Origin of the sequence: Pseudomonas sp. B14(2022) (assembly GCF_012030485.1) — a bacterium.
Lineage (GTDB): Bacteria > Pseudomonadota > Gammaproteobacteria > Pseudomonadales > Pseudomonadaceae > Aquipseudomonas.
Genome location: NZ_JAAUVM010000012.1, coordinates 113,372 through 171,042, shown reverse-complemented (window position 1 = coordinate 171,042; position 57,671 = coordinate 113,372). Strand labels below are relative to the sequence as shown.

The 57,671-nt window shown below is 56.0% G+C and carries 51 protein-coding genes (2 of these 51 running past the window's edge); 7 read left to right on the top strand and 44 right to left on the bottom strand.

What is annotated here, in order from left to right; all coding sequences use genetic code 11:
* A protein-coding gene (locus HCF10_RS18870; protein WP_003172684.1) for a patatin-like phospholipase family protein crosses the window boundary here: on the top strand, positions 1-392 show its end. It extends 646 nt beyond the left edge of the window; the window shows 392 of its 1,038 coding nt (coding positions 647-1,038); its start codon lies off the left edge, out of view; its stop codon occupies positions 390-392.
* Between the two features lie 6 nt (positions 393-398).
* Here the strand turns inward: HCF10_RS18870 and HCF10_RS18865 are convergent, their stop codons facing one another.
* From HCF10_RS18865 to kdpF, 6 genes are all read right to left on the bottom strand, one after another.
* Complete coding sequence (locus tag HCF10_RS18865) at positions 399-1,088, bottom strand: response regulator (RefSeq protein ID WP_145338873.1); 690 nt, start codon at positions 1,086-1,088, stop codon at positions 399-401.
* A 37-nt stretch (positions 1,089-1,125) separates the two neighbouring features.
* The gene (locus HCF10_RS18860; RefSeq protein ID WP_167656161.1) at positions 1,126-3,777 is read right to left on the bottom strand and encodes a sensor histidine kinase; all 2,652 of its coding nucleotides are present in this window, start codon (positions 3,775-3,777) and stop codon (positions 1,126-1,128) included.
* Between the two features lie 135 nt (positions 3,778-3,912).
* Positions 3,913-4,458, bottom strand: coding sequence for a potassium-transporting ATPase subunit KdpC (gene kdpC / locus HCF10_RS18855; RefSeq protein ID WP_167656160.1), 546 nt, complete (start codon positions 4,456-4,458; stop codon positions 3,913-3,915).
* 63 nt (positions 4,459-4,521) lie between these two features.
* The gene (kdpB, locus tag HCF10_RS18850; protein ID WP_205885737.1) at positions 4,522-6,579 is read right to left on the bottom strand and encodes a potassium-transporting ATPase subunit KdpB; all 2,058 of its coding nucleotides are present in this window, start codon (positions 6,577-6,579) and stop codon (positions 4,522-4,524) included.
* Between the two features lie 20 nt (positions 6,580-6,599).
* Positions 6,600-8,300, bottom strand: a complete 1,701-nt coding sequence (kdpA, locus tag HCF10_RS18845; RefSeq protein WP_167656158.1) for a potassium-transporting ATPase subunit KdpA — start codon at positions 8,298-8,300, stop codon at positions 6,600-6,602.
* A 9-nt stretch (positions 8,301-8,309) separates the two neighbouring features.
* On the bottom strand, positions 8,310-8,399 hold the full coding sequence (gene kdpF, locus HCF10_RS18840; RefSeq protein ID WP_003218754.1) for a K(+)-transporting ATPase subunit F: 90 nt from the start codon (positions 8,397-8,399) through the stop codon (positions 8,310-8,312).
* A 413-nt stretch (positions 8,400-8,812) separates the two neighbouring features.
* Between kdpF and eat the strand changes: the two genes are divergently transcribed.
* Together eat and HCF10_RS18830 are read left to right on the top strand one after the other, a co-directional pair.
* Positions 8,813-10,177, top strand: a complete 1,365-nt coding sequence (gene eat, locus HCF10_RS18835) for an ethanolamine permease (RefSeq protein WP_131699030.1) — start codon at positions 8,813-8,815, stop codon at positions 10,175-10,177.
* Between the two features lie 110 nt (positions 10,178-10,287).
* A complete protein-coding gene (locus tag HCF10_RS18830; RefSeq protein WP_003172675.1) occupies positions 10,288-10,455 on the top strand; it encodes a DUF2897 family protein in 168 nt (55 codons plus the stop codon).
* A 65-nt stretch (positions 10,456-10,520) separates the two neighbouring features.
* On the opposite strand, the gene HCF10_RS18825 is transcribed toward HCF10_RS18830, so the two are convergent.
* The 33 genes from HCF10_RS18825 to mtnA all read right to left on the bottom strand — a co-directional run bounded on the left by HCF10_RS18825 (position 10,521) and on the right by mtnA (position 48,785).
* Positions 10,521-11,369, bottom strand: a complete 849-nt coding sequence (locus HCF10_RS18825) for an urea carboxylase-associated family protein (RefSeq protein ID WP_167656157.1) — start codon at positions 11,367-11,369, stop codon at positions 10,521-10,523.
* Between the two features lie 15 nt (positions 11,370-11,384).
* Positions 11,385-12,029: a GntR family transcriptional regulator gene (locus HCF10_RS18820; RefSeq protein ID WP_167656156.1), complete on the bottom strand. Its 645-nt coding sequence runs from the start codon at positions 12,027-12,029 to the stop codon at positions 11,385-11,387.
* 179 nt (positions 12,030-12,208) lie between these two features.
* Complete coding sequence (locus HCF10_RS18815) at positions 12,209-12,541, bottom strand: ComEA family DNA-binding protein (RefSeq protein WP_167656155.1); 333 nt, start codon at positions 12,539-12,541, stop codon at positions 12,209-12,211.
* A gap of 114 nt (positions 12,542-12,655) precedes the next feature.
* The gene (locus HCF10_RS18810; protein ID WP_167656168.1) at positions 12,656-14,650 is read right to left on the bottom strand and encodes a polysaccharide biosynthesis protein; all 1,995 of its coding nucleotides are present in this window, start codon (positions 14,648-14,650) and stop codon (positions 12,656-12,658) included.
* Positions 14,651-14,738: 88 nt separating this feature from the next.
* Positions 14,739-15,779: an MraY family glycosyltransferase gene (locus tag HCF10_RS18805; protein ID WP_167656154.1), complete on the bottom strand. Its 1,041-nt coding sequence runs from the start codon at positions 15,777-15,779 to the stop codon at positions 14,739-14,741.
* 40 nt (positions 15,780-15,819) lie between these two features.
* On the bottom strand, positions 15,820-16,773 hold the full coding sequence (locus HCF10_RS18800) for an NAD-dependent epimerase/dehydratase family protein (RefSeq protein ID WP_167656153.1): 954 nt from the start codon (positions 16,771-16,773) through the stop codon (positions 15,820-15,822).
* Between the two features lie 6 nt (positions 16,774-16,779).
* Complete coding sequence (locus HCF10_RS18795) at positions 16,780-17,529, bottom strand: glycosyltransferase (protein WP_167656152.1); 750 nt, start codon at positions 17,527-17,529, stop codon at positions 16,780-16,782.
* A 9-nt stretch (positions 17,530-17,538) separates the two neighbouring features.
* Positions 17,539-18,948, bottom strand: a complete 1,410-nt coding sequence (locus HCF10_RS18790) for a mannose-1-phosphate guanylyltransferase/mannose-6-phosphate isomerase (RefSeq protein WP_167656151.1) — start codon at positions 18,946-18,948, stop codon at positions 17,539-17,541.
* Positions 18,949-19,078: 130 nt separating this feature from the next.
* The gene (gene fcl, locus HCF10_RS18785; protein ID WP_167656167.1) at positions 19,079-20,053 is read right to left on the bottom strand and encodes a GDP-L-fucose synthase; all 975 of its coding nucleotides are present in this window, start codon (positions 20,051-20,053) and stop codon (positions 19,079-19,081) included.
* Positions 20,054-20,055: 2 nt separating this feature from the next.
* A complete protein-coding gene (gmd, locus tag HCF10_RS18780) occupies positions 20,056-21,180 on the bottom strand; it encodes a GDP-mannose 4,6-dehydratase (protein WP_167656150.1) in 1,125 nt (374 codons plus the stop codon).
* A 20-nt stretch (positions 21,181-21,200) separates the two neighbouring features.
* The gene (locus tag HCF10_RS18775; protein WP_167656149.1) at positions 21,201-22,166 is read right to left on the bottom strand and encodes a GDP-mannose 4,6-dehydratase; all 966 of its coding nucleotides are present in this window, start codon (positions 22,164-22,166) and stop codon (positions 21,201-21,203) included.
* Between the two features lie 3 nt (positions 22,167-22,169).
* Positions 22,170-23,279: a glycosyltransferase family 4 protein gene (locus HCF10_RS18770; protein ID WP_167656148.1), complete on the bottom strand. Its 1,110-nt coding sequence runs from the start codon at positions 23,277-23,279 to the stop codon at positions 22,170-22,172.
* 121 nt (positions 23,280-23,400) lie between these two features.
* Entirely contained in the window at positions 23,401-24,666 is a 1,266-nt protein-coding gene (locus HCF10_RS18765; protein WP_167656147.1) for a hypothetical protein, read from the bottom strand.
* Between the two features lie 114 nt (positions 24,667-24,780).
* Positions 24,781-26,121, bottom strand: coding sequence for a hypothetical protein (locus HCF10_RS18760; protein WP_167656146.1), 1,341 nt, complete (start codon positions 26,119-26,121; stop codon positions 24,781-24,783).
* 149 nt (positions 26,122-26,270) lie between these two features.
* A complete protein-coding gene (gene pseI / locus HCF10_RS18755) occupies positions 26,271-27,359 on the bottom strand; it encodes a pseudaminic acid synthase (protein WP_443200915.1) in 1,089 nt (362 codons plus the stop codon).
* Entirely contained in the window at positions 27,341-27,862 is a 522-nt protein-coding gene (pseH, locus tag HCF10_RS18750) for a UDP-4-amino-4,6-dideoxy-N-acetyl-beta-L-altrosamine N-acetyltransferase (protein WP_237683145.1), read from the bottom strand. Before pseH ends, pseI begins: the two co-directional genes overlap by 19 nt.
* Positions 27,855-28,958 carry a UDP-2,4-diacetamido-2,4,6-trideoxy-beta-L-altropyranose hydrolase gene (gene pseG, locus HCF10_RS18745; RefSeq protein ID WP_167656145.1) on the bottom strand — a complete coding sequence of 368 codons (1,104 nt, stop codon included), beginning with the start codon at positions 28,956-28,958 and terminating at the stop codon, positions 27,855-27,857. The genes pseH and pseG overlap by 8 nt, the downstream gene beginning before the upstream one ends.
* A 5-nt stretch (positions 28,959-28,963) precedes the next feature.
* Positions 28,964-29,665, bottom strand: a complete 702-nt coding sequence (pseF, locus tag HCF10_RS18740; RefSeq protein ID WP_167656144.1) for a pseudaminic acid cytidylyltransferase — start codon at positions 29,663-29,665, stop codon at positions 28,964-28,966.
* On the bottom strand, positions 29,662-30,822 hold the full coding sequence (gene pseC, locus HCF10_RS18735; RefSeq protein ID WP_167656143.1) for a UDP-4-amino-4,6-dideoxy-N-acetyl-beta-L-altrosamine transaminase: 1,161 nt from the start codon (positions 30,820-30,822) through the stop codon (positions 29,662-29,664). Before pseC ends, pseF begins: the two co-directional genes overlap by 4 nt.
* A 3-nt stretch (positions 30,823-30,825) precedes the next feature.
* The gene (gene pseB, locus HCF10_RS18730) at positions 30,826-31,824 is read right to left on the bottom strand and encodes a UDP-N-acetylglucosamine 4,6-dehydratase (inverting) (RefSeq protein ID WP_167656142.1); all 999 of its coding nucleotides are present in this window, start codon (positions 31,822-31,824) and stop codon (positions 30,826-30,828) included.
* 32 nt (positions 31,825-31,856) lie between these two features.
* Complete coding sequence (locus HCF10_RS18725) at positions 31,857-33,113, bottom strand: lipopolysaccharide biosynthesis protein (protein ID WP_167656141.1); 1,257 nt, start codon at positions 33,111-33,113, stop codon at positions 31,857-31,859.
* Between the two features lie 371 nt (positions 33,114-33,484).
* Positions 33,485-34,846: a Wzz/FepE/Etk N-terminal domain-containing protein gene (locus tag HCF10_RS18720; RefSeq protein WP_167656140.1), complete on the bottom strand. Its 1,362-nt coding sequence runs from the start codon at positions 34,844-34,846 to the stop codon at positions 33,485-33,487.
* A gap of 414 nt (positions 34,847-35,260) precedes the next feature.
* Positions 35,261-35,503 carry a LapA family protein gene (locus HCF10_RS18715; protein WP_167656139.1) on the bottom strand — a complete coding sequence of 81 codons (243 nt, stop codon included), beginning with the start codon at positions 35,501-35,503 and terminating at the stop codon, positions 35,261-35,263.
* Between the two features lie 24 nt (positions 35,504-35,527).
* Positions 35,528-35,824 carry an integration host factor subunit beta gene (ihfB, locus tag HCF10_RS18710; RefSeq protein WP_017848846.1) on the bottom strand — a complete coding sequence of 99 codons (297 nt, stop codon included), beginning with the start codon at positions 35,822-35,824 and terminating at the stop codon, positions 35,528-35,530.
* Between the two features lie 131 nt (positions 35,825-35,955).
* Positions 35,956-36,240, bottom strand: a complete 285-nt coding sequence (locus HCF10_RS18705; protein WP_145334801.1) for a hypothetical protein — start codon at positions 36,238-36,240, stop codon at positions 35,956-35,958.
* A gap of 151 nt (positions 36,241-36,391) precedes the next feature.
* Positions 36,392-38,077 carry a 30S ribosomal protein S1 gene (gene rpsA / locus HCF10_RS18700; RefSeq protein WP_027604177.1) on the bottom strand — a complete coding sequence of 562 codons (1,686 nt, stop codon included), beginning with the start codon at positions 38,075-38,077 and terminating at the stop codon, positions 36,392-36,394.
* 120 nt (positions 38,078-38,197) lie between these two features.
* Positions 38,198-38,887 carry a (d)CMP kinase gene (gene cmk / locus HCF10_RS18695; RefSeq protein WP_003172653.1) on the bottom strand — a complete coding sequence of 230 codons (690 nt, stop codon included), beginning with the start codon at positions 38,885-38,887 and terminating at the stop codon, positions 38,198-38,200.
* Between the two features lie 2 nt (positions 38,888-38,889).
* Complete coding sequence (locus tag HCF10_RS18690) at positions 38,890-41,094, bottom strand: bifunctional prephenate dehydrogenase/3-phosphoshikimate 1-carboxyvinyltransferase (protein WP_237683149.1); 2,205 nt, start codon at positions 41,092-41,094, stop codon at positions 38,890-38,892.
* A 28-nt stretch (positions 41,095-41,122) separates the two neighbouring features.
* The gene (gene hisC, locus HCF10_RS18685; protein ID WP_131698995.1) at positions 41,123-42,235 is read right to left on the bottom strand and encodes a histidinol-phosphate transaminase; all 1,113 of its coding nucleotides are present in this window, start codon (positions 42,233-42,235) and stop codon (positions 41,123-41,125) included.
* Positions 42,236-42,244: 9 nt separating this feature from the next.
* Entirely contained in the window at positions 42,245-43,339 is a 1,095-nt protein-coding gene (pheA, locus tag HCF10_RS18680) for a prephenate dehydratase (RefSeq protein ID WP_003172650.1), read from the bottom strand.
* The gene (serC, locus tag HCF10_RS18675; RefSeq protein ID WP_053132455.1) at positions 43,339-44,424 is read right to left on the bottom strand and encodes a 3-phosphoserine/phosphohydroxythreonine transaminase; all 1,086 of its coding nucleotides are present in this window, start codon (positions 44,422-44,424) and stop codon (positions 43,339-43,341) included. The genes pheA and serC overlap by 1 nt, the downstream gene beginning before the upstream one ends.
* A 212-nt stretch (positions 44,425-44,636) precedes the next feature.
* Complete coding sequence (gene gyrA / locus HCF10_RS18670) at positions 44,637-47,291, bottom strand: DNA gyrase subunit A (protein ID WP_090407433.1); 2,655 nt, start codon at positions 47,289-47,291, stop codon at positions 44,637-44,639.
* Positions 47,292-47,714: 423 nt separating this feature from the next.
* Positions 47,715-48,785: an S-methyl-5-thioribose-1-phosphate isomerase gene (mtnA, locus tag HCF10_RS18665; RefSeq protein WP_167656137.1), complete on the bottom strand. Its 1,071-nt coding sequence runs from the start codon at positions 48,783-48,785 to the stop codon at positions 47,715-47,717.
* Between the two features lie 109 nt (positions 48,786-48,894).
* On the opposite strand from mtnA, the gene HCF10_RS18660 reads away from it, so the two are divergent.
* The 4 genes from HCF10_RS18660 (at position 48,895) to HCF10_RS18645 (ending at position 52,531) form a co-directional block, all read left to right on the top strand.
* Positions 48,895-50,226 (top strand): TRZ/ATZ family hydrolase, encoded by a 1,332-nt coding sequence (locus HCF10_RS18660; protein WP_167656136.1) that lies wholly within the window; start codon positions 48,895-48,897, stop codon positions 50,224-50,226.
* 64 nt (positions 50,227-50,290) lie between these two features.
* Entirely contained in the window at positions 50,291-50,989 is a 699-nt protein-coding gene (gene ubiG, locus HCF10_RS18655; RefSeq protein ID WP_003172645.1) for a bifunctional 2-polyprenyl-6-hydroxyphenol methylase/3-demethylubiquinol 3-O-methyltransferase UbiG, read from the top strand.
* 4 nt (positions 50,990-50,993) lie between these two features.
* Positions 50,994-51,665, top strand: a complete 672-nt coding sequence (gene mupP / locus HCF10_RS18650; protein WP_167656135.1) for an N-acetylmuramic acid 6-phosphate phosphatase MupP — start codon at positions 50,994-50,996, stop codon at positions 51,663-51,665.
* 125 nt (positions 51,666-51,790) lie between these two features.
* A complete protein-coding gene (locus HCF10_RS18645; RefSeq protein WP_131698991.1) occupies positions 51,791-52,531 on the top strand; it encodes a YciK family oxidoreductase in 741 nt (246 codons plus the stop codon).
* A 91-nt stretch (positions 52,532-52,622) separates the two neighbouring features.
* On the opposite strand, the gene HCF10_RS18640 is transcribed toward HCF10_RS18645, so the two are convergent.
* The 5 genes in view from HCF10_RS18640 to HCF10_RS18620 are tightly spaced (each overlapping or abutting the next) and all read right to left on the bottom strand, a layout consistent with a single transcriptional unit that may run on beyond the window.
* Positions 52,623-54,137, bottom strand: a complete 1,515-nt coding sequence (locus tag HCF10_RS18640) for an ABC transporter substrate-binding protein (protein ID WP_131698990.1) — start codon at positions 54,135-54,137, stop codon at positions 52,623-52,625.
* Positions 54,119-55,138: an ABC transporter ATP-binding protein gene (locus tag HCF10_RS18635; protein ID WP_167656134.1), complete on the bottom strand. Its 1,020-nt coding sequence runs from the start codon at positions 55,136-55,138 to the stop codon at positions 54,119-54,121. The genes HCF10_RS18640 and HCF10_RS18635 overlap by 19 nt, the downstream gene beginning before the upstream one ends.
* Positions 55,135-56,091 (bottom strand): ABC transporter ATP-binding protein, encoded by a 957-nt coding sequence (locus HCF10_RS18630; RefSeq protein ID WP_167656133.1) that lies wholly within the window; start codon positions 56,089-56,091, stop codon positions 55,135-55,137. Before HCF10_RS18630 ends, HCF10_RS18635 begins: the two co-directional genes overlap by 4 nt.
* Positions 56,088-56,945, bottom strand: a complete 858-nt coding sequence (locus tag HCF10_RS18625) for an ABC transporter permease (protein WP_131698987.1) — start codon at positions 56,943-56,945, stop codon at positions 56,088-56,090. The genes HCF10_RS18630 and HCF10_RS18625 overlap by 4 nt, the downstream gene beginning before the upstream one ends.
* Positions 56,942-57,671, bottom strand: partial view of an ABC transporter permease gene (locus HCF10_RS18620; RefSeq protein ID WP_131698986.1) — the 3' portion only. 218 nt of this gene lie beyond the right edge of the window; the window shows 730 of its 948 coding nt (coding positions 219-948); the start codon falls outside the window, past its right edge; its stop codon occupies positions 56,942-56,944. Before HCF10_RS18620 ends, HCF10_RS18625 begins: the two co-directional genes overlap by 4 nt.

Genomic DNA, 57,671 nt, shown 5'->3' with positions numbered 1-57,671 from the left:
GCAAGCAGGCCGAGCAGTTGATGAAACTCGAGCAGGAAGCCTTGCAGGCCCAGGCGGCCGAGATCAATCCGTGGCTGGAGTCGGCCGAGCCAGAATCCCAGCAACCCGCCGCCGCACCGGAAAAGCCTGGGGCGCCGAAGTCGGCTACCGGGTCGTTCATCATCGATAACGTCGGGCCGGCGTCACTGCTGGACCTGATCAACCAGAGTTTCGAGGTGATGCAGACCTCGCTGGCGCAATACAAGATCGCGGGCTACCCGCCGGATGTGCTGATCAACGTGCCGAAGCGGGTGTGCCGGTTTTTCGAGTTCTACAAGGCCCCGGAGTTAATCGCACTGGGCCGGGAAATTGCCAGCGATACACTGGATCGCTATGAGAGTGAGCAGCGCTGACAGCTGTCAGGCACTCAACAACCGATACCCCACTCCCGCCTCGGTCACGATAAACCTCGGCTGGGTCGGATCATCCGCCAGCTTCTGGCGCAGATGCCCCACCACAATCCGCAGGTAGTGACTGTCTTCGGTGTGAGTCGGCCCCCAGATGTCCTTGAGCAGTTGCTGCTGGGTGATCACCCGTCCCGGATGCCGCGCCAGTTGTGCCAGCACGGCGTATTCCTTGCGGGTAAGTGCCACCTCGGCGCCGTCCAGCAGCACGCGGCGATAGGCCAGGTCCACCATCAACGGGCCAAACTGCAACGCCGCTTCCTGGGGCTCGCCCACGGGTGCCTGACGCAATAAGGCCCGCACGCGAGCCAGGAACTCCTGGATGCCGAAGGGCTTGGTGACATAATCATTGGCGCCACCGTCGAGGGCTTCGACCTTCTGCCCTTCGCTGGCCCTTACCGACAGCACCAGTACCGGCACCGTCGACCACTCACGAAACTCGCGCAGTACCTGCTGGCCGTCCATGTCCGGCAGGCCCAGGTCGAGCACCAGCAAGTCGGGCTTGCTCAACGCCGCCTGGGCCAGGCCTTCGTTGCCGGTACCGGCCTCGATCACTTTGTAGCCCTGGGAAGCCAGGCTGATGCGCAGGAATTTGCGGATTTGCGGTTCGTCATCAATGACTAAAATCGTCGCGGTCTGGCTCATGGCGTCCAATCAACATCCGTAGAGAAAACAGGGTAGCTCACGCCTCGCCTTCCAGGCCAGGCTGTGTCGGCAATGGCAGGAACAAGGTGATACAGGTACCGCGCCCATCAATGCCCTCGGCCACGCTGATATGCCCACCGTGGGCGCCGACCATGCCCTGGCAGATCGCCAGGCCCAGGCCGGTGCCCTGCCCGCCTCGATCACCGCGTGCAGCGGTGTAGAACATATCGAAAATCTTCGCCCGCTCATCCTCAGGAATACCCGGCCCCTCATCCGCCACAGCGAAAAACAATTGGTTATTCGCCACACCGGCACTGAGTTGCAATCGACCTTGGGGCGGTGAAAAACGCGCGGCGTTTTCCAATACATTGACCAGTGCCTGTTCGATCAACGCGGCATGTACATAGAGCAACGGCAACTCCGCCGGCACATCGGTGCTCACCAGCAGCGGCGCCAGCACCGCGCGCAAACGCCCGAGCGCACTGCCGACAATATCGCCGGGCGACACCCAGTCCCGCGCCAGCTTCAGCGCCCCATGGCCCAGCCGAGTCATGTCCAGCAGGTTCTGGATATAGCGGTCCAGGCGTTCGGCTTCATCGCGGGTGCCTTCAAGCAACTCGCGGCGATCCTCCAGGGGGATGGCTTCGCCGAGCGCCAGCAGGCTGTCGATACTGCCGCGCATGGAGGTCAACGGTGTGCGCAAATCGTGGGACACCGACGCAAGCAAGGCGCTGCGCAGTTGCTCGGTTTCGCCATGCAAACGTGCGGATTCCAACTCCTGGGCCAACTGCGCCCGCGCCAGGGCCTGGGCCAGAGGCTGGCTCAAGGCGGTCAGCAAACGACGCCGCTGGCCACTCAATTCCAGACCCGGCTTGGCACTGACGCCGAGCAACCCCAGCGGCCCCTCCTCACCCGACAACGGCCACCACCACCAGCGCCCGAACGGCAAGGTGCCGGTGCCCATGCCTGCCGGCTGGTCATGCTGCCAGGCCCAATCGGCCGCAGCACGCTCGGCTTCGGTGAAGGTCAGCGGGCCGCCGGTCTCGACCTTCCAGCCACCCTGGCCGTCGCGATTGACCAGGCACAGATCCAGGTCGCTCCAGCCTTCCAGGTGGTGGGCGGCGGCGCTGATCACCGCCTGGCGGTCGGTGGCGGCGGTGAGTTTGCGCGACAGGTCGAGCAGTTCGCTGGTTTCTTCCTGGGTGTCGCGCAACGCCTGCAACTGGCGGCGCTGGCGCGCGGCAAGGTTGCCGGTCAGCGCCGCCATCAGCAGGAAGAACAACAGGGTCAGCACGTCTTCTTCGCGCTGGATGGCAAAGGAAAAGCTCGGCGGAATGAACAGAAAGTCATACGCCAGGAATGACAACGCCGCACACACCAGGGACGGCCCCAGGCTGCTGCGCACGGCCACCAGCAACACGGCGGCGAGAAACACCAGCGAGATATTCGGCAGTGGCAACACGCTTGCCACTGCCCAGGCCACGCCGGCGGCGATGATGGTCGCCACCACGGCCAAGGCGTAATCGAACCACACCAGACCGCGCACATCCGGCAAGCGTGGGACTGCGGGCACATCGTCGCTGTCGAGGACGTTGATTTCCAAACCCCGGGCATTACGCAACAACCGCGCCGCCAAGCCGCCACCGAACAGGCGACGCCGCCAACCCATTCGCGACTGCCCCACCAACAGCAGGCTGGCGCGGCGTTCGGCAGCATGCTGGATCAAGGTCTTGGCCACCTCCCCCGCCCGCAGCAGCACCACTTCGCCGCCAAGACGCTCGGCCAGTTGCTGGGCGTTTTGCAGGCGCAGGCGGGCCTGTTCATCCCGCGCACGGCCGTTGTCGATATGCACCAGGCTCCACGGCAAATGCCGACGCTGGGCGACGCGACTGGCATGGCGCACCAGGCGTTCGGCTTGCGCGTCGCCATCCACGCCCACCAACAAGCGCCCACGCACCGCCGGCGCCGCCTGGCCGAGCTGGCGATAGCCCTGGGCCAAATCGTCGTCGACGTGGGCGGCGGCAGTCTGCATCGCCAGCTCACGCAGGGCCATCAGGTTGGTCTGGGTAAAGAATGCATCGATGGCAGCGCGGGCCTGCTCCGGCACATAGACCTTGCCGTCGCGCAGACGCTCGAGCAGTTCGCGGGACGGCAGGTCGATCAGCAGCAGTTCGTCGGCTTCCTGCAGCACCCAATCCGGCAAGGTTTCGCGCACCTGTACACCGGTGATGCCGCGGACCTGGTCATTCAGACTTTCCAAGTGCTGGACGTTGACCGTGGTAAACACGTTGATGCCGGCGGCGAGCAGTTCCTGGATGTCTTGCCAGCGCTTTTCATGGCGGCTGCCGGGGGCGTTGCTGTGGGCCAGTTCGTCCACCAGCACCAGCTTGGGCTTGGCGGCGAGCAGGCCGTCGAGGTCCATTTCTTCGAGCATCACGCCACGGTATTCGCTGCGCAACAGCGGTTGTTGCGGCAGGCCGCTGAGCAACGCTTCGGTCTCGGCGCGGCCGTGGGTTTCAACCACGCCGGCGATCAGTTTGACGCCCTGGCGCAGTTGGGTGTGGGCGGCCTGGAGCATGGCGTAGGTCTTGCCCACACCCGGCGCGGCGCCGAGGAAAACTTTGAGCCGGCCACGGCCGTCCCGGGGCAGATCGGCTAACAGGGCATCGGCGCGGCCGGAGTCGCTCATGCTGGGGTTTCCTTCAATTGTTCAGACCCAGAGAAAATCCAATGTGGGAGGGGCTTGCCCCCGATTTCGGTGGTTCAGTCGATACCTGTGTTGACTGACACTCTGCTATCGGGGGCAAGCCCCCTCCCACAGGGTTCAGAGTTTTTCCAGGGCCATGTTCAGCGCCAGCACATTCACCACAGGCGGCCCCACCAGCGGGCTTTCGATATGTTCATCCATCAACCGTTGCAGGGTGGAGACCGGCACATTTCGCGCGGCAGCCACCCGTGCCAGTTGATAGGCAATCGCCTGGGGTGGCAAGTGTGGATCAAGACCGCTGCCGGAGGTAGTCAACAACGCCAAAGGCACCGGCCCCTGGCTGGGCACCCACTGCTTGTTCGCGTCATCGAACACGCGGGTGGCCAAGGCCGGGTTGCTTGGGCCAAGGTTACTGGCGCTGCTGGAAACCGTCGCAAAGGCACCCGCCGAAGGACGCGGATGGAACCAGCTGTCACCGGTAAAATCCTGGGCGATCAGGCTGGAGCCACGCACCTTGCCACTGGCATCACGCACCAGGCTGCCGTTGGCCTGGTCCGGGAAGGCGACTTGGGCGACACCGGTGACCACCAGTGGATAGGCGACGCCGGTGATCAGGGTCATGAGCACCAGCAGGCTCAGGGCTGGACGGATTATGTTGGACATTTCAAATTCCTCAATTCGGTCTTTGCAACCTGTGGGCACGGGATGGTGCCCACCGGCATCGGGTCAAACCAGGTGCAATGCAGTCAGCAGCATGTCGATCGCCTTGATGCCCACAAACGGCACCAGCAGCCCGCCCAGGCCGTAGATCAACAGGTTGCGCCGCAGCAACGCCGCTGCACTCGCGGCGTGCACCCGCACACCGCGCAGCGCCAAGGGGATCAGCACGACGATGATCAGCGCGTTGAACACAATGGCCGAGAGAATCGCGCTCTGCGGGCTCTGCAAATGCATCACGTTGAGAACGCCCAACTGCGGGTAGATCGAGGCGAACAACGCCGGCAGGATCGCGAAGTACTTGGCCACGTCGTTGGCGATGGAAAAGGTGGTCAACGCGCCGCGAGTCACCAGCAACTCTTTACCGATCTGCACCACGTCCAGCAGCTTGGTGGGGTCGCTGTCGAGGTCGACCATGTTGGCGGCTTCACGCGCCGCCTGGGTGCCGTCGTTCATCGCCATGCCGACGTCCGCCTGGGCCAGTGCCGGGGCGTCGTTAGCGCCGTCGCCGCACATCGCCACCAAGCGGCCGTCGTTTTGCTCGTGACGGATGCGCGCGAGTTTTTTCTCCGGGGTCGCCTCGGCCAGCACGTCATCCACACCGGCTTCGGCAGCAATCGCAGCGGCTGTCAGCGGGTTGTCACCGGTGACCATCACGGTGCGAATGCCCAGCTTGCGCAGCTCAGCGAAACGTTCGCGGATACCGGGCTTGACCACGTCCTTGAGGTGGATGGCACCGAGCAATTTGCCGTCGGCACACACCAGCAATGGCGTGCCGCCGCTCTGGGCGATCTTGTCGATTTCCCGTGACAGAGCCGGTTGCAGGTCGCCGCGTTGCTGACCGATAAACGCCAGCAGCGAATCCACCGCGCCTTTGCGGAACACGCGGCCCTGGTAGTCAACACCGGACAAGCGGGTCTCGGCGCTGAACGGTACGGCGGTCAGCTCATCCAGGGTTGGCTCGGCCTGCGGGTGCAGAGCCCGCAGGTATTCGACGATGGATTTGCCTTCTGCCGTGTCGTCCGCCAGGGACGCCAGCAGCGCACCTTCGGCCAGGTCCTTGCCGCTGACACCCGGTGCAGCCACTACCGCTGAACAACGACGGTTACCGAAGGTGATGGTGCCGGTCTTGTCCAGCAGCAACACGTGCACGTCACCGGCCGCCTCCACGGCACGGCCGGACTTGGCGATCACGTTGAGGCGCACCAGGCGGTCCATGCCGGCAATACCGATGGCCGACAACAAGCCGCCGATGGTGGTAGGAATCAGCGTCACCAGCAGTGCGACCAAAAACACCAGGGGCAAGCTGCCATTGGCAAAGTGGGCGAACGGCTGCAAGGTCACGACCACCAGCAGGAAGATCAGAGTCAGGCCGATCAGCAGAATATCCAGCGCGACTTCGTTGGGGGTTTTCTGACGTTTGGCGCCTTCGACCAGGGCGATCATGCGGTCCAGGGTGGACTCGCCGGGGTTGGCGGTGATGCGGATCAGCAGCCAGTCCGACACCAGCCGCGTATTGCCGGTGACGGCCGAGCGGTCGCCGCCGGACTCGCGGATCACCGGTGCGGATTCACCGGTGATCGCCGCTTCGTTGACCGCTGCGATGCCCTCGACAACCTCGCCATCGCCGGGGATCATTTCCCCGGCGGCCACACGCACCACATCACCTTTACGCAGGCTAGTGGCGGGCACGACCTTGAAGCTGCCATCGGCTTCCTTACGGCGCGCACTCAGGCCTTCGCTGCCGGCCTTGAGGCTGTCAGCGCGGGCCTTGCCGCGTCCTTCGGCCAAGGCTTCAGCGAAGTTGGCGAACAGCACCGTAAACCACAGCCACACGGCGATTTGCACAGCCACATAAGTCGGTACAGCGGTGTCGGGCACAAAGCACAGCACGGTGGTGAGGATCGCGGTCAGCTCGACCACCAGCATCACTGGCGAGCGTTGCAGCTGGCGCGGGTCCAGCTTGACGAACGCCTGGACCAGCGCCGGGCGCCACAGGGAAGAGAGGGCGGTTTTGGCGGGCTCCTGGGTTTTGACCGGGGCTGCATTTTTTGCAGGCATATTCATTTTCATATCCCCTTGGCTCTTCATTTAGAAGCAGCCATGCTCAGATGTTCAGCGATGGGACCCAATGCCAGCGTCGGCAGGAAAGTCAGGCCGCCCACCAGCAAAATGGTCACGGTCAACAGGGTCACGAACAGCGGACCATGGGTCGGGAAGCTGTTCTGGCCAATCGGTGCGGTCTTCTTCATCGCCAGGCTGCCGGCCAGGGCCAGTACCGGGAGGATGTAGCCGAAACGGCCGATCAACATGCCCAGGCCCAGCATCAGGTTATGGAACGGTGTATTGGCACTGAAACCGCCGAACGCCGAGCCGTTGTTGGCGCTGGCCGAGGTGTAGGCGTACAGCAACTGGCTGAAACCGTGAGGGCCGGGGTTGCTGATTGCGCCGGCAGGGCCCGGCAGGCTCGCGGCGATGGCACCCAGTACCAACACGCCCACCGGCATCACCAGCAGGGTCACGACCAGCAACTGCACTTCCTTGGCCTGGAGTTTCTTGCCCAGGTATTCCGGGGTGCGGCCGATCATCAGGCCAGCCAGGAACACCGCGATCAACACGTTGAGCAACATGCCGTACATACCGGCGCCGACACCGCCGAAGATCACTTCACCGACCATCATGTTGACCAGCGCCACCATCCCGCTGAGGGGGCTGAGGCTGTCCTGCATGCCGTTGACCGAACCGTTGGACGCCGCGGTGGTGGTCACTGACCACAGCACCGTGCCAGTGGTGCCGAAGCGCGCTTCCTTGCCTTCCAGCGGCGCGGTTTGCTCTACGGCCGGGTTGTTCAGGGTCGGATTGGGCTGATACTCGGACCACAGTGAAGTCGCGCCGCCGATCAGGAACAGCGCCAGCATGCAGCCAAGAATGGCGCGGCTTTGGCGCAGGTCTTTGACGTAATGACCGAAAGTGAATACCAACGCCACCGGGATCAGGATGATGGACGCCACCTCAAACAGGTTGGCCCAGGCAGTCGGGTCTTCAAAGGGATGCGCCGAGTTGACACCGAAAAAACCACCGCCGTTGGTGCCCAATTGCTTGATCGCAATCTGGCTGGCCGCCGGGCCCAGGGGGATCACCTGATCCACGCCTTGCATCGTCACGGCATCAACGTAGTGCGCGAAGGTTTGCGGTACGCCCTGCCATACCAGGAACAGCGCCAGCACCAGACACAACGGCAACAGGCCGTAGAGCGTGGCGCGGGTCATGTCGACCCAGAAGTTACCCAGCGTCTTGGTGGATTTGCGCCCGATCCCACGGCACAGCGCGACCAGGACGGCCAGGCCGGTGGCCGCGCTGACGAAGTTCTGCACGGTCAGGCCAGCCATCTGGCTGAGGTAGCTCAGGGACGCCTCACCGCTGTAGGACTGCCAGTTGGTGTTGGTCATGAAACTGACCGCTGTATTGAAAGCCTGTGTCCATTCCTGGCCCGGCAATTTCTGCGGGTTCAGTGGGAGATAGTCCTGGAACAGCAGGATCGCGAACAACAGCAAAAAGCCCGCGAGGTTGAACGCGAGCAAGGCCAGCATGTATTTCTGCCAGCTTTGTTCCTGATGCTCGTCCACCCGCGACAGGCGATAACAGGCTTTTTCGACAGGCCCCAGCACCGGGCTCAACCACGTGCGCTGGCCTTCCATTACTTTGTAGTAGAACCGCCCCAAGAACGGCGCCGGCACCAGTACCACGGCAAAGAAGGCGATGATCAGCCAATAGTCATAACTGTGCATGGCCAGCTCCTAGTTCCGATCCGCGCGTAACAGCGCAACCAGCAGATAAATGAACAGCGCCACGGCCAATAGCAGTGACACCCCGTCCAGAACGCTCATGGAAGTCTCTCCGTTTAGCGGCGAGTGCCGCGTGTGGGGCAATTGTCCGCAGGAGTGGCGTAAAGGAACGAGAGCGAGGGGGTGGGCGGGGCGTAAAGATGGCGTAAAGAGTGGATTTATGCGGGGTTTACACTGCGGGTTTCCAGCGTCTGGGCGGGCGCTATCGGGAGCAAGCCCCCTCCCTCACTTGACCGAGTTGTCATGCCGAGCGCCAGTCAACCTGTGGGAGGGGGCTTGCTCCCGATAGCGTCGGCACCGTCACCGCCGCACCTATCTGGTGCGACGCCGGCAAATTTCAAACGCCAAACCGTCCCCCACACGACAGTTGCGCCGCTTTACGACAATGATTCCCAGGCTGGCATGGCCGCTGCAACACCTTGAATCATTCCAAACCGTTCAGGGAGCGCAGCACGATGAACACACAACTTAAACCCACCTTGGGCACTCTGCATTTATGGGGCATTGCCGTCGGGCTGGTGATTTCCGGGGAATACTTCGGCTGGAGCTATGGCTGGGGCGTGGCCGGGACCTTGGGCTTCCTGGTGACCTCGTTGATGGTCGCAGCGATGTATACCTGCTTTATCTTCAGTTTCACCGAGCTGACTACCGCCATTCCTCACGCAGGCGGACCGTTTGCCTACAGTCGTCGCGCATTTGGTGAGAAAGGCGGCTTGATCGCAGGCCTCGCCACACTGATCGAATTTGTCTTCGCTCCGCCCGCCATCGCCTTGGCGATCGGCGCGTATCTGAATGTGCAGTTCCCGGCCCTGGACCCCAAACACGCGGCCGTCGGTGCCTACATCGTGTTCATGGGGCTGAATATTCTCGGCGTGAAACTCGCCGCTACCTTCGAGTTGGTGGTGTGTGTGCTCGCCGTCGCTGAGCTGCTGGTGTTCATGGGCGTGGTCGCGCCCGCGTTCAGCTTCAGCAACTTTGCCCTGAATGGCTGGGCCGGTTCCGACACCTTCGGCGCCCCGGCGATTGCCGGGATGTTTGCGGCGATTCCATTTGCCATCTGGTTCTTCCTGGCCATCGAAGGCGCAGCCATGGCGGCCGAGGAAGCGAAAGATCCGAAGCGCACCATTCCAAAAGCCTACATCAGCGGCATCCTGACCCTGGTGATCCTGGCCATGGGCGTGATGTTCTTTGCCGGCGGTGTGGGCGACTGGCGCACCCTGTCGAACATCAACGATCCCCTGCCACAGGCCATGAAAACCGTGGTCGGCGACAGCTCCGGCTGGTTGCACATGCTGGTGTGGATCGGCCTGTTCGGCCTGGTGGCGAGCTTCCACGGCATTATCCTGGGCTACTCGCGCCAGTTCTTCGCCCTGGCCCGCGCCGGTTACCTGCCATCTTTCCTCGCCAAATTGTCGCGCTTTCAGACACCACACCGGGCAATCATTGCCGGTGGCGTGGTCGGCATCGCCGCGATCTATAGCGATGGCCTGATCAACCTGGGCGGCATGACCCTGACTGCGGCGATGATCACCATGGCGGTATTCGGCGCTATCGTGATGTACATCATGAGCATGCTCAGCCTGTTCAAACTGCGTAAGACCGAGCCGCTGCTGGAACGTACCTTCCGCGCGCCGGGTTATCCGATCGTGCCCGGCATTGCGTTGGTGCTGGCTGTGGTGTGCCTGGTGGCCATGGCGTGGTTCAACGCGCTGATCGGGATGATCTTCCTCGGCTTCATGGCGGTGGGTTTCATCTACTTCCAGATGACCGCGCAGGACCGTGCCGATGCACCGGCAGATGCAATGTTGACCGGGCTCTAAGGTTTCGAGGCAGAACGGGCCTACACTGAACTACTCAGAAAGCCCGTAACTCAAAGTAGTTATTGCCGTGGGAAAATTCTCCCACGGTAATCTGCCTCAAGGAGAGCCTTATGCCGTGGTATGCGTGGTTGATTATGGTAGTTGCGATCGGGTCGATCGTCGGAGGGCTGATGATGCTGCGTGACAGCGCCAACAAGGTGGAACTCACCGACGAACAACGCAAACGCGTGGCCGAGCGCAACGCCCAGGCGGATGCCAAGGACGCGCAGGACCGCTGACCTGGCTTGCCCCTGTGGCGAGGGAGCTTGCTCCCGTTGGGCTGCGAAGCAGCCCCCTCCCCCGATTACTCCCAATCCGCCTTGGCAATCTGCAACCCGTGCTGTCCCTTATAGGCAGCACGCTCAGGCTGGCTCCAACCGCCCAGCAACTCTTCTTCCAATCGATAAATCTCAACCCCCAGCGGACGGCACACCGTCAGCGGGTCCTGCGCATCCGGCCCCCACATCGGCAGCGACAGATCCCCACCCGGGCAAGTCGACAGCGCACATAGCAAATCAATCTCGGCAAAAAACTCCAGGTAATCGCCCTTCTGCGCCGGGCACGCCTTCATGAAATACATGTCGTCGTGATTCAGGCCCGTGCACTGGAAAATATTCAGCACGTCATGCACGTCAAATTCCGTCAGACCGTGAGGCAATACCGCACGCGTCAGGTTCGAGTGGCAGTGATGATGGAAATCTTCGCCGGTGAGCATGCGGTTCACATACGGGTCGCAGCGGGTACCGAGCAAATCGTGCAAGCGCCCGCCGTGTTCATCAATGCCGTAGCTCGCCAGGCTGTCGTCGGTAATGGTCACCAACGGCCGCAGGAATGGCAGGTTCGACCACAGTCGGTCATGGGTGCTGACATGCGCACCCTGCAACTGGCGCGTGCGCGCGGCCCATAAGCGCTCGCGGGGATCATTTGCGTTCCACACGTTGAAATCGCCGACCTGCGGACCGACCGGCGTGGTCACACGGAACACATGCCCGGCCGGTACCTTCCACGCTCTGCCCGTGCGGATGGGCACCTCGAACTGCTCGATCAAAGTGCGCTGATCCTTGCGCTCACGAATACGCTCATAAAACGCTGTGTCGACCTGCAACGCCGAACCTTTGCTGACCTGGTAAGCGGCTGGATAGTCTTTGTACATGCTGCGGTTCCTCGATCAAGGGTGCGTAAACAGGGCTAACGAAAGGCGTTCGGAATCATCCAGGTACAGGCTCATCGCCTCGCCTGCCGCCGGTTTATTTCCGTGGATCAGTAACTCGTATATTTCACGATCACGCTCCAGCCAGGGCGACTGAAAGCGCTGTTCATCGGGCGCGGCGCAAAACACCAGACGCAATTGGGCGATTACCTGAGCGAAAAACTCATCGAACAGCGGGCTACACATCAGCCCGACAATCTGCTGGTGAAACACCAGGCTGTGGGTGGCCACCGCTCGCCAGTCCTCGCGCTCGCGGGCCAGCGCGGTGGCCTCGATGGCGTTTTGCATACGCTCGGATTGGTATTGGGTGAGCGCACCGCTCTGGGCAATGGCCTGCAATTCAAGGGTGCGACGGACGACAAATAAATCCCGCACCTCTTCGCGCTCCAACCGACGCACCATCACGCCCTTGTTGCGCACATAGCGCGTCAACCCTTCCTGGCCCAAACGGTGCAACGCCTCACGAATCGTATTGCGCGACGCGTTATAGGCCTTGACCAACTCCGCCTCGACCAGCGCCATTCCCGGCAACAGTCGCCCACCGATGATGTCGGCACGCAGTTCCAGAGCGATCTGGTCGGCTAAGGACAAGCTGAGTGGCATCGTTACCTCACGATTGTTGAACAATCCTCCCTGTGTCAGTAATCACTTTCCATGCCAAGAGCTGCGCGGTGTAAAACGATTTAGCTTGGTTAACATGCATCGTGGAAATCGTGGGCGACGGTTTGAAAGCGCAGAACCCGGATGAAAAAAAGGCCGGTCAGTGACCGGCCTCTCGATACTTATTTGATCTCTAACCTACCCCGATTTTTCTCCAGCAACGCCTTGCCGATGCCCTTTACTTCCAACAATTCATCCACCGCCATGAACGGACCGTTGCTTTCGCGATAGGCGATGATTGCGTTGGCCTTCGCGGCACCGATGCCGAAGAGGTCACGACGCAGGGTTTCGGCATCGGCGGCGTTGAGGTTGACCTTGGTGGATTGTTCGGTTTTGGTCATCTGGGCGGCGATGGGGGTTGGGGGTTCGGATTTGATTGATGGGGCTGCGTTGGTGGCTACGGATAGAGTGGTGAGGAAGGCGAAGATTAGGGAAGTTAGGTAGGTGTTTTGCATTGGTGAGGCTCCATGACATCGATTAGGTAGAAAAAGCAGCTTTTCCGGAGCTGCTTTTCTACGTTAGGCGATGGATGGAGGGTGTCAAAAGTGGGTGGGTTACAGAGTGTTAACTCATGGTTCCAGGCGACGTTGCTGGTAGATCCAGTCGACGATTTCACCGTCTGGGGAGTAGCCGCTGACGGTGTCGCGCAGGAGCTGGCGAACACGGGCGTAGTCGTCCTGTTCCACGGCCGTGAGCAACTCCGTCAATTTGTCTTTAAGCACATCCCACGCCAGGTAGTCTTCGTTTGCGCTCATGATCATTGGGTGTTGGGTGGCAACCACGTTATCGCCAATCAGCAACTCTTCATACAGCTTCTCGCCTGGGCGCAATCCAGTGAATTCAATGGCTATATCGCCATGAGGATTGCGCTCGGATCGCACACTCAGACCCGACAGATGAACCATCTTTTCCGCCAGCTCGACGATCCTGACCGGATCGCCCATATCCAAGACAAACACATCGCCGCCCAGCCCCATGGAGCCCGCTTGAATCACTAACTGAGCAGCCTCGGGAATGGTCATGAAATAACGGGTGATTTTAGGATGGGTGACCGTCAGCGGCCCGCCCGACTTGATTTGCTTGTGGAACAGCGGAATAACCGAACCAGACGAACCCAATACGTTGCCGAAGCGGACCATGGTGAAGCGGGTTTTGTTTACCCTGGACACATTGGAGCTGTCACCAAACAGCGCCGGCGCCAGTTCACGACTAAGCGCCTGTAGCGTCAACTCGGCTAGACGCTTGGTACTACCCATCACGTTAGTAGGGCGCACAGCCTTGTCTGTTGAAATTAGAACAAAGTTGGCAACGCCCGACTGCAACGCGGCTTGAGCAGTACTGAGCGTGCCGAACACATTATTCAGTACGCCCTCGGCAATATTGTGCTCCACCATCGGTACATGTTTGTAAGCGGCCGCATGGTAAACCGTGTCGATCCGCCACGCTTTCAACACATCCTGCAACTTGGACTGATTACGTACGGACCCCAGGATCGGCACCAACTTTACCGACAGTGACTCTCGCATTACACGCTGTTCAAGCTCGGAAAGAATTGTGTAGAGATTGAACTCGCTGTGATCGAACAGCAGCAATGTAGTGGGACGGAAGGAAAGGATTTGCCGGCACAACTCAGAACCGATAGAGCCCCCGGCTCCGGTGACCAGAACACTTTGGCGCTTGATGCAATGTTCCAGCAGTTCCGCTTGCGCGGGTACCGTATCGCGGCCGAGCAGGTCCGCAATGTCGACTTCCTGGATGTCATCTACCTTGACGCGCCCGCTCGCCAGATCCATGAAGCCAGGAACACTACGCACGTGCAACGGAAACTCCTCTAGGAAACCCAAAATCTCGCGGCGACGACCGCGGTTCGAAGACGGGATAGCCAACAAGATTTCCTGGGCGCCGGTGATATCTATCATTCGCTGAATGTGCTTGGGCTTGTACACATGCAAACCCGCGATGACCCGATCAGAAATACTCAAGTCATCGTCGATGAATGCCACAGGACGCATCAAACGCCCCATCCGCAATGCTGCGACCAACTGGTTACCTGCCGCCCCGGCACCATAGATTGCAACACGAGGAAGCCCGTCGTCATGATTAGTGAAAGGCACATGCTGAGTAGTGTTGAACCAGTCACCCATAAAATACTGGCGCATCGCTAAACGCAAACCTCCCACCATGATCAGACTCAACCACCAATAGTTGAAAATGATTGAGCGCGGGACGACGTTTTGGTGGTTGCTGTACCAATAGACAACAACCCCCAAAATCAAAGCCGAAAGACTGACCGCCTTGATAATGGCAATCAACGCGTCATTGCCAAAATAGCGCATGACCGCTCGATACATACCAAAGCGGATGAACAGCGGAATGGAGATAACGGGCGCCGCCATGAACAGCCAGAAATGGCCACGGAATGGGTTGATCATGTCCTCTATGCCGAGGCGCACGACAAAGGCCAGCCAAAGGGCTGCCCAAACGACGACAATGTCAGTAAACACCTGAAGCAGTCGCTTTTTACGACGGGGCAACCCCACTAAAAACGCTCGCACCTTTTCCATAACGCCGTCGGCCACCTAATGTTTCTCCATAAATTAAAAACCGGTGCCTATTCTACGTCTCTGAAAGGCGTGTGCTTTAGAAAAATCCTCAGTCTTGATTGAGCACCAGCGGTTCCACGTCTTCAAGCGCCCCGGCGTTGAACTTATACGCCAGCGCGACTAACGGTAAATAAGCCAGAAGCAATCCAAAAGCACCGTCCAGCCCCCACAATACAATGCACGCTGCTATCGGTAGCAACCAGAATAGGTTAATCGCCCCAACAGCGAGCGTAACCGGCAGGTGCTTGCCAAAGCGACGGGATGCAAACTGATAGGCATGACTGCGATGAGCCTCATATACTTTATCGCCGCGTACCAGCCTGCGGACCAGAGTGAAGGTGGCATCCACAATGAACACGCCTAGCAGGACAAGCCAAGCCCAAAGCAGATTGGGTGAAACCCAAGCCGCCTGTAGCGAGAGCAGTCCTAAAATGATTCCAAGAAAACCACTTCCTGCGTCGCCCATGAAAATGCGAGCGGGCGGAAAATTCCAATACAGAAAACCAGCCACCGACGCCGCAAGCACCAGAGGCACAACAATCAAACTGTTAAAGCCGGCCAACCAATACAATAGACAAGCACCCAGACAGGCACAAATGGCCTCGATGCTCGCAATACCGTCAATACCATCCATGAAGTTGTAAAGGTTGAGCAACCAGACCAGATAGAGTACGGCGAGGATGTGTCCCAACCAACCAAACTCAAGGTTAAAGCCGAATAACGTAATGGCGGGCAGACCACCTAGCCAGCAAAGCGCCCATATCGATGCAGAAAAATGACCTAACAAACGCCAGCGGGCCGCGATATGGCCGTGGTCATCGAGAAAACCGAGGAGCGCAATAGCGGAACCTGCACCCAGCATAGACCAAGCGGCAGACCATGAAATAAAGCCAGCGAAAGCTAACAAGGAGAGTGCTAACAGGTAACTCAAAACGATCGCAACACCACCGCCTCGTGGCGTAGGTACGGAGTGAGAGCTACGCGCATTAGGAATATCAATAATACTTCGAGCGAGCGCGTAGCGACGTAATACTCCGGTGAGCAAAAGCGAGACTAGGATTACGAAAGGTAATAACAACCAAGTAAACATTCCGGATGCAGTCCATTAAAAAAGAAGAGATACTGAAGCATCAATGAATTTGTGAAGAAATATAGTCCTGCCCAGCTTTAAATAGGGCCTGTGCAGGAGTCGACGGAGGCACCCAACCCAAAAGATCTCGAGCCTTACCTGAGTCAATGCTTAAAGACCCGCAAAGTTGATAATAGGCATTCTGCCTTCCAACCAGAGAGGCCCCGGCATGCATGAAGAAGTTCGGCACGGAAAACAGCCTTATTTCACGCTCCATGCCCGCAGCCAGATATCGCATAACCTGCGGAGTTGATACATCTACACCATCCGATGCTAAAAAAGTCTGATTGGCAGCTAAAGGATGTTCCATACAGAGCAAAATCAGGTCAATCAAATTACCGAGGGCTACCATACTACGCTGATTATTAACTCCTCCAAACGGAAGCGGAAACCCACTCGCTACTAGCTTGAGCAGCAGTCGAAAATTACCAGGAGCATGTCCCCCATAAACCAATGGAGGGCGTATTATAACCAACTCCATCCCACCAGCTTCTGAAATTTCCCGCAGGCCAATCTCCGCTTCCATCTTTGATATTGCATAATCTGCGCGCGGAAGCATTGGAGATAATTCATTTAAAGAGCCTGCTAGAGTACGAGAGCCGTGGACACCAACGGAGCTGATAAATACAAATCTTTTAACACCTGCGTCAGATGCTTGCTGCGCCAAATTAAGAGCACCCTCAACATTCACTCTTCTGAATAGCGATAGTGGGTCAGCTACCGTATCAGTCAACTTATGCGCTCTACCGGCGAGATGCACAACGCAGTCTATACCCTGCAACACATCCATCCATTGAGTGTTAGCAGAAAGATCACCCACGCCAATAGTCGATGACCCGTCAGCCAAGGTTTGTGTTAAACGCGAGGTCGCTACTACTGAGTACAACCGATGAAGAACAGTTTGCAGCGCGCCGCCCACGAACCCAGTACTCCCCGTAAGTAAAACTCGTTTCATACTACTTCATCTTCTGAAATAACTGGCAAGTTTGAATGGGATTTTCATAGCAATCATGAGGGCATTCGTATAAATACCATTTTCTTTGCAGGCTCTTATTATCTCAAAATTCTGATGAACTCGCCACCAAAAACCAGTTGTACTTATTCCTCCCTCCCGCATTTTCACCATAACAGCCGGATACCTGACCATTTTTACGCCTTTTGTGAAAAAACGGGCCATTAATTCAAAATCCGCAGAGACACGATACCCCAATTTATAATTACCAAGCTTCTCGAATAACTGCCGGCGCGCGTAAAACGTAGGATGAGGAACCATGAAACCAAAACGTACTTTCCAAGGCAAAAAACCTGAGGACGAATACTTACGAGTTACTACAGCCGTATGCTCGCGCTCTACAAAAACCAAATCCGCATACGAAGCTTCTATAGAAGGATGTTTTTTTAAGTGCGTGACCAGATTTTGAATGGTCTCATTTTCGAAAAAAATATCATCTGAATTTAATATTCCCACAAAATCCCCGGTAGAGGCCACAACACCTTTATTCATGGCATCATAGATCCCCTTGTCCGGCTCACTTATAACTTTAGAAATTCGATCTTTATACTCCGATATTATATCGACTGTTCCATCTTTCGACGCTCCATCAACGACAATGTATTCAATATTTTTGTAGCTCTGTGATAAAACCGACTCAATTGTATCGCGAATGGTTTCAGCACTATTATAGCAAACCGTTATGATAGAAATCTTCACTAATGACACCTAATTCCGACCGTATTTATCAGCAAATCTAACTATATCATCTTCACCCAGATAGGTACCCGACTGAACTTCAATTAGTTCCAAGGGAATAACACCAGGATTTTCCAAGGCGTGAACCTGCCCTATTGGAATATAGGTCGATTGGTTTTCGGTTACAAGATACGTTTTAGCTCCATTAGTCACACGAGCTGTTCCACTGACAACAATCCAATGCTCTGCGCGATGGTGATGCATCTGCACTGATAGTTTGGCACCCGGATTGACCGTAATACGCTTGACCTGATATCGAAGACCGTTATCGATTGAGTCATAGACCCCCCACGGCCTATACACTTCGCGGTGACTCGTATGCTCATGGCGCTTGCAGCTCTTGAGCTGATCAACGATTTTTTTAACGTCTTGTACCTGATCCTTATGAGCAACCAGAACAGCATCTTTAGTTTCGATAATTACTAGATTATCAACGCCTACCGTAGCCACCAACCGATAAGTTGCATGCACGTAGCTATCCTGAGTGCGCTCCAGCAGCACGTCCCCCTTCAACACATTGCCTTCGCCATCCTTATCGCCGGTTTCCCAAAGCGCCGACCAAGAACCAATGTCACTCCAGCCTGCATCAAGCGGAACCACGACCGCGTCCGCAGTATGCTCCATGACCGCATAATCGATAGAGTTCTCCGGGCATGCGGAAAAAGCTTCAGCGTTGACTCGGGTAAAATGCATGTCTTGCTGTGCATTTTCAAAAGAAGCGCGGCAAGCCTCCAGGATTGCCGGGGCAAAGCGCTCCAACTCCTGCAGGTAACGACTGGCGCGGAGTATGAACATCCCACTATTCCAATAGTATTGGCCACTGTCGAGGTATGCTTGCGCAGTTTTTGAGTCGGGTTTTTCAACAAACCGACTGACAACGAAACCGCCATGAGCAAGCGCTGCGCCTTTTTCCAGATAACCAAACCCCGTTTCCGGATGAGTAGGCACGATTCCGAACGTCACCAGCTTGCCCTCTTCCGCCAGCGTCAACGCGCAGCAGAGACTCGCGTGGAAAGCCTCGACATTCTGAATAAGGTGATCGGCAGCCAGCACCAACAGAATCGGGTCGTCCCCCAACGCAGTGGCCTGCAATGCCGCCAGGGCGACAGCTGGAGCTGTATTTCGCCCGACAGGCTCCAACAATATTCGCGCATCTTCCATTCCCAACTGACGCAGTTGCTCTGCCGCCAGGAAGCGGTGTTGCTCATTGCAGATAAGTATCGGCAAATGGTGATCCAGCCCTTCCAAGCGTTTTATGGTTGCCTGGAGCAATGATTGCACGGCATCAACCAAAGGCAAAAACTGCTTGGGATTGAGCTGGCGAGACAACGGCCAAAGGCGGGAGCCCGAGCCACCCGCCATGATTACCGGAAGAAACATAAAGATCGTCCTTTAACTTCTGCTGCCAATGTAACGAGACTAAGCACTATATCCTCACAGACTTGCACACAAAATTGCAGCTAAAAAACCGATGAGCGAATTAGTACGTGCCTGCAAGGATTCCTGTTCATCAATCCCTGGCTTCGAGCCTATGCTCAACAAACCAATGATAAGCATCGCCCAACCCCTGTTCCAAGCCGATCGTCGATTGCCAACCAAGCGCACGAAGCCGCGAAACATCCATCAACTTGCGTGGAGCACCATCCGGTTTGCTGGCATCGAAAGCTAAACGACCTTTGAAGCCAGTGATTTTCGCTATAGTTTCCGCCAATTCACGAATCGTACAGTCTTGGCCGGTGCCGACATTGATATGAGATAACATCGGCTGGGTTTTGGCTTGATAGGTATCAGTATCAAGCTCCATTACATGCACGCTGGCTGCTGCCATGTCGTCGACATGCAAAAATTCCCGCATCGGATTACCGCTGCCCCAGATAACCACTTCGGCTTGTTCGGCCTGAACAGCTTCGTGAAAGCGACGAAGCAGCGCCGGAATCACGTGACTATTTTGTGGGTGATAGTTGTCATACGGCCCGTAAAGATTGGTGGGCATGACACTGCGGTAGTCGCGAGAATGCTGACGATTATAGCTCTCGCACAATTTTATTCCGGCAATTTTGGCGATGGCATATGGCTCATTAGTCGGCTCCAGGGGTCCCGTCAACAATGCCTCTTCCTTCATCGGCTGAATCGCATGCTTGGGATAGATGCAGGAAGATCCAAGAAACAGCAGCCGCTGAACATTCGAATGATGAGCGGCGTGAATCACATTCGCTTCGATCATCAAATTGTCATAGATGAAGTCCGCAGGAAACGTGTTGTTGGCGTGAATCCCCCCCACCTTGGCTGCTGCCAAATACACCTGGTCGATTCGATTCTCCGAAAAGTAGGCATGAACTGCATGTGGGTCCAGTAGGTCAAGCTCGTTTCGACCAGCACTAAGAATAGAGCAATATCCAAGCTTTTGGAGGCGACGCACGATCGCTGAGCCAACCATACCCTGATGGCCGGCAACAAAAATTGTCTGGTCCAATTCGCGCGACATCATCAGTTCTCCACAGCAACCGGAATGTCATGACCATATTGCTTGAGCAAGGCGTGCCTTTGAGCAGCCTTGAGGTCCTCTCGAACCATTTCTGCACACATTTCCTGCACGGTAATCTCCGGAACCCAGCCAAGCTGTTGCTTCGCTTTAGTTGGGTCACCCAGCAACGTCTCTACCTCTGCTGGGCGGAAGTAACGTGGATCTACACGTACGATTACATCACCAACCTTCAACGCCGGCGCCAATTCGCCATCGATACGCTCAACCACGGCATATTCATCTACACCATTACCTTCAAAGCGTAACGTAATGCCCAATTCTGCCGCAGACCAGCGAACAAACTCGCGCACGGAATACTGGACACCAGTGGCAATTACATAATCTTCAGGCTGCTCCTGCTGCAACATCATCCACTGCATACGGACGTAGTCTTTAGCATGCCCCCAATCGCGCAGAGCGTCCATATTACCTAGAAACAAGCATCTCTCTAAACCTTGAGAAATATTAGCCAGCGCTCGAGTGATCTTGCGAGTTACGAAAGTCTCGCCACGACGTGGAGACTCATGATTGAACAAAATGCCATTACAAGCGTACATACCATAGGCTTCACGGTAATTCACCGTAATCCAATAGGCGTACAGCTTTGCAACCGCGTAGGGAGACCGAGGGTAAAAAGGAGTCGTTTCCTTTTGAGGCGTCTCTTGAACTAGACCGTACAGTTCTGAAGTAGACGCTTGGTAGAAACGAGTCTTCTTTTCGAGACCTAGTAAACGGATGGCCTCAAGGATCCGTAAGGTCCCCATTGCGTCCACGTCAGCCGTGTATTCAGGAGATTCGAAACTGACCGCGACATGAGATTGCGCACCTAAATTATAAACTTCGTCTGGTTGTACTTCCTGAATAATTCGAGTCAAATTAGACGAATCACTTAGATCGCCATAATGCAGAACAAAATTCCGGTTATTTACATGCGGATCTTGATATATATGATCGACACGCTGAGTATTAAACGAAGAGGCTCTCCGTTTAATCCCATGCACCTCATAACCCTTCTCGAGCAAAAATTCTGCCAGATAAGACCCATCTTGTCCTGTTACGCCAGTTATTAAGGCTTTTTTAATAGACATTAAAATTCTCCACCATGAAATTAATCAAACGCACTCAACATACCCCTAACCACATCGGGCATTTTAAAAGTAGCATTCCAACCCAACTTACTTTGTGCTTTAGATATATCAGCCCGACTTACCAACAAATCAGTGGGCCTAAAAAACTCCTCATCAACAACTACATATTTTTTCCAATCAAGGCCTAAACACTTAAATGTCTCATGGACGAACTGCTCCAACGTAGCGGTATGCCCAGTGGCTATCACATAATCCTCAGGTGCTTCCTGTTGCAACATCAACCACATTGCTTCCACATATTCAGGGGCCCACCCCCAGTCACGTGAAATATCCATACGACCCAATCTAAGTTTTTCAGACGACCCGGAAGCAATACGCTTGGCAGTTGAAATAATTTTCTGAGTGACAAAGCGTGTAGGCCGTAAAGGCGACTCGTGATTAAATAAGATCCCAGTACAGGCATATAAATCATACGCTTTTCGATAGTTCTCCACCAACCAATAGGCAGACGCCTTGGCTACCGCGTATGGACTTGAAGGCTGTAACGGTGTCAACTCGGATGCTGCTTCTCCCGCTGTGTCGCCGAAGCACTCACTTGACCCCGCATGGTACATGCGCACTGGTCGCGCCGTCATGCGACACGCTTCGAGCATGTTGAGCGTACCCAAAGTAATACTTTGTATGGTCTCGGCTGGCTGTTCAAACGATAATCCTACGGAAGACTGCCCTGCCAAAAAATACACCTCGTCAGGAGAGCTCTTTTCTAACGCCACAAAAACGCTACGAAAGTCCTCAGGGATCATCGATATTTTTTTTATCTGAGCATCATTAATGCCGAGAACTTTCCAGTTTTGAAAAGATGCCCCCTGCGCATCTCTAGATGTACCCCAAACAACATAATTTTTACGCAAAAGAAAGCGTGCCAAATAGGAGCCATCTTGACCACTAGCGCCACATATTAACGCTACTTTTTGGTTACGCGTCAAAGTTCACCTCATCAATCCCCTATATACCGCCAAAGTTTGTTCAGCACAATTTTCCCAAGAAAACTTCTTCAATCTCTCTCGCCCATTTTCTATCAGCGCTCGCGAAAGTGATGGGGAGAATGCAAGTTTCTCTATAACCGATGACATATCCTCTACTGAAGAGGGGTCAAAATAGGCTCCCGCTTCGCCTACTACCTCTGGCATAGAACTAGTGCTACTAAGTGCAACCGGACAATCATTTGCCATAGCTTCGAGAGGTGGTAAGCCGAACCCTTCATACAGCGAAGGATACACAAAAATAGCAGCTCCGCGATATAGATTCCCGAGTGTATCGTCGCCGCCCGCCAGCTGCCTGACTTTGGAAGCAGACAAGCCTAAGTCAGCTATTAAACTTTTCTCATCAGGAGTAAACGCACCACCACCGAAGGATATGATATCAAAATTCTCCTTCAATCGATCTGACAAAGAAAATGCCTTTAAAAACCCAGCAAAGTTCTTGTATCCTCCTCGATTACCAACAAAGAGCAAATACGGATTCACTATTCTGGATTCAATCGAATGATCGCTTGACGGTTGATAGCTAAATTTATCAAATCCCAAGTAAACTACTGAGACCTTAGCATCATCAACATCAAACAGCCGAATAAGGTCTCGACGCGTACTCTCGGAAATACAAATAATATGATCAGCACGCTGTACAGCATTCCTCTTACGTAGGGATATATTTCCGAGACGGGAAAATTGATCAGGGAAAATCTCGTGAACCATGTCGTAGACAGTGATAACAACAGGTTTTTTTTGTGGCTTTTTATTAAAAAAAGAGTAGTACGTTTCGTGTAAAATATCTGGCTGCCAAACTGAAATTTTTCGACCACTTATGAAGTTATTGTAAGGGAGAGTCAAGCGCATTGTTTTAGAAGCAGAGGAGACTATACGTCGCCCATCAACCAACGAGGGCGTTAATCCATCTAAATACTCATTACAATGTAGCGGAGAAAATATCCGCACAGTTTCCGACCGCTCAGAAAACTGCTCAGCCAAGCGCACGAAGTACCTGGAAATACCCCCATAAGCCTGCAAGCAGAAAATTTGATAATCCATCGCAATGCGCATTTCGCTTCCTCTCAAGCAACAACTTAAATTCCCATAATACTATCTAAACCATGCAACACAACAATCACCGAACCGAGTACTTTACGAAGCTACACTCACACACCTCCCCACCATACAATCATCAGACGTCTTTAGAGCATGAAACGCCCAGAGAAGACCGGCCGACCAAAATCTCTTTAGTATTTATATGATAGAGAGCCATCACTGCTGCCACCACGACATAGAGATTAGGAGAAAAATACCCATAACCTCTAAAGAAAAACTCAACCACGTAGCCAAACACAACCCCCTGCAAAATCAACTTTCTTTTCGCCTCTCCGTCTTGACTACTGTGATCCCGCCCCATTACCAACGTCAAACTAAACCACAACAAAAACATCACATATAAGCATGAAATCGCCAAACCCACTAGACCAAGTTCACTAATAATTTTAGATGCCAGAAATCCACCACTGGAAACATTCATCAACTTCCCAGTCAGCCGCTCCAACTTATATGATATCTCACCCAGCTGACTTCCATCTTCACCAAGCATCTGCATGCCAAGTCCGCGCCCATCGGTAGAAAAAAAATTCAAATAACTTAAATCCCACCCCTGAAGCCAAACCAGCGTCGTAATATTCTCAGTATCCGAAAATTTCAATCGATCTGAAAAGTACTCTATATCTGAAATAACAAAATAACCAACAGCAAAAAATACCACTGGCAAAATAAACAAACCAATTAAAAAATAAAACGATCTCAGCCTAAAAAACATCACCAAGCATATAATCACAGAAAACACTAGGAAAGTAAGACTAGGGAACAATATAGCAAATAACACTAAATTGATTATTATACAGACTGAAAACCTACTAGATGCCACACAGCAGTAACCCACGGAAAAAATCCCATAACATAGAGCAAAAAAACTAGGTTCTGAAAAAGGGAATGGATATTTTATTTTTTGCCCAAACCCAACAAACAAAAAAACATATACAAGCCCAACCCAACCAATTACAGAGAGCGAGCAAACTAAGAATCTAAACACTAACTCGAGGTCAAAATAGTTCAACTTAACAAGTCTAACCGATAGTATCGGGACGGTTAAAAAAATAGCGACCAACCAAATAGTTGAAAGAGCCCTCACCTCACCACTAATATAAAACATATAACACGCATGCGAAACCAGCAACAAAGAGAGAGTTAAAACAACAACAAAAGTCTTCCGATGAAGCGAGCTTAATTGCATATGGTTTATAGCCACCATTAAAACGGAGGCAAGTACCAGCCCCACCGCAAGAGACGACGTCTCAAAGACAACATATACAAAATTAGGCAAAAAAATCACTAAGAGCAAGGACAATAACGCACGCCCATCAATACAATGTGCTTTGTTATTAATCATGCGTTCAAAAACCTCATAAATCACTTAGTCAGCCAATGTAATGCAGGATCAACCCAGGACTTACCACATCCTGCGAATCCGACAAGAGCAAAATATCAGTTTTAAGCAAAATCATTACGGAATCACTACCTTACAAGCTTGTGCGACACGTATCAAATTTTCGCGCAACATGCACGCAGGATTCGAATCAGGATCACTAATTACCCCTTTAAATATCCTAGCCGACAACCAATCCTCATACTGCGCCAGATTCAACTTGTTACTGCTAACAACTTCTTGCTCATCAATAATTTTTTTTAGCGAAGACAAGCGAAGCTGATCTAGTGTAATCTGATCACATAACGCCAACTTATTAAAAAATGTTTTCGCAAAGGTGAGGGATGACTTGCCCAGCAATGCAGCCTCATAAGCGGCTGTCCCTGAGACGGTAACTACCGTAGCCGCGTTCTTAATCAACTCATGACTATCCTCCGCCGCCCCAATAATTAAAACATTATTGAGCCTGGCAATTTTTTCATAGAAAAAAATCGACCTATCACCAACAGCATTGCTATGTTCCTTCACAAACAACATCCAGCCATCTGGCAACCCGCGCCAGATATTTAAAATATTTGTATATTGATCATCATAGTAACGACCTATCACATCGACCGACGCTTCAGGTTGCTTGTGCAGTGGATAAAACACATAGCTAGCATCACCTAAATTCGCACTAACCTTCTGTTTTCGAACAAATCTATATAGCTCTCTGTTAACCTCCCGCCGCAGATGAACAGCTACTTTCTTTAGCTTGGCATGATACATACAAGGATTACCCGCCTCATAATTTTTATTAAAAACAAAACCAACCACTCTTTTTAATCGTTGTATTAGCGAATAGTACCTATCAACTATTTTGTCATTCAAATGCAGATAGTCCGGCTTCACTAATTCAACTTTTATTAGTTCATAATCCATACCTATTGGCCTGGGTATTAACTCCGATTGTTCTTCGTCGGTAAAGAAGCCAAAATACCCAGAAGGTATGCGCACCGTGTGGGGCGTAATGTACTGGCAGTCAAGCTCAGACAGCTTTTTTGTCATCCGGAGTATGAGCATTTCGTGCCCCCAAGTGACCTCTCCAAAAATGGCAACAATTTTATGTTTTTTAATAAAATTAAATATCGGAGATTGGATTCCATTCAAGTAATTAAAAGCCCACGACTGTTGCTCTCTTAGTGACCTATCACTCAACACTATCTCATTTAATTTAAAGTCACCTACAGGATCTCCCTCTACATGACGATCCAAACTTAAAACATTATCAGCGCCATACTCATGCTGAAGCTGAACTTTTATTTTGTCACTAACCGTTATCCAGTATATGTTTACACCAAGCCCCAACAACTCTTTAGCAACACCTTGAAAAAACTTGGTTTTGCTTTGATTTGCCACGAAACAGATATTTTTATTCATTAACGCCCCCACAAAAAACAATTTTCAACATAAGATAGACCAGCATGAATACTTAACCACTACCATATACAACTAGCTCAGCGAAAACACGAATCAGCCCATATAAATATATAGCCACACACCAATACAAACTTAAAAATTCAAATGTATTATTCGCTACTCAGAAAACCCAAATCTACTGGCGTATTAGCCTTTATATCGAAACTCGCTCGCTTACCAATTACACTATCTATATGCTTAGGCGCCAGACCAAATCCCGGCCTCACACTACGGATCATTCCAGCTTGAATTACATCACCTTTATTTATCGCACTGACAAAATACAACGACCGTCGAAACTGCACATTTCCTTGTTCACTAGATTTTCTACCATAATCAACCTTGCCCAATGCAGCCCATGCCGTTTTGCTATCCCGGCACAAAGCCACAAGCTCTGCAGGCTCAAGCGAAAAGCTGTCATCTGGGCCACCACCGCTACGATCAAGGGTAAAGTGCTTCTCAATGATAGAGGCCCCCAACGCAACACTGGTAATTGCCGTAGTGTTGTCTAACGTATGATCAGACAAACCTGTAACCAAGCCATGACGTTGCATCATGTCTGGTATGGTTCGCAAATTGTAGTCGTGCGCCGGGGCGGGATAACCACTTACGCAATGAAGGATAGCAAGCTCTTTGCAACCGCCTTCACGGGCAGCTTCGATCGCTTCCGCGATTTCTTCCGCGTCGGCCATACCGGTAGAAATGATCATCGGTTTACCAGTACTGGCAACATATTTGATCAGAGGCAAATCGATAGCTTCAAAAGATGCAATTTTATAGGCCGGTGTATTTAACCCTTCGAGCAAGTCGACTGCCGTGGTGTCGAAGGGCGAACTGAAGATTGTGATCCCTAGTTTTCGAGCATACTCGAAAAGTGGTGCGTGCCACTCCCACGGCATATGCGCTTCTTGATAGAGCTCGTATAGCGTTCGTCCGTCCCATAACCCACCGCTGATCTTGAAATCCTTGGAGCCACAATTCAGGGTAATGGTATCAGCAGTGTAGGTCTGCAGCTTGACCGCGTCAGCACCAGCTTTCTTGGCCTCTTCAATTATTTTCAATGCAGTTTCAAATTTGCCGTTATGGTTAGCAGATAACTCGGCAATGACATAAGGAGGCTCATCGGCACCAATTTTCCGACCCGCAATGCTGATACTAGGGTTCTGCATATTCTTAACTCTCATGTTTTCGGCTGCCATTCAGTGCTCAACAATCCAAAGCAGATGACTGCGTGATAATTTTTACCGTCGTAGTACTGATCACGCAGTACGCCTTCCTGTTGAAACCCGAGATTGCGATGAAACTTTATTGAGCGCTCATTAAACGCAAGTGCCTGCCCACAAACCTTATGTAAACCAAGGGTATGGAAAGCATAATACAAGGCCGTCTGGCCTAATTTACGCCCAGTGCCTTTCGCAGCTTCAGGCGCGATATAGAATCCCCAATCCGCTACCCCAGATGTTGCCTTTTCACTAATATTCACGAAACCTTTGGCGATCCCGTTCACCTCGAACATCAGCAGATTTTTATGAGGGTCTTGAGTAGCGCGGTCAAACCAAGCACGATGCTCGATGAGAGTAATCTCGTGCTGCGTGTACATATAACGACGGATATCAGGATGATTGCGCCAGCCAAGGACTGCATCCAGATCATTCGGAGTCATTACGCGCATTGCTAAAATATCAAGCTGAGAATCACTCATCCCTATAACTCATGCTTTTAATCACTCGTTGAACGCCTAAACCGTCGCTGATTTTGCTGGCGTTTTTACTCATTACCTGCAATATGCTTCCATGTGTAAGAGCGCAAACTGCAGCTGACAAGCCTCTGGGGATGTCAATGACTTGACCAATCAGTGCAGCGCTTCCGGATTGTTCCAGTGCGCTGGCACCCGATTTCTGGTTGTCCGCCAATATCACTAGAATGGTCGGGACGCCAAGGCAACATCGCTCCCAAGAGCTTCCCCCCGCAGCACCAATTACAAGATCAGCAGAGGTCATGCGCTCACCCATATCAGTTACGTTTAGACGCACTTCAGTTGGCCATGGCATATCATGAGCAACTTCAACAACGTCATCTATCCAAGGAGCCTTGGGCCCCATAATTACACTGATTGTGCAGTTTTCTGGCAGGGGGCACGATTTCAAAGCTCGCAAAACTGCGCCAGTTGCGTTTTGCTGATCAACGCCTCCCATCGAAATCAGAATATGTGCAAGCTGTGGTTTGAGCCGTCGTTTGAGGCTTCGCGTGCGAAGCTTCAAGAATTCGGGACGCAAGAGTGCATACCGCGCACCGATCAGCAACTGGCAATCACTGGAAACCAACTCCTCGTAATCCCGTTCGGTACGACCTAGGTTTTGATCAACAAGCAGGTCGCAGATATGACTGCGATCTGCCAGATCATCAATCACCAGGAGCTTGGTGAAGTGCTCCCGCAGCAAGACCTCCCAGTAAGCATCTAGCGCGTAATGATCGACGATCAACCAGTCCGGTTTAAGCACCTGAAGAATAGTTGCGCTGGCTTTTGCATCATGAAGCTGAGTTGCGCCCAACCAATGAGCATGCACCACTTGCCCAGCAGCACTTTCATTGTCAACTGCCGAGGCGACTGTATAGTTCAAGCTGTAGGCACTAAAGCCCTTAGCACGAATCAGGTTGAGTAAGTGACCTGGATGCTCTCTGCAAATGAAATGGCACTCAGCCCCCTCGGATTTAAGGGCCTCCGCTAATGTTAGACAGCGCATGACATGCCCACTGCCTATCTGCAGCGAGGCATCGGCCCGGAATACGACTTTCATGGCTTTCACGGTGGAGTCAACTCAGCGTGGAAAGCTTTGTATAGCCACTCCGCACGAATCCAATCTTCAGGTGTATCGATGTCCTGCACGCGATGGCGCGGCAAAAGCACGACACTGGAGTCAGGGCTGAATATCATTCTTTCTTGCAGCCAGGCACCGGCCAATCCCCAGTAGAATTGCCCTGCGTCGTGATAGCTTTCTTCAAGGTCCTGAGAGCGGGTATTGAAATGCTCAGCATTGAACATTTCAACGTGCCCGCTGCCCGTCAGGCGAATTGCCCGTTGTATTGGAAAGGCATAACTTGTGGCCGAAAACGCATATTGGCAGCCTGTCTGTTCAAGAATGCCCAAACCGCGGCGAAGATCTTCGGGGCTGATAAAAGGTGCGGTTGCGTATAGACAGCACACCTGCTGGGGGTCAAATCCATTCGCGTTACACCACTCGATGGCCTGCCGTATCACCGGAATGGTTCCCGTGTAATCGTCAGACAGCTCCGCAGGACGCATGAAGGGAACACTGGCCCCGTATTGACGGGCGACCTCAGCAATCTCTTCATCGTCTGTGGAGACAATTACCTTATCAAAGCAGCCGCTTTGTAACGCAGCCTCAATCGACCAGGCAATCATCGGCTTACCACAAAATATCTTGATGTTTTTTCGCGGGATACGCTTGCTGCCACCCCGGGCAGGAATGACCGCCAGTTTCATACTTGCAAAGCCCTGACTAAAGCCGCCACCACCTGATCCTGCTGCTCATTACTCATGGTCTGGAACATCGGAATGCTGATAGCTTCACGGTAGTAGTTTTGCGCCCCTGGAAAATCTTCAGGCTTGAAGCCCATATCCGCGTAATAAGGTTGCGTATGGACCGGGATGTAATGCAGGTTCACGCCAATCCCTTGTTCTCGCAAGGACTCAAATACCTGGCGGTGAGTCTTGGCGATTTTTTCCAATTGCAAACGAATTACATAGAGATGCAAACCGGAGTAACTGTCGGCATGCTGCCATGGCGTAGTCACTGGTAGCGAAGCCAGTAAATCATCGTAGCGCTCTGCCAATTGATGTCGTCGAGCAATGTATTGATCCAGACGCTCCATCTGGCTGACGCCTAAGGCAGCCTGCAGTTCGGTCATCCGATAATTGAAGCCCAGGTCAATCTGCTGGTAGTACCAGGGGCCGTCTGACTCGTGCGTCATTTGGTCCGGATCACGGGTGATACCGTGACTGCGTAGCAGCACCATTCTATTCGCCAGATCGGCATCGTTGGTCAAAGCCATGCCGCCCTCAGCGGTGGTGATGATTTTGACCGGGTGGAAACTGAATACGGTAATGTCGCTGTATTTTCCATTACCGATAAATTCGCCCTGATATTTACCGCCAATGGCATGCGAGGCGTCTTCGATGACTTTGAATCCGTACCGTTTGGCCAACGCATGGATCGCCTGCATATCGCAAGGCTGACCGCAGAGATGAACCGCCACAACGACTTTGGGCAATGTACCTTCTTGCTCGGCCTGCTCCAGCTTGCGGGACAACGCTTGAGGGCACAGGTTGTAGGTACGCGGATCAATATCCACGAAGTCAACCTGTGCGCCGCAATACAGACCGCAGTTAGCCGAGGCCACGAAAGTGACAGGACTGGTCCACAAACGGTCGCCAGGGCCAAGACCCAGTGCCAGGCAAGCTATATGCAGTGCCGAAGTAGCACTGTTTACCGCGAGCGCATGGGTAGCGCCTACGTGCTGGGCAACTTGCTGCTCGAAGCGAGGCACCATAGGCCCCTGCGTAAGGAAGTCGGATTGCAATACTCCAACCACCGCATCGATGTCAGCTTGAGTTATGTCTTGGCGACCGTAGGGAATCATGAATCAGATGCTCCCGATCTTGTTTTCGTTGAGAGTGATCCAGTTCTGTAAATCATCGTCACTCATCCAATCGGTATTGTTATCACTTGAGTAAACGAAACCTTCAGGGACCTTCGTGCCATCCTTGATACGTTTCGGACAAGTCGCCCACTCATTTATCACTGGCAGGATTTTGAAGTGCTCCGGGTATTCATAAGTGTAATAGGAATCCTCGGCGCTGATCATTTGCTCATGTAGCTTTTCACCAGGACGGATACCAACGATTTTTTGCGTCGCTTCTGGTGCAACGACGCGGGCCAGATCAGTCACTTTCATTGACGGAATCTTCTTCACGTAGATTTCGCCCCCTTCCATGTCTTCGAAGGCATGCCAAACCAGTTCAACGCCCTCTTCCAGGGAGATCATAAACCGAGTCATACGGTCATCGGTGATCGGCAACTCACCTTTGTCCTTGATCGACATGAAGAACGGAATTACTGAGCCGCGAGAACCCATTACATTGCCATAGCGGACTACCGCCATGCGCGTTTCATGCCCACCCGCGTAAGAGTTACCAGCTACGAACAGCTTGTCCGACGCCAGCTTGGTAGCGCCATACAGATTAATTGGACTGCTGGCTTTGTCGGTGGACAATGCAACAACACGTTTGACACCTTTGTCGATGCACGCATCAATCAGGTTCATAGCACCGTTGATGTTGGTCTTGATGCATTCGAACGGGTTGTACTCAGCCGTAGGCACGATCTTGGTAGCAGCCGCATGAACGACATAGTCGACACCATCCAGGGCGCGATACAAACGCTCCTTGTCACGAACATCGCCGATAAAGAACCGAACACGTGGGTCACCTTCAAACTTTTTGGCCATATCCCACTGTTTCATTTCATCCCGGGAAAAAATGATGATTTTCTTTGGGTTATACTTGGCGAGGGTCATCGGCACAAATGTGTTGCCAAAAGAACCGGTACCGCCGGTGATGAGAATGGTTTTATCGGTGAACATTGTCGCGTCCCTTGGTTGCGTCCTGAATAGAGTCAGGATTGAAATAGACGGTAAGGTGCTGGAGTCAGGCGATGAAAACTCCATGATTTCCAACACAATACGCAAAAAAAGCTGACGCACAACCCTAGCGGCACCGCCAAGTGCGGCCAGTGTTGGGCAAAACTCCAAGTTGCCAGAATGAAAACAATCAAGCTGACAACGTGGCTATAAATAATCGGTCTATCGCGACCCTGCGCATATAGCCCGTAATGAGGAATCATGCCGATCGCATATAATACTGTAGCAAGAAGGATCCAGATGAAAAGCCCCTGTTGCTCACTGTAGAGCGGCTTATCAAGCCATGCCAGCAATGGACCTATAACCAGCAGCGCAATCAGCGTAAATGCACCGGACAGGCAGACCGTTTGCAGCATTAATTTGAGCATGCCTCGGCGAAAACCTACCTCATTCTTTTGTTGATAGGCACTGATCAATCCTGGGTAAATAAAGGCAAATATGCCCGCATCCAGGAATGACATCAGGGCCATACTAATACCCATGAACAATACATAGGCACCGAGCACCTCCAATCCCGCCAGCTCTTGAAACCAGTAACGATCCAGCGTGAAGACCCCTCGGATGGCAAGGGTTGCAATCAGCAGAGCAAGTGCGACTTTCAGTCCTTTGATAATCCACACCCAGTCAATCTGCTGCCGCCAGCCTGAAAGCCCCATGCTTCTGACGCGAAGAACGCCCAACACAAGCGCTGCCAGCCCTCCCAGCGTCCAGGCGGCGAACACAACATCCAAACTTCGCATATCTGGTCTATAGAACATCAATCCTGCAACCAGTACCGCCCATAACCCCGAGCGGAGAAATAGAACCAGACTGGCACAGAGTTGTTCGGAAACTGCGACTAACAAGCGGCCCAATTCCTGGTTAATATGCTCAAGTATCAACAAAACAAAAAACCAACCAAAGACACTCATTGGTAGTAGATCATTAATAAAGATAAGGCTCAGTGGCGGCAAAAAAATCGCGTACAGAATCAAGGTAAGTGCCCCTTGAGCCTTGAGCAGCCCTCCCCAGTCCTGGCGCTTGCGCTTAAGCAACTCACGGGTGCTATAGGTATAAAAATCGAAGCCTAGAAGATACAGCGAATAACCAACTGTAGCGACCAACAGCCCATAGACCCCCAACTCAGCTGGCTCGAGAAAACGGGCCAGAAAAAAAATCAACAAAAACTTGCTGACCAGTGTCAATCCGCGGATTGCGATATTGGAGAGTTGCAAAAAATTACGCGCAAGCATTAGGTTGATCTACTCAAATTCGTATTTGCATGGCAGGCGCTGCATAACGAACAGAGCTAACCCCTTGTTCCAGAGCCCTTACACGCTAGCGCCGAAGACCTTATCGTCAGCCTATACCCACACCTGACACAATTAATTCAAAAAAAACTGCGAGCAAGTGTATTTCAGAAAGCGCCTCAATCACAGGAAATGAATGACGCGCCCAGCATAACACACAGGCCGTATCATCTATCCAAAGCCCGGCCCGCGACCAGGATACCCAGCACTGAGTCACGCACCACACCGAGGACAACTCATCTCTAAATTCAGCGCTTAGCAAAAGTGCATTCGCCGCGGGACGGGATCAATGCCCTTCAAGCCCCGCGCATATATTAGCGTCGCTTATCTAACCGATCAGAGGGAGCACTTAAAACAGGAGCATCCATCGTCACAGACGTCATGGGGCGAGCCATCTTTTCGCCACTATTTATATTCAGAAATATAATGTAACGAAAAACCACAAGACCTATCCCCAGAATCGCGCCCAGCAACATACCCAACGTGACAACCAGCACCCTCCGAGGCTTGACCGGCGCCAAAGGCTCCAGCGCAAGCCGATCAACGGTAACGAGCTTAATACGACTAATATCGACATTCAGGTTGGCCAACCGAGCCTGCTCAGCGCGCAAAGGCTCTACATCGCGCAGGAACATATCTTCATTTTCCCGTCGATTCAGCACTTCGATCTGACGGTTCGTCTCGAGCAGTTGAAGCTCCTTGCTAATCTGCGCGATTCGCCCCTCGGTGAAATCATCAGACTTACGCAGCGACAACGCTGTTTTTTCGGCTTCCAGGGCATCCACCCCCATGAAATACAGAGGAATCTGCTGATTATTGATTTCCGTGCGCATTACACTGGAGGAGCCGCCGCGATCAGATTCGCCCAGGGAAGAAGGTGTCGCTGGCTTTTTAATGCCCAGCGACCTGGCTATGCCGATAGCTTCGTTCAACTGCGTGATTCGATTCGTGCGCAGGATCTTCAGTTGTGCCCTGAGCGCCTTCAACTCATCCTGCAGCCGAGCTCGACGTATCGCGTCATCTTCGTTCAAGGATGCGATTTTTGCTTCTTTTTCGTTGTCGTAGCTGGATCGAGCCGCGTCTAACTTACCTTCTATTTCACTCAGCCTGTTTTTGATAATAACTTCCATGTCGTCAGCCACCTGCTGTCGCTCAACCCTAATCGCGTAATCAATCAAGCCATTAAGGATTGCAACACCATCCATTCCTTTTGGATAGTCCATCGACAACTTAATGTAGGCACTCAGAGAGTCGGCTTTTTTCGGATCTGGAAGTACGAGCTTGATCGAGTCTTTATTGAACGCTTCAAAGCTTTGCTCCAATGTGCGGCCCGGACGCTCGAATTCTTCGAACAACTTTCGATTTGCACGAAAAAATCCAAGGCGGGTATCGTATGACTCAAGGGAAGCCCCGACTTTTTTCAGCGCCTCACTTGGAGGCAACTGATAGATATCGGAACGGTTCAACGCATCGAGTTCATTGATCGCTGCAGGCCGAAGCACACTGCTGACATTATATTCAGGCGTCACAGAGAACGCATAAGCGGCCGCAGCAAGACCAACGCCGACAGCAGCAAGCATAACGAACCACTTCTGCTGCCATACAACCTGAGCCAGAGCAAAAATGTCGATTTCATCGGAAGGGGGAACAGGGGGGGCGCGAAAGCTACTACTCACAACAAAAACCTGCCTTCAAAAAGAAACTGCGGGCTCGTTATGCAGACAAAATTGTGTGTTTTATTCTAATTAGATGACCGTCAAAACCCAGCGTCGCTGCTAAATTTTGAGCGCACAAAATGCCCGTTATCGAGAACAGATTTCATTTTGCCATCTCTCTGACATATTGCAAGTATTGACATAGGCATCAGGTTTTCGTAAGCATATAGCGCCAAACCTCATGAAACACGCCCGAGTAATCTTGAAACAGAAAGAAAATTCCGAACTATCGAGCTAAAACCCAATGAATCCGAGGGATTTCCACTTGAGTGGTGGTCGCATCATTACAAGACGGCGCTGAAATTGATGGGCGATTTTCTGACGAGTGGTTGCCTCAGCATGCACACGAATTTTGCAGAACGGCAGAGCCCCCTCCTAGGCACGCCCTACAGGAACAGACTTATGACGCCGACTCCGCACCAATACGCCTAACAATGGCCCTATCAACATGCCGACAATCAACGCCACGATCACAAACACCGACACAGGTACCTGCCCGGTCGCCAGGCCAAGGAACGAGAGAGACACGCCCTGCTGGTTTTCGAGCACAAACGCTATAACCACCAGTGCAACCACCAGCACTGTCAGCAACACTACGACGCGCTTAATCCCACGCATACTCTTCTCCTACCCCAAAGACACTCAGACGTTTTCTTCTTCGTCTTCATTCACCCGATCCCGCAACTCCTTCCCCGGCTTGAAATGAGGGACGAATTTGCCATCGAGGCTCACCGATTGCCCGGTCTTCGGATTACGACCCACGCGGGGTGCGCGGTAGTGCAGCGAAAAACTCCCAAACCCACGGATCTCAATACGATCCCCGGTAGCCAGGCATTGCGACATTTGTTCAAGCATGGTCTTGATAGCCAGCTCAACATCCTTGGATGAAAGCAGCCCTTGATGGGTGACAATTCGTTCGATCAACTCCGACTTCGTCATATTTTTCCCTTCTTTTTCAAGCAGCTAGGAAAAGCGCTTCGAAGGTTTTAGCATGACTTGGTGAATTTGAACAGCCCATGTATCAACTTATCTGCTGTTTGAATAAGGCTCGCCATGAACGATCAACACACTCAATTGCAGATCACGAGCATGGTACGAGTGACCGCTCCTGCAGGGTTCCAACCGAACAAGTAATCACCCTCTTCGTCCTTGGCGTCGCTGGACCTGGTGATGACCTTATAGCCCTGCATCCTGCATTCGCGGGCGGCGCGTTTCTCGCACTTATCCCAGTTGTTGCCCAACCCCGAGCAATCGACCTCAATGCCGCTGACACCGCGCCTCGCGTGAGTTTTGGCGCTGGTGGCGGCACAGCCTGCAAGCGCTACCACTGCGAGCAGCACGATAAGCCTGTTCATTGAAATCCTTAACAACTCGGGAGCGCCTTTATCAATACTGTATTCAGCTCTGACACCAAGCTGCAGACCTTGGTTCTTGCCTGTTGATTCAACGAATTTCAGGCACAAAAAAGGGCGACCGAAGTCGCCCTTTTTTACAGCCTTACAGAACTTAGTTCTGCTTAGCCATTGCTTCGCGCAGCAGGGAGGCCATGGTGGTCTCGCCTGTTGCAGCTTCCGGAGCCGATTTCAGGCTCTGGATGGCTTCTTTCTCTTCCACTTCGTCTTTCGACTTGATGGAGAGTTGGATCACGCGGCTCTTGCGATCAACGCTGATGATCTTGGCTTCTACTTCCTGGCCTTCTTTCAGAACGTTGCGCGCGTCTTCAACGCGGTCACGGCTGATTTCGGAGGCTTTCAGAGTCGCTTCGATATCGTCGGCCAGAACGATGATGGCGCCTTTGGCGTCAACTTCTTTCACAGTGCCTTTAACGATTGCACCTTTGTCGTTCTCTTGAACGTACTCGGAGAACGGATCGCTTTCCAGTTGCTTGATACCCAGGGAGATGCGCTCGCGCTCTGGGTCAACCGACAGGATAACGGTGTCCAGCTCGTCGCCCTTCTTGAAACGACGAACAGCTTCTTCGCCAACTTCGTTCCAGGAGATGTCGGACAGGTGAACCAGGCCGTCGATGCCGCCGTCCAGACCAATGAAGATACCGAAATCGGTGATCGACTTGATGGTGCCGGAGATTTTATCGCCCTTGTTGAACTGGCCAGAGAAATCTTCCCATGGGTTAGATTTGCACTGCTTGATGCCCAGGGAGATACGACGACGCTCTTCGTCGATGTCCAGAACCATAACTTCCACTTCGTCGCCGACTTGTACGACTTTCGAAGGGTGGATGTTCTTGTTGGTCCAGTCCATTTCGGAAACGTGTACCAGGCCTTCAACGCCTTCTTCCAGCTCAGCGAAGCAGCCGTAGTCAGTCAGGTTGGTAACACGCGCGGTGACGCGAGTGCTTTCTGGGTAACGGGCTTTGATAGCAACCCATGGATCTTCACCCAGCTGCTTCAGGCCCAGGGAAACACGATTGCGCTCGCGATCGTATTTCAGAACCTTGACATCGATCTCGTCGCCAACATTGACGATTTCGGAAGGATGCTTGATACGCTTCCAAGCCATGTCGGTAATGTGCAGCAGGCCATCGACGCCACCCAAATCGACGAATGCGCCGTAATCGGTGAGGTTCTTGACGATACCTTTGACTTGTTGGCCTTCCTGCAGGGATTCCAGCAGAGCTTCACGCTCGGCGGAGTTCTCTGCTTCCAGGACGCTGCGACGGGAAACGACAACGTTGTTGCGCTTCTGGTCGAGCTTGATGACCTTGAATTCGAGTTCTTTGCCTTCCAGGTGCGTGGTGTCGCGCACAGGACGAACGTCGACCAAAGAACCTGGCAGGAACGCACGGATGCCGTTAACGTCGACAGTGAAGCCGCCTTTAACCTTACCGTTGATAACGCCCTTGACCACTTCTTCAGCTGCGAAGGCTGCTTCGAGAACAATCCAGCATTCAGCGCGCTTGGCTTTTTCACGGGACAGCTTGGTTTCACCGAAACCGTCTTCAACCGAGTCCAGAGCAACGTGAACTTCGTCACCGACATTGATTGTCAGATCACCAGCATCGTTGTAGAACTGTTCCAGCGGGATCAGAGCTTCAGACTTCAGACCAGCGTGAACGGTTACCCAGCGAGCTTGGTAATCGATATCAACGATAACACCGGTGATGATGGAGCCTGCCTGAAGGTTCAGGGTTTTTAGGCTTTCTTCAAAGAGTTCCGCAAAGCTTTCGCTCATTTTAATTCCTGTTGATAAGGGCGAAGAATACGCCCATCTCCACACCCCAGACGGTGTGGGTCAGTTTCAGTTAAAAGAAGCCACCGCAGGACTATGACTGGTCCCCTGCGGCCTTCTTGATCACCCGGCGATATCGCGAATGGCGATTTCACTCAAGATGCGTTCCAGCACCTGCTCGATGGACAACTCCGTGGAATCCAGCTGTATGGCATCAGCCGCCGGCTTGAGCGGGGCTACTGCGCGCTGGGTATCACGCTCATCGCGTGCACGGATCTCATCTAGCAGACTCGACAGACTAACACCATCGACTTTGCCCTTCAACTGCAAGTAGCGGCGGCGAGCCCGCTCCTCGGCGCTGGCGGTCAGGAAAATCTTCAGCGGCGCCTCGGGAAACACGACCGTGCCCATGTCACGGCCATCGGCCACCAGGCCCGGCGGCTCCTGGAAAGCCCGCTGACGCTGCAACAGCGCATCACGCACAGCCGGCAGCGCGGCAACCTGAGAGGCCCAGGAGCCGACCTGCTCGTTACGCAAATCATCGGTCACATCGTCCCCTTCCAGGATGATGCGCTGGGGATGACCTTCCGTCGCGCCGACGAACTGCACATCGAGGTGCGCGGCCAGCAGTTTCAGGGATTCTTCGTTGGTCAGGTCGACGCCATGGTTGCGTGCGGCAAACGCCAGCAGGCGGTACAACGCGCCGGAATCCAACAGGCACCAGCCCAGGCGCTTGGCCAGGATGCCGGCGATCGTGCCTTTGCCCGAGCCGCTTGGCCCGTCGATGGTAATCACCGGTGCTTTGATATTCACAATTAAGCCTCTTGGGCAACACGGATGCCGACTTGGGCACACAGTGTAAGAAAGTTCGGAAAAGACGTAGCAACATTGGCGCAGTCATGGATACGAATCGGCGCAGCCGCCCGCAGGGAAGCCACACTGAAGGCCATGGCAATCCGGTGATCGCCATGGGCATGGACTTCACCACCACCCATCAGGCCACCGTCAATGATAATCCCATCGGGGGTCGGTTCACACTTCACCCCCAACGCCAACAGACCGTCGGCCATGACCTGGATACGGTCGGACTCCTTCACACGCAACTCTTGCGCCCCCCGCAACACGGTTCGCCCTTCAGCGCAGGCCGCCGCGACGAACAGCACCGGGAACTCGTCGATCGCCAACGGCACCAGCGCCTCAGGGATCTCGATCCCTTTCAACGCAGCAGCACGCACGCGCAGGTCAGCGACAGGCTCGCCACCCACTTCGCGCGGGTTTTCCAGGGTGATATCTGCCCCCATCAGACGCAGGATATCGATCACCCCAGTGCGGGTCGGGTTGATGCCGACATGCTCCAGCAACAACTCGGAGCCTTCGGCAATCGAAGCCGCCACCAGGAAGAATGCCGAAGAGGAGATGTCCCCCGGCACTTCGATATGGGTCGCGGTCAGTACATGACCCGATTCCACCGATGCAGTAGCCCCCTCCACAGCAACCGGGTAACCAAAACCGCGCAGCATACGCTCGGTATGGTCACGGGTCGGCGCAGGCTCGGTCACTGCGGTTTTACCTTCGGCATACAGCCCAGCCAGCAACAGGCAGGATTTGACCTGGGCGCTGGCCATCGGCAACGCATAAGTCAGGCCTTTCAGCGCCTGGCCGCCACGAATGGTCAGCGGCGGACGCCCTTCCGGCCCGGTCTCGATCACCGCGCCCATGTCCCGCAATGGCTTGGCCACGCGGTTCATCGGGCGCTTGGACAGGGAAGCATCGCCGGTCAACACGCTGTCAAAACGTTGCGCCGCCAACAAACCGGACAGCAGGCGCATGGACGTACCGGAATTGCCCAGGTAGATCGGGCCCGGCGCCGGCTTCAAGCCGTGCAAGCCCACACCATGAATGGTCACGCGCCCATGGTGCGGCCCCTCAATCACCACGCCCATGTCGCGAAACGCCTGCAGGGTCGCCAGGGCGTCTTCACCCTCAAGGAACCCTTCCACCTCCGTCACGCCCTCGGCCAACGAGCCGAGCATGATCGAGCGATGGGAGATCGACTTGTCACCCGGCACCCGGATACGCCCGCTCAAGCGGCCGCCGGGGTTGGCGAGGAAGGTCAGGTCATCGGCGTTCACAGCGGTTTCCATATAGGCCCGGCGAGCCAGGATCTTGCTGAAATGCTCACGCGCCACCCGCGCACGGGTGAACACGCCCAATAGTTGATGGCCATCCCCGGCATCGACCGCGTCGCGCAAGGCGTCGAGGTCACTGCGGAAGGTGTCCAGGGTGCGCAACACCGCTTCGCGATTGGCGAGAAAGATGTCGTGCCACATCACCGGATCGCTGCCGGCAATTCGCGTGAAATCGCGGAAGCCACCGGCGGCGTAACGGAAAATCTCGAGGTTTTCGTTGCGCTTGGCCAGGGAGTCCACCAGGCCGAATGCCAACAGATGCGGCAAATGGCTGGTCGCCGCCAGCACTTCGTCGTGGCGCTCGACCTGCATATGCTCCACGTCCGCCCCCAGTTCACGCCAGAGACGATCCACCACGGCCAGCGCGGCCGGATCGGTTTGCTCCAGCGGCGTCAGGATCACTTTATGGCGGCGGAACAGCTGCGCATTGGACGCTTCCACCCCGCTCTGCTCGGAACCGGCAATCGGATGGCCCGGCACAAAACGCGACGGCATGCCGCCAAAAGCCTGTTGCGCTGCACGTACCACATTGCCCTTGGCACTGCCGACGTCCGTCAGGATCGCCTGGCCGAGGTCCATGCCGGCCAATACCGCCAGCAGTTTCTCCATCGCCAGGATCGGCACAGCGAGCTGAATGACGTCAGCGCCCTGGCACGCCAGCGCCAGGTCCGCCTCACAGCGATCCACCACGCCCAACTCAACCGCCAGCTTGCGCGATTGCGGGTCCAGGTCCACACCGACTACTTCGCCGCACAGCCCGCTTTCGCGCAGGCCTTTGGCGAAGGAGCCACCGATCAAGCCCAGCCCTACCACCACCAGGCGACCGATCATAGGCACAGCAGGTTGCAATGCAGTGACATCAACCACGAGCCAGGACCTTGGCCAACGCCTCCAGGAAGCGGCTGTTTTCAGCCGGCAAGCCGATGGTGATCCGCAGGTGGTTCGGCATGCCGTAGTTGGCCACCGGGCGCACGATCACACCTTCGCGCAGCAGCCCCTGGAATACCGGGGCTGCCACTTGGCCAAGGTCGACACAAATGAAGTTGCCCTTGGAGGGAATCCAGCCCAGACCCAGCTCACGGAAGCCATCCTGCAACTGCAGCATGCCGCTTGCGTTGATGCGACGACCTTCTTCAAGGTATTCGGCATCCTTCACCGCCGCACAGGCCGCCGCCAGGGCAAGGCTGTTGACGTTGAACGGCTGGCGCACGCGGTTCAGCACATCGGCAACCACCGCAGTCGACAGGCCATAGCCAACCCGCAGCGATGCCAGGCCATAAGCCTTGGAGAAGGTGCGCGACACCAGCAGGTTCGGGTAGGCCGCCAGGAAATCCAGGCCGTCCGGCAGGTCGCTGCCTTCGGCGTACTCGATGTAGGCCTCGTCCAGCACCACCAGCACATGCTCAGGCACATCTTGCAGGAAGTCGTTGAGCGCTTGCGCATCGAACCAGGTGCCGGTCGGGTTGTTCGGGTTGGCGATAAACACGACGCGGGTCTGGGCATCGATGGCAGCCAGCATGGCCGGCAGGTCGTGGCCCCAGTCCTTGGCGGGAATCACACGGGCGTCGGCACCGACTGCCTGGGTGACGATCGGGTAGACCGCAAACGCGTGCTCGCTGAACACGGCGTTCAGGCCCGGCGCCAGGTAGGCACGCCCGACCAGTTCGAGGATGTCGTTGGAACCGTTGCCCAGGGTGACCTGGTTCAGCTCGACCCGGCATGTTTCTGCCAGCAGGGACTTGAGGGCGAAGCCATTGCCGTCCGGGTAACGGGTCAGCTCGGCCAACTCTTCGCGAATCGCCGCCAATACCTTGGAGCTTGGACCCAGTGGATTCTCGTTACTCGCCAGCTTGACGATCTTGGAAGGATCCAGGTTCAACTCACGCGCCAGCTCGTCCACAGGCTTACCCGGAACGTAAGGCGACAGTTGTTGCACGCCCGGCTGAGCCAGGGCGAGGAAGTTGCCACTCATGTTAAAGCCTCACAAAACCGCTTTCGGGTAAGAGCCCAGCACCTTGAGCGCCACGGCTTCCTGACTGATCTTCTCCAGCACACCCTTGACCAGCGGATCGCGGTGGTGGCCGATGAAGTCGATAAAGAACACGTAGGTCCATTTACCGCTGCGCGAAGGACGCGTCTCGATGCGCGTCAGGTCAATCCCGTTGTCGTGGAACGGCACCAGCAGCTCATGCAGCGCGCCGGGCTTGTTGCTCATGGAGACGATGATCGAAGTCTTGTCGTCGCCGGTCGGCGGTACTTCCTGGCTGCCGATCATCAGGAAGCGCGTGGAGTTGTCCGGGCGGTCCTCGATTTTCTCGGCCAGGCGCGTCAGGCCATACAGGCCTGCCGCCATATCACCGGCGATCGCCGCCGAATTCCATTCACCCTTGACCCGCTTGGCCGCTTCGGCGTTGCTGGACACCGCCACGCGCTCGACATTCGGGTAATGGGCGTCCAGCCATTTGCGGCACTGGGCCAGGGACTGGGCATGGGAATAGATGCGGCTGATGCTGTCGGTCTTGGTGTTCTCACCCACCAGCAGGTGATGGTGGATGCGCAGCTCGACTTCGCCGCAGATCACCATATCGTGCTCAAGGAAGCTGTCCAGCGTGTGGTTAACCGCACCTTCGGTGGAGTTTTCCACCGGCACCACGCCAAAGTTCACCGCGCCGGCCGCCACTTCACGGAACACCTCGTCGATGGCCGCCATTGGTTTGCTGATCACCGCGTGGCCGAAGTGCTTCATGGCCGCCGCTTGGGTGAAGGTGCCTTCCGGGCCGAGGTAAGCCACTTTCAGTGGCTGCTCCAGCGCCAGGCACGACGACATGATTTCACGGAACAACCGCGCCATCTCTTCGTTGCCCAACGGCCCCTTGTTGCGCTCCATTACGCGCTTGAGCACCTGGGCTTCACGCTCCGGCCGGTAGAACACCGGCACTTCGCCTTCTGCCAGGGACGCCATCTTCACCCGTGCCACTTCCTGGGCGCAGCGCGCACGCTCACTGATCAGCTCCAGGACTTTCTCGTCCAGGCTGTCAATGCGTACCCGCAGGGCCTTAAGTTCTTGTTCAGACATTAGCCGTGTTCCTTTTCGAACTCTGCCATGTAGGCAACCAGCGCGTTGATCGCGTGGATGTCGACAGCGTTGTAGATGGAGGCGCGCATGCCACCTACCGAGCGGTGACCCTTGAGGTTCAGCAGGCCACGCGCGTCGGCACCGGCCAGGAATGGCTTGTCCAGGCGGTCGTCAGCCAGGCGGAACGGCACGTTCATCCACGAGCGGTCGGTCAGGTTGATCGGGTTGCTGTACAGGCCGCTGGCGTCGATGAAGTCGTACAGGGTGCGCTTCTTCTCTTCGTTGAGCTTGCCCATGGCGGCGACACCGCCTTGCTCCTTCAACCACTCGAACACCAGGCCCGACAGGTACCAGGCGAAGGCCGGCGGGGTGTTGTACATCGAGCCGTTGTCGGCTGCGACCTTGAAGTTGAGCATGGTCGGGCACAATGAACGGGCGCGACCCAGCAGGTCTTCACGGACGATGTTGACCAGGATGCCGCTCGGGCCGATGTTCTTCTGCGCGCCGGCGTAGATCATGCCGTAGCGCGACACGTCGATAGGCCGCGAGAGGATGTCCGAGGACATGTCGCACACCAGCGGAACGTCGCCGACTTCCGGCACCCAGTCGAACTCCAGGCCGCCAATGGTTTCGTTCGCCACGTAGTGCACGTAGGCCGCATCCTTGGACAGCTTCCATTCGTTCTGACCGGGAATGGCGAAGTAGTCGTAGGGCTTGGCGGTGCCGGCCACATTGACGTGACCGTAGCGCGAGGCCTCTTCAATAGCCTTCTGCCCCCAGATACCGGTGTCGATGTAGTCGGCAGTGCCGTCTTCCGGCAGCAGGTTCAGCGGGATCTGGGCGAACTGTTGGCTCGCGCCGCCTTGCAGAAACAGCACTTTGTAATTGGATGGGATGTCGAGCAAGTCGCGCAGATCCTGCTCAGCCTTGGTGGCAATGGACACGAACTCATCGCTGCGATGGCTCATTTCCATCACGGAGAGGCCTTTTCCATGCCAGTCGAGGAGTTCACCCTGCGCACGCTGCAGGACTGCTTCAGGAAGCGCCGCGGGACCGGCACAGAAGTTATAGGCTCTCTTGCTCACATCCAATCTCTCTGATCTGGTGGGACTGAAATCAAACACTGCAGGAGCGAGCTTGCTCGCGAAAAACCCGAGAGCGCAAGGGCGCATCAGGCAGCTCGCGTTATCGTTGACGATTTTCGCGAGCAAGCTCGCTCCTACAGGGGGCGGCGTTGTTCTTTCAAAGGGGACAAACAACAAGGGGGCGAATCTTCATCCGCCCCCTGTGTGTCCGCTTATTCCTGCGGTTCTTCTTCGTCTGCGGCAGCATCGAGGGTTGGCTCGTCGACGTTGTCATCGCCTGTTGCGATCACCTCGCCTTCAAACTCCTCACCTTCCAGCTCTTCGCCTTCCACTTCCGACGGCTCCTGGACACGCTCCAGGCCAACCAGTTTTTCGTCCTTGGCCAGCTTGATCAAGGTGACACCCTGGGTGTTACGGCCCAGGCTCGACACTTCAGCCACACGGGTACGCACCAGGGTGCCCTGGTCGGAAATCAGCATGATTTCCTCGCCGTCGAGCACCTGCACCGCGCCGACCAGACGGCCGTTGCGGTCGTTGCTGACCATAGCGATAACGCCCTGGCCGCCACGCTTGTACTCCGGGAACTCGCTGATCGCGGTGCGTTTGCCATAACCACGCTCGGAAGCGGTGAGGATCTGGCTGCCTTCTTCCGGGATCAGCATCGAAATCAGCTTCTGCCCTTCCGGCAGGCGCATGCCGCGTACACCGCGGGCGGTACGACCCATGGCGCGAACGTCGGATTCCTTGAAGCGTGTCACTTTGCCGCCATCGGAGAACAGCATGACCTCACGCTCGCCATCGGTAATGGCCGCGCTGATCAATACGTCGCCTTCGTCCAGCTCCAGGGCGATCAGGCCCACGCTGCGCTGGCGGCTGAAGGACTCCAGCGGGGTCTTCTTCACGGTGCCTTTGGCGGTAGCCATGAAGATGAAGTGACCTTCGGTGTATTCCTCGACCGGCAGCATGGTGGTGATGTATTCGTCACTGTCCAGCGGCAGCAGGTTGACCAATGGACGACCACGGGCAGCACGGGAGGCTTCCGGGATTTCGTAGGTCTTGAGCCAGTACACCTTGCCCTTGCTGGAGAACAGCAAGAGCGTGGTGTGGCTGTTGGCGACCAGCAGGTGAGCAATGTAGTCCTCATCCTTCACGCCGGTAGCCGATTTACCTTTACCACCACGACGCTGGGCCTGGTAGGCAGCCAATGGCTGGGTCTTGGCATAGCCACCGTGGGAGATGGTCACCACGCGCTCTTCTTCCGGGATCATGTCACCCAGGGTCAGGTCGAGGCGAGCATCGAGGATTTCGGTACGGCGCACGTCGCCGTATTCGGCGCGGATCACTTCCAGCTCTTCGCGGATCACTTCCATCAGGCGCACGGCGCTGTTGAGGATGCGGATCAGCTCTCCGATCTGGTTGAGGATCTCCTGGTACTCGGCCAGCAGCTTCTCGTGCTCCAGGCCGGTCAGGCGGTGCAGGCGCAGTTCCAGGATGGCCTGGGCCTGTTCCGGCGACAGGAAGTACTTGCCGTCACGCAGACCGTATTGCGGGTCCAGTGTCTCCGGGCGGCACGAGTCGGCGCCGGCACGTTCAACCATCGCCACGACGGCGCTGGATTCCCATGGCATCTTGATCAGCGCTTCCTTGGCTTCCGACGGCGTCGGCGAAGCCTTGATCAGGGCGATGACCGGGTCGATGTTCGACAGCGCTACAGCCTGGCCTTCCAGGATGTGGCCACGCTCGCGGGCCTTACGCAGTTCGAACACGGTACGACGGGTGACGACTTCGCGACGGTGACGTACGAAGGCTTCCAGCAGATCCTTAAGGTTCAGGATGCGTGGGCGGCCGTCGATCAATGCCACGACGTTGATACCAAACACGCTTTGCAGCTGGGTCTGGGCGTAGAGGTTGTTGAGGATCACCTCAGGCACTTCGCCACGACGCAGCTCGATCACCACGCGCATACCGTCTTTGTCGGATTCGTCGCGCAGCTCGGTGATGCCTTCGAGTTTCTTCTCTTTAACCAGCTCGGCGATCTTCTCGATCAGACGCGCCTTGTTCAGCTGGTACGGGAGTTCGGTGATGACGATCTGCTGACGGCCACCGACCTTGTCGATGTCTTCGATCATCGAGCGGGCGCGCATGTAAATGCGGCCGCGCCCGGTGCGGTAGGCTTCGATGATGCCGGCGCGACCGTTGATGATCGCAGCGGTTGGGAAGTCCGGGCCCGGGATGTATTGCATCAGCTCATCGACGGTCAGCTCAGGGTTGTCGATAAGGGCCAGGCAACCGTCGATGACTTCACCGAGGTTGTGCGGCGGGATGTTGGTGGCCATGCCCACGGCAATACCGCTGGAACCGTTGACCAGCAGGTTGGGGATCCGGGTAGGCATGACGGCCGGGATCATTTCGGTGCCGTCGTAGTTCGGCACCCAGTCCACGGTTTCTTTATGCAGGTCGGCCAGCAGCTCGTGCGCCAGCTTGGTCATGCGCACTTCGGTGTATCGCATGGCGGCGGCGTTGTCGCCGTCGACCGAACCGAAGTTGCCCTGGCCGTCTACCAGCAGGTAGCGCAGGGAAAACGGCTGGGCCATCCGAACGATGGTGTCGTACACCGCAGTGTCGCCGTGAGGGTGATACTTACCGATCACGTCACCGACAACACGGGCAGATTTCTTGTACGGCTTGTTCCAGTCGTTACCCAGCTCGCTCATTGCGAACAGCACACGCCGGTGCACGGGCTTCAAGCCATCGCGCGCATCAGGCAGTGCCCGACCGACAATTACGCTCATCGCGTAGTCGAGGTAGGACTGTTTCAGCTCGTCTTCGATATTGACCGGGAGGATTTCTTTGGCCAGTTCGCCCATGAGAAGCCTGATTCCTTTTTCGGGTGAAACCTCGTCGCATCCATATGGGACGAACGAAGCTCGCCGTTGCCGGCACACTGCCTGACAACGACTTACGACAAATCAACGAGTTATGACACGGATCTGCACGTTATGGGCAACCCCTGGGGGTGGCCCTGGAAACCGCCGGATGTTATCACAATCGCCGCCACGCACCTATCCCCCTGATGCGCATGGATACTAGTAATTTGACGGATGACAGGCTTGAGGGGGACGAGAGGGGCTCAGAGATGGGGTGGTGCTTTTTTTTGAGGGCGGATCTGAGGGTTTTATTGACTTTCAGGGCCAATCAGGGGCAAGCCCCCTCCCACATTTTGACCGTGTTCACAATTCAAGTGTGGGAGGGGCTTGCCCCCGATAGCCATTTCACAGACACCACCGCCCTCAATGCAGCCGCTTACGGCACATCAACTTGGCCAATTTCGCCGTATCCGGCCGCTCAACCACGCCCTTCTCAGTCACAATCACATCAATCAAGTCGGCCGGCGTTACATCAAATACCGGATTAAACGCATTAACCTCCAAGCGCTGCCCCATCACTTCCAGCAACTCGCCAGGATCGCGCTCCTCCAAGGAGACATCGTCACCAGTGGCCATCATCAGGTCCAGGGTCGAACTCGGCGCCACCACCATGAAACGCACGCCGTGATGCATGGCGCACACCGCCAATTGATAGGTGCCGATCTTGCTGATCACATCGCCATTGGCGGCAATGCAATCGGCGCCGACGATCACCCAGGTGATGCCCTTGGTCTTGAGGATATGCGCGCCGGCCGAGTCGGCATTCACTGTGACGGGGATCCCCTCGCCCGCCAGCTCCCAGGCGGTCAGCCGCGAGCCTTGCAGCCATGGGCGGGTTTCATTGACGTAGACGTGCTCGACCAAGCCTTCCAGGAAGGCGGCACGAATCACCCCGAGGGCCGTGCCGACACCGCCCGTCGCCAAGGCGCCAGCGTTGCCATGGGTCAAAATCGCCTGAGCGTTGCCCTGATGCTTGCGAATCCGCTCAACGCCCAACTGGGCGATGACGAGGTTGGCTTCCCGGTCGCTTTCATGGATAGCAATAGCTTCGGCTTCCAGCACCGCCAGCGGATCGGCGTGCTTCTTGACGCGGTCCAGGCGATCGCGCATGCGCTTGAGCGCCCAGAACAGGTTCGAGGCGGTCGGACGAGTATCGGCGAGTAGCGCGTAGTCCTCTTCCCAGGCGGCCTGCCAGTCACCGCCCTCGGCGATGCGCTCACGAGCGGCAAGCACCAGGCCATAGGCCGCGCTGATGCCGATCGCCGGTGCACCACGCACCACCATGGCGCGAATGGCCGCAGCCACTTCATCGACCGTGGAGCAGGCCACCCAGCGTTCCTGGGACGGCAAGGCGCGTTGATCGAGCAGGTGCAGCGTGCCATCACGCCAATCGATGGCCTTCACTTTCTCCGCTGCCAACAGTCGATCGCGCATCCGTCACCCCGTACTCATCAACAAAAGCCGCCGATTATAGCGATCCGCCAGCCAGGACGCTCGGGTATACTTCGCGCTTCTTTTATAGCTGCCCGGGAAGAAGCCTGCGATGACCTCCACTGCCGCCCCGCTCGACTTATTGCTACTGCCAACCTGGCTGGTACCTGTCGAACCCGCCGGCGTAGTGCTCAAGGAACATGGCGTGGGCATCCGCGATGGGCGTATCGCCTTTATCGGTCCACGGGCTGCGGCGTTGAAGCTTTCGGCCACGCAAGTGCGCGAACTGCCGGGCATGCTGCTCAGTCCCGGCCTGATCAACGCCCACGGGCATGCGGCGATGAGCCTGTTTCGCGGCATGGCCGATGACCTGCCCTTGATGACCTGGCTGGAAAAACACATCTGGCCCGCCGAAGCCAAGTGGGTCGACGAGGCCTTCGTGCGTGACGGCACCGACCTGGCCATTGCCGAGCAGCTCAAGGGCGGCATTACCTGCTTCTCGGACATGTACTTCTACCCCAAGGTCGCCAGCGATTGCGTGCACAACAGCGGCATGCGTGCGCAAATTGCGATTCCGATCCTCGATTTCCCGATTCCCGGCGCCAGCACCGCCGATGAAGCGATCCGCCAGGGCATCGAGCTGTTTGGCGACCTCAAGCACCACCCGCGCATCAAGATCACCTTCGGCCCCCACGCGCCCTACACCGTGAGCGATGCCAACCTGGAAAAGATCCGGGTAATCGCCGAAGAGCTGGACGCCGCGATCCATATGCATGTGCATGAAACCGCTTTCGAGGTACAACAGGCCGTCGAACAGACCGGTGAACGACCATTGGCGCGCCTGGGACGCCTCGGCCTGCTGGGCCCGCGCTTCCAGGCCGTTCATATGACCCAAATCAGCGAGGACGACCTGGCTTTGCTGGTAGAAAGCAACACCAGCGTCATCCATTGCCCGGAATCGAACCTGAAACTGGCCAGCGGCTTTTGCCCGGTAGAGCGTCTGTGGCAGGCTGGGGTCAATGTGGCCATCGGCACCGACGGCGCCGCCAGCAACAACGACCTGGATCTGCTGGGTGAAACCCGTACCGCCGCGATGCTGGCCAAGGCCGTCGCGGGTTCGGCCACTGCCCTGGATGCCCACCGTGCGCTGCGCATGGCTACGCTCAACGGTGCGCGTGCCATGGGCCTGGAAAGCGAAATCGGCTCCCTGGAAGTGGGCAAGGCGGCGGATATGGTCGCGTTCGATCTGACGGGGCTGGCGCAACAACCGATCTACGATCCGGTCTCACAGCTTATATATGCCACCGGACGCGATTGCGTGAAACACCTTTGGGTCGCCGGCAAGCAGTTGCTCGACGACCGGCAACTCACCCGCATGGATGAACAACAGTTGACCGCCACGGCCATTGCCTGGGGAAAACGCATCAGCGGGCACACCGAATAACGCCGGCTCTGAACCTGCGTGTTCAGGACCGACAAACCGATTTATCAGATTTAGAGGATTCACAATGAGCAACGTCGACCACGCCGAAATCGCCAAGTTTGAAGCCCTGGCCCACCGCTGGTGGGACCGCGAAAGCGAGTTCAAGCCCCTGCACGACATCAACCCGCTGCGGGTCAACTGGATTGACGAACGCGTCAACCTGGCCGGCAAGAAGGTGCTGGACGTCGGTTGCGGCGGCGGCATCCTCAGCGAAGCCATGGCCCAGCGCGGCGCGACCGTGATGGGAATCGACATGGGCGAAGCGCCGCTGGCCGTGGCCCAGTTGCACCAGTTGGAATCCGGTGTGAGCGTGGAATATCGCCAGATCACCGCCGAAGCCCTGGCCGAAGAAATGCCAGAGCAGTTCGACGTGGTCACCTGTCTGGAAATGCTGGAGCACGTGCCAGACCCCTCCTCAGTGATCCGCGCCTGCTTCCGCATGGTCAAGCCGGGCGGCCAGGTGTTCTTCTCCACCATCAACCGCAACCCCAAGGCCTACCTGTTCGCGATCATCGGCGCCGAATACATCATGAAGCTGCTGCCGCGCGGCACCCACGATTTCAAGAAATTCATTCGCCCTTCCGAACTGGGTGCGTGGAGCCGCCAGGCCGGACTGACCGTCAAGGACATCATCGGCCTGACCTACAACCCGCTGACCAAGCACTACAAGCTGGCCAGCGACGTTGACGTCAACTACATGATCCAGACCCTGCGCGAGGAATAAGCCTGTGAAGTTGCGAGCGGTTCTCTTCGACATGGACGGTACCCTCCTGGACACCGCGCCGGACTTTATCGCCATCTGCCAGGCCATGCGTGCCGACCGTGGCCTGCCACCGATCAACGACCAGCACATCCGCGATGAAATCTCCGGCGGTGCGCGGGCGATGGTCGCCGTGACCTTCTCGATGGACCCGGAAACGCCTGGCTTTGAAGAACTGCGCCTGGAATTCCTCGAGCGTTACCTGAAAGGTTGCGCCGTCCACAGCAAATTGTTCGACGGCATGGCCGAGCTTCTGGAAGACATCGAGAAGGCCAAGCTGATCTGGGGCGTCGTCACCAACAAGCCACTGCGCTTTGCCGAGCCGATCATGCAGCAGTTGGGCCTCGCCGAGCGTTCGGCCCTGCTGATCTGCCCGGACCACGTGAAAAACAGCAAACCGGACCCGGAGCCGATGATCCTGGCGTGCAAGATGCTCGGCCTGGACCCGGCCAGCGTGTTGTTCGTGGGCGATGACCTGCGTGATATCGAGTCCGGCCGCGACGCCGGCACCCGCACGGCGGCGGTAACTTATGGCTATATCCACCCGGATGACAACCCACGCCACTGGGGCGCGGATGTAGTGGTGGATCATCCACTGGAACTGCGCAAGGTGCTGGATAACGCACTGTGCAGTTGCTGATGGCTCACCGGCCTTACTGATTGATGAAGCTCCAAATGTGGGAGGGGCTTGCCCCCTCCCACAGGGGATCTTCAGTGTTTTCCAGATTGGTGTTTGTAACCTGCTGAATTCTGTCGAGGCTTTTTATGTTTGATTACTCTGCACGTCCAGAACTGCTCAAAGGCCGGGTCATCCTGGTGACCGGCGCCGGTCGCGGGATTGGTGCGGCGGCGGCGAAAACCTACGCTGCCCATGGCGCCACCGTACTGTTGCTGGGCAAGACCGAAGCCAACCTGGCCCAGGTGTATGACGAGATCGAAGCGGCCGGCCACGCGCAGCCAGTGGTGATCCCCTTCAACCTGGAGACCGCCCTGCCCCATCAATACGATGAGCTGGCAGCGATGATCGAAAAAGAATTCGGCCACCTCGATGGCCTGCTGCACAACGCCTCGATCATTGGCCCACGTACGCCGATCGAGCAGTTGTCCGGCGAGAACTTCATGCGGGTGATGCACATCAACGTCAATGCGATGTTCATGCTCACCAGCACGTTGCTGCCGCTGCTCAAGCTGTCCCAGGATGCGTCGGTGGTGTTCACCTCCAGCAGCGTCGGGCGTAAGGGCCGGGCGTATTGGGGGGCTTATGGTGTGTCGAAATTTGCCACTGAAGGCTTGATGCAAACCCTGGCGGATGAGCTCGAAGACGTGGCTGCGGTAAGGGCCAACAGCATCAACCCGGGCGGCACGCGCACCAGCATGCGGGCCCAGGCGTATCCAGGGGAGAACCCGATGGAAAGGCCGGCACCGGAAGAGATCATGCCGGTGTACCTGTACCTGATGGGGCCGGACAGTACCGGCATCAATGGGCAGGCGTTTGACGCGCAGTAACAACTGACACAACCGGAACTAAATGCGGGAGGGGCGGTGCGACGATTCGACTTGCCCCCTCCCACATTTGTATTGCGGTGTTCTCTGGCTCTTAGTTCTTCACCACTTCCTCAAGAGTGAAGCGCCCCAACGGGTTCTGCAGGAAGTTGCTCACATTCTTGCGTGAGATGTTGATGTACGGGCTGTAGTACAGGTCGATCCAGTTCACATCCTGTTTCGCCAGTTTCTGCAACTCCACATACATCTGCTCACGCTTGACCGGGTCGGCCTCAATGCGCGCCGCTGCGACCAAGTCCTTGACCTTGTCATTCTTGTAGCGGGTCATGTAATTCTGGTTGGTGTCGTGGCCAAGCACGAAGGTGGTCTTCTGGTCCGGGTCGAGGATGTCGTTGGTCCAGTACATCACCGAAATATCGTACTCACCGTCCACCAGCATCTGCCAGCTTTGGGTCGGGTCGACTTTCTGCAGGTTGGCGGTCACACCGACCTTGGCCAACTGGTCCTTGATGATCACAGCGATCTGCTCGTCGGCTTCGTTGCCGGCGTTGACCACATAGTTGAGCTTCAAGTCCTTCGCGCCAGCCTTTTCCAACAGCTGCTTGGCGGCGGTCGGGTCATACGGGCGTTGCAGGTTGTTGGCGTAGTGGAACAACGAGCCTTTCGGGATGTAGGAATAGGCCACCGTGCCTTGACCGTAAGTGGCGGTTTTCACCAGCGACTGTTTGTCGATCGCCATGTCCAGCGCCTCGCGTACTTCCTGCTTGGCCAGCAGGCCGTGGGCGTGGTTGATCAGCAGGTGATCTTCACGGGTGGACGGGTCGGAGTGGATCACCACGTTCTTGTCTTTCTTCAGTTCCTCAACCCGGGAAAACGGTACGAAGATCGCCGTGTCCAACTCGTTGTTCTGCACCATGCGCATCCGCGTGTTGTCGTCGGTCACGGAGACCCACTCCACGCCGTCCAGGCTGACCTTCTTGGCCTGCCAGAAATTCGGGTTCTTCTTCAGGATGACCCGGTCGCCCTTGCGCCATTCGTCCACGGTAAACGCGCCGGAGGTCACCGGATTTTCGGAGTAGGCGTCTTCCCCCATTTTGGTCATGGCTTTTTCCGACAGGATCGAAACCGTCGGCGAGGCCAGTTGCGACAGGAAAGCTACCGCCGGAGTCTTCAGCGTGACGACCAGGGTGTGCGGGTCTGTTGCCTTGGCCGTGTTGATCAGGTTGAACGGATCAGCCCACAACGAGGCCTTGTTGTCGCGGATACGCAGCAGGCTGAACGCCGCGTCCTCGGCAGTGATTGGCGAGCCATCGGAGAACTTCGCATCTCGCAGTTTGAACGTGTAGGTCAGGCCGTCCTTGGAGATGTCCCAGCTTTCAGCCAGGCCCGGCTCCATCTTGGTGCCCAGGTTATCCACGCGTACCAGGGTGTCGTAGACGTTGGCGAATACCCAGGTATCGCGGTTTTGCGCGCTTTTGATCGGGTCGAATGTGGTGCTGTCTTCACGGCAGCCGATGGTGAGGACGCCGGCGGCCTGGGCCAGGCCGGCGGTCAGCGACCAAGCTGTCAACGTGGCAGCGGCAAGCAACTTCAAGTGGCGGGATTGCATGTCATAACTCCTTGTTCATGATGGGCAGGAAGGGTCAACGGTTCTTCAAGCACGCAACTGTACCGATGCTCGTGCAGGGAATGGGTAGGCGGCAATACCACGGAACACATCGTCCGGGCGTACCGGCAACGCGGGTGGAAGGCACAACCCGCAGGCAAATTCAGGGGGCTCGGCGGCTCGCCAGGCAACGGCTGCGTCGGCAAAGGCCGGTGCGGATCGATCTCCGGAATCGCCTCGATCAACGCGGCTGTATACGGATGGCGCGGCGAGGTGAAGACCGCTTCCACCGGCCCTTCCTCGACGATCTTGCCCAGGTACATCACCGCCACGCGGTCGCACAGGCGCCGCACGATGGCCAAATCGTGGGCGATAAACAGGATCGCCAGGTTCATGCGCTGTTGCAGTTCCAACAGCAGGTTGATGATCTGGCCCTGGATCGATACATCCAGCGCCGCCACGCATTCGTCGGCAATGATCAAACGTGGCTCCACCGCCAGCGCCCGGGCAATACCGACACGCTGGCATTGGCCGCCACTGAGGGAGCCGGGTTTGCGACTGGCCAGTTCGGGGCGCAGGCCGACCAGGTCAAGCAACTCGTTGACGCGAGCCGGGATGCGCGCTGCCGGGACTTTGCGCTGCACCCGCAGCACCTCGGCGATGGTTTCGCCGATGGTGTGGCGCGGGTTCAACGCGGCGTAGGGATCCTGGAAGATCATCGCCGTTTCATGGCGCAGGCGCGCGATGTCGACCGCGCTGCCATGGGCCATGTCGATGCCATCGAACAGCACCTGCCCGGCACTGATCGGGTTGAGGTGCAGGATCGCGCGGCCCAAGGTGCTTTTGCCGCTGCCGGACTCCCCCACCAACCCCAGGGTTTCACCGGCAGCCAGGTTCAGCGACACACCGTTCACCGCCCTCACCCACTGCTTGTTCAGGCCGAACACACCCGTGCCGGACGCGGCGAACCGCACCTCCAGGTCCTTGATCTGCAACAGGCTCATGGGCGCGCTCCCAACGGGTAGTGACACGCCACGCGCGCGCCTTCAGGCAACAGTTCGGTGCACAACGCGCCGACCTGCGGGCAACGCGGGTTGAAGCGGCAGCCGTCGGGTAACGCATCGAGCAAGGGCGGCTGGCCGGGGATAGTGCGCAGCAACGCATGGCCACTGCTGTGGGCCGGCTGGCAATCAATCAGGCCGGCGGTGTAGGGGTGTTGCGGATGGGCGAGCAAGTCGTACTTGCTGCCGTGTTCACACAGGCGCCCGGCGTACATCACCGCGATGGAGTCACAGGTTTGCGCGACCACGCCGAGGTCGTGGGTGATCATGATGATCGACAGGCCGCGCTGGTCACGCAGGTCCAGCAACAGGCGCAGGATCTGTGCCTGCACGGTCACGTCCAAAGCCGTGGTCGGTTCGTCGGCAATCAATACGTTCGGGTTGCAGCCCAGGGCCACGGCGATCATCGCGCGTTGGCGCATGCCACCGGAAAACTCATGGGGATAGTTGTCGATCCGTGCCTGGGGATCGGGAATGCCCACCTGGCGCAGCACCTCGATAGCTTGTCGGCGCGCGTCTTTTTTCGACGCACCCTGATGCAGGCGAATGCCTTCGGCGATCTGATCGCCGATACGCATCAACGGGTCAAGGTGGCTGCTGGGGTTCTGGAAGATCATGCCCAACTGCCCGCCACGCACTGCGCGCATGCCGGTGTCATCCAGTTGCAGCAGGTCCTGGCCCGCCAGGCGTACCGCACCGCCCTGGACGCGCAGGTTGGGCGACGGCAACAAGCGCATCAAGCCACGGCAGGCCATGGTCTTGCCCGAGCCGCTTTCACCCACCAGGCCGAGGATCTCGCCTTCGGCCAGGTCGAAGGACACGCGGTCGACCAGGGTCACATCGCGCCCGCTGTTATTGGCGATCACACTAAGATCCCGCACTTGAAGCAGACTCATGAGCGATCCCCCAACACTTGCGCCACGCCATCGGCCAGCAGGCTGAAGCCCATGGCCAGGGTCACGATGGCCAACCCCGGAAAGGTGCAGATCCACCAGGCCGTGGTGATAAACGCCTGCCCTTCGGCAATCATCGTCCCCCACTCCGCCGTCGGCGGTTGCACGCCCAGGCCCAGGTAGCTCACGGCCGCACCGTTGAGCAGCACCAGAACCGCGTCAGACATGGAAAACACAATCGAGCCAAACATCGCATTCGGCAGCAAATGCCGGAACAGGATGCGCCCATGGCCAAAACCCAGGCTCTTGGCCGCCAGGGCAAAGTCGCTCTCCTTGAGCACCAGAATCTGTGAGCGGATCAGCCGCGCGTACGAGACCCAGCCGACCAGCGCCATGGCGATATAAAAGCTCTTCAGGCCCGGACCGAGGATGGCCATGATCGCCAGCATCAACACCAGGAACGGAAACGCCAGGATCACATCGATCACGCGCATGCAGAAACTGTCGAAGCGCCCGCCGATATAGCCAGAAACGGCACCGACAAACGTGCCGATCATGAACGGGAATATCACCCCGATGATGGCAAGCTGCAGGTCGACGCGCGCGCCCCAGATAACCCTCGAAAGGATGTCTCGACCGTAATTATCAGTGCCAAATGGATGGGCCAGGCCAGGGCCGAGCAATGCCATTTCCGTGTTTTGCGCAATGGGGTCATAGGGGGCGATCCACGGCGCAAACACGGCCAGGGCCAGCCACACAGACAGAATCAACAGCCCCCACGCGGCCGTCAGTCGGCCATTGCGAAAACCAAAACGCAGGCGCAGGCGCCACGGGGCAATCAACGGGCGACTGCTCATTGCATCTTCACCCGTGGGTCGAGGGCCACCGTGACCACATCGGCGAGGAAGTTGACCACCACCGTCGCGCAGGCCAGCACCATCGCCACGCCCTGCACCACCATGTAGTCGCGGGTAAAAATGCCGCGCACCAGCAATTGGCCGATACCGGGAATGGCGAACAGGCTTTCGATCACGACGGTGCCGCTGATCAGCCAGCCAATATTCACCGCCAGCAGGTTGACCGCCGGCACCAGGGAATTGGGCAGCACATGGCGACGGAACACCGCAGCTTCCGACAACCCGCGGGCCCGCGCGGCAGTGACGTGGTCGGCCTGCAGCTCCATCAACATGCTCGCCCGCAGGTTGCGTACCAGCACCGCCGACAGCGCCAGGGCGATGGTCAGGCACGGCAAGACCATATGGTGCGCCTTGTCCAGCCAGGTGCGGCCGTAGCCGGACACCGGGAACAGGCCCCATTGCACACTGAGCAGCAGGATCAGCATCAGGCCCAGCCAGAACGCCGGCATGCCCAGGCCCACGGTGGTGAACACACGGATCAGGTTATCCGCCCACCCGCCTTTATTGCGTGCGGCCAACGTCGCCAGCGGCACCGCAATCAGCAGCGCCAGCACCACGCTGCCGAGCACCAGCACCAGGGTGGGTTCGATACGGGTGACGATCAGCTTCAAGGCGTCGACTTTGTACAGCAGTGATTGGCCGAGGTCGCCCTTGAGCAGGTTCTTC

Coding starts and splice junctions, on each gene's coding strand:
- HCF10_RS18865 (WP_145338873.1), bottom strand. CDS start 1,088: ATGAGCCAGACCGCGACGATTTTAGTCATTGATGACGAACCGCAAATC.
- HCF10_RS18860 (WP_167656161.1), bottom strand. CDS start 3,777: ATGAGCGACTCCGGCCGCGCCGATGCCCTGTTAGCCGATCTGCCCCGG.
- kdpC (WP_167656160.1), bottom strand. CDS start 4,458: ATGTCCAACATAATCCGTCCAGCCCTGAGCCTGCTGGTGCTCATGACC.
- kdpB (WP_205885737.1), bottom strand. CDS start 6,579: ATGAATATGCCTGCAAAAAATGCAGCCCCGGTCAAAACCCAGGAGCCC.
- kdpA (WP_167656158.1), bottom strand. CDS start 8,300: ATGCACAGTTATGACTATTGGCTGATCATCGCCTTCTTTGCCGTGGTA.
- kdpF (WP_003218754.1), bottom strand. CDS start 8,399: ATGAGCGTTCTGGACGGGGTGTCACTGCTATTGGCCGTGGCGCTGTTC.
- eat (WP_131699030.1), top strand. CDS start 8,813: ATGAACACACAACTTAAACCCACCTTGGGCACTCTGCATTTATGGGGC.
- HCF10_RS18830 (WP_003172675.1), top strand. CDS start 10,288: ATGCCGTGGTATGCGTGGTTGATTATGGTAGTTGCGATCGGGTCGATC.
- HCF10_RS18825 (WP_167656157.1), bottom strand. CDS start 11,369: ATGTACAAAGACTATCCAGCCGCTTACCAGGTCAGCAAAGGTTCGGCG.
- HCF10_RS18820 (WP_167656156.1), bottom strand. CDS start 12,029: ATGCCACTCAGCTTGTCCTTAGCCGACCAGATCGCTCTGGAACTGCGT.
- HCF10_RS18815 (WP_167656155.1), bottom strand. CDS start 12,541: ATGCAAAACACCTACCTAACTTCCCTAATCTTCGCCTTCCTCACCACT.
- HCF10_RS18810 (WP_167656168.1), bottom strand. CDS start 14,650: ATGGAAAAGGTGCGAGCGTTTTTAGTGGGGTTGCCCCGTCGTAAAAAG.
- HCF10_RS18805 (WP_167656154.1), bottom strand. CDS start 15,779: ATGTTTACTTGGTTGTTATTACCTTTCGTAATCCTAGTCTCGCTTTTG.
- HCF10_RS18800 (WP_167656153.1), bottom strand. CDS start 16,773: ATGAAACGAGTTTTACTTACGGGGAGTACTGGGTTCGTGGGCGGCGCG.
- HCF10_RS18790 (WP_167656151.1), bottom strand. CDS start 18,948: ATGTTTCTTCCGGTAATCATGGCGGGTGGCTCGGGCTCCCGCCTTTGG.
- fcl (WP_167656167.1), bottom strand. CDS start 20,053: ATGTCGCGCGAATTGGACCAGACAATTTTTGTTGCCGGCCATCAGGGT.
- gmd (WP_167656150.1), bottom strand. CDS start 21,180: ATGTCTATTAAAAAAGCCTTAATAACTGGCGTAACAGGACAAGATGGG.
- HCF10_RS18770 (WP_167656148.1), bottom strand. CDS start 23,279: ATGCGCATTGCGATGGATTATCAAATTTTCTGCTTGCAGGCTTATGGG.
- HCF10_RS18765 (WP_167656147.1), bottom strand. CDS start 24,666: ATGATTAATAACAAAGCACATTGTATTGATGGGCGTGCGTTATTGTCC.
- HCF10_RS18760 (WP_167656146.1), bottom strand. CDS start 26,121: ATGAATAAAAATATCTGTTTCGTGGCAAATCAAAGCAAAACCAAGTTT.
- pseI (WP_443200915.1), bottom strand. CDS start 27,359: ATGGCAGCCGAAAACATGAGAGTTAAGAATATGCAGAACCCTAGTATC.
- pseH (WP_237683145.1), bottom strand. CDS start 27,862: ATGAGTGATTCTCAGCTTGATATTTTAGCAATGCGCGTAATGACTCCG.
- pseG (WP_167656145.1), bottom strand. CDS start 28,958: ATGAAAGTCGTATTCCGGGCCGATGCCTCGCTGCAGATAGGCAGTGGG.
- pseF (WP_167656144.1), bottom strand. CDS start 29,665: ATGAAACTGGCGGTCATTCCTGCCCGGGGTGGCAGCAAGCGTATCCCG.
- pseC (WP_167656143.1), bottom strand. CDS start 30,822: ATGATTCCCTACGGTCGCCAAGACATAACTCAAGCTGACATCGATGCG.
- pseB (WP_167656142.1), bottom strand. CDS start 31,824: ATGTTCACCGATAAAACCATTCTCATCACCGGCGGTACCGGTTCTTTT.
- HCF10_RS18725 (WP_167656141.1), bottom strand. CDS start 33,113: ATGCTTGCGCGTAATTTTTTGCAACTCTCCAATATCGCAATCCGCGGA.
- HCF10_RS18715 (WP_167656139.1), bottom strand. CDS start 35,503: ATGCGTGGGATTAAGCGCGTCGTAGTGTTGCTGACAGTGCTGGTGGTT.
- ihfB (WP_017848846.1), bottom strand. CDS start 35,824: ATGACGAAGTCGGAGTTGATCGAACGAATTGTCACCCATCAAGGGCTG.
- HCF10_RS18705 (WP_145334801.1), bottom strand. CDS start 36,240: ATGAACAGGCTTATCGTGCTGCTCGCAGTGGTAGCGCTTGCAGGCTGT.
- rpsA (WP_027604177.1), bottom strand. CDS start 38,077: ATGAGCGAAAGCTTTGCGGAACTCTTTGAAGAAAGCCTAAAAACCCTG.
- HCF10_RS18690 (WP_237683149.1), bottom strand. CDS start 41,094: ATGATCGGTCGCCTGGTGGTGGTAGGGCTGGGCTTGATCGGTGGCTCC.
- hisC (WP_131698995.1), bottom strand. CDS start 42,235: ATGAGTGGCAACTTCCTCGCCCTGGCTCAGCCGGGCGTGCAACAACTG.
- pheA (WP_003172650.1), bottom strand. CDS start 43,339: ATGTCTGAACAAGAACTTAAGGCCCTGCGGGTACGCATTGACAGCCTG.
- gyrA (WP_090407433.1), bottom strand. CDS start 47,291: ATGGGCGAACTGGCCAAAGAAATCCTCCCGGTCAATATCGAAGACGAG.
- mtnA (WP_167656137.1), bottom strand. CDS start 48,785: ATGCGCGATCGACTGTTGGCAGCGGAGAAAGTGAAGGCCATCGATTGG.
- HCF10_RS18660 (WP_167656136.1), top strand. CDS start 48,895: ATGACCTCCACTGCCGCCCCGCTCGACTTATTGCTACTGCCAACCTGG.
- ubiG (WP_003172645.1), top strand. CDS start 50,291: ATGAGCAACGTCGACCACGCCGAAATCGCCAAGTTTGAAGCCCTGGCC.
- HCF10_RS18645 (WP_131698991.1), top strand. CDS start 51,791: ATGTTTGATTACTCTGCACGTCCAGAACTGCTCAAAGGCCGGGTCATC.
- HCF10_RS18640 (WP_131698990.1), bottom strand. CDS start 54,137: ATGCAATCCCGCCACTTGAAGTTGCTTGCCGCTGCCACGTTGACAGCT.
- HCF10_RS18635 (WP_167656134.1), bottom strand. CDS start 55,138: ATGAGCCTGTTGCAGATCAAGGACCTGGAGGTGCGGTTCGCCGCGTCC.
- HCF10_RS18630 (WP_167656133.1), bottom strand. CDS start 56,091: ATGAGTCTGCTTCAAGTGCGGGATCTTAGTGTGATCGCCAATAACAGC.
- HCF10_RS18625 (WP_131698987.1), bottom strand. CDS start 56,945: ATGAGCAGTCGCCCGTTGATTGCCCCGTGGCGCCTGCGCCTGCGTTTT.